The organism is Bradyrhizobium sp. LA2.1 (assembly GCF_040547725.1).
Classification (GTDB): domain Bacteria; phylum Pseudomonadota; class Alphaproteobacteria; order Rhizobiales; family Xanthobacteraceae; genus Bradyrhizobium; species Bradyrhizobium barranii.
Genome location: NZ_JBEPQI010000013.1, coordinates 1 through 56,205, shown reverse-complemented (window position 1 = coordinate 56,205; position 56,205 = coordinate 1). Strand labels below are relative to the sequence as shown.

At 65.6% G+C, this 56,205-nt stretch carries 52 protein-coding genes and 1 other RNA gene (1 of these 53 only partly in view); 19 read left to right on the top strand and 34 right to left on the bottom strand.

From position 1 onward, the window contains the following. From ABIB95_RS24815 to rsmH, 12 genes are all read right to left on the bottom strand, one after another. Positions 1-38, bottom strand: the 5' end (the start) of a protein-coding gene (locus tag ABIB95_RS24815) for a D-alanine--D-alanine ligase family protein (protein ID WP_166101910.1). It extends 949 nt beyond the left edge of the window; the window shows 38 of its 987 coding nt (coding positions 1-38); it begins with the start codon at positions 36-38; its stop codon lies beyond the left edge, outside the window. Positions 39-164: 126 nt separating this feature from the next. After that, on the bottom strand, positions 165-1,082 hold the full coding sequence (gene murB, locus ABIB95_RS24810; protein WP_354242869.1) for a UDP-N-acetylmuramate dehydrogenase: 918 nt from the start codon (positions 1,080-1,082) through the stop codon (positions 165-167). Between the two features lie 273 nt (positions 1,083-1,355). Continuing rightward, positions 1,356-2,759 (bottom strand): UDP-N-acetylmuramate--L-alanine ligase, encoded by a 1,404-nt coding sequence (murC, locus tag ABIB95_RS24805; protein WP_354242866.1) that lies wholly within the window; start codon positions 2,757-2,759, stop codon positions 1,356-1,358. Between the two features lie 120 nt (positions 2,760-2,879). Further along, the gene (gene murG, locus ABIB95_RS24800) at positions 2,880-3,980 is read right to left on the bottom strand and encodes an undecaprenyldiphospho-muramoylpentapeptide beta-N-acetylglucosaminyltransferase (RefSeq protein ID WP_354242863.1); all 1,101 of its coding nucleotides are present in this window, start codon (positions 3,978-3,980) and stop codon (positions 2,880-2,882) included. A gap of 178 nt (positions 3,981-4,158) precedes the next feature. Continuing rightward, positions 4,159-5,310 carry a putative lipid II flippase FtsW gene (gene ftsW / locus ABIB95_RS24795; protein ID WP_063981538.1) on the bottom strand — a complete coding sequence of 384 codons (1,152 nt, stop codon included), beginning with the start codon at positions 5,308-5,310 and terminating at the stop codon, positions 4,159-4,161. Between the two features lie 236 nt (positions 5,311-5,546). Further along, on the bottom strand, positions 5,547-6,947 hold the full coding sequence (gene murD, locus ABIB95_RS24790; RefSeq protein WP_354242860.1) for a UDP-N-acetylmuramoyl-L-alanine--D-glutamate ligase: 1,401 nt from the start codon (positions 6,945-6,947) through the stop codon (positions 5,547-5,549). A gap of 7 nt (positions 6,948-6,954) precedes the next feature. Next, a complete protein-coding gene (gene mraY, locus ABIB95_RS24785) occupies positions 6,955-8,058 on the bottom strand; it encodes a phospho-N-acetylmuramoyl-pentapeptide-transferase (protein ID WP_014492955.1) in 1,104 nt (367 codons plus the stop codon). A gap of 161 nt (positions 8,059-8,219) precedes the next feature. Then, entirely contained in the window at positions 8,220-9,599 is a 1,380-nt protein-coding gene (locus ABIB95_RS24780) for a UDP-N-acetylmuramoyl-tripeptide--D-alanyl-D-alanine ligase (protein WP_354242857.1), read from the bottom strand. Then, on the bottom strand, positions 9,596-11,068 hold the full coding sequence (locus tag ABIB95_RS24775; protein WP_354242854.1) for a UDP-N-acetylmuramoyl-L-alanyl-D-glutamate--2,6-diaminopimelate ligase: 1,473 nt from the start codon (positions 11,066-11,068) through the stop codon (positions 9,596-9,598). The genes ABIB95_RS24780 and ABIB95_RS24775 overlap by 4 nt, the downstream gene beginning before the upstream one ends. An 84-nt stretch (positions 11,069-11,152) precedes the next feature. After that, entirely contained in the window at positions 11,153-12,907 is a 1,755-nt protein-coding gene (locus ABIB95_RS24770; RefSeq protein WP_354119518.1) for a peptidoglycan D,D-transpeptidase FtsI family protein, read from the bottom strand. Continuing rightward, entirely contained in the window at positions 12,904-13,296 is a 393-nt protein-coding gene (gene ftsL, locus ABIB95_RS24765) for a cell division protein FtsL (protein ID WP_014492951.1), read from the bottom strand. The genes ABIB95_RS24770 and ftsL overlap by 4 nt, the downstream gene beginning before the upstream one ends. 3 nt (positions 13,297-13,299) lie before the next feature. Then, on the bottom strand, positions 13,300-14,289 hold the full coding sequence (gene rsmH, locus ABIB95_RS24760; protein WP_354242850.1) for a 16S rRNA (cytosine(1402)-N(4))-methyltransferase RsmH: 990 nt from the start codon (positions 14,287-14,289) through the stop codon (positions 13,300-13,302). A 430-nt stretch (positions 14,290-14,719) separates the two neighbouring features. On the opposite strand from rsmH, the gene ABIB95_RS24755 reads away from it, so the two are divergent. Next, positions 14,720-15,583: an N-acetylmuramoyl-L-alanine amidase gene (locus tag ABIB95_RS24755; protein ID WP_175618141.1), complete on the top strand. Its 864-nt coding sequence runs from the start codon at positions 14,720-14,722 to the stop codon at positions 15,581-15,583. 119 nt (positions 15,584-15,702) lie between these two features. Here ABIB95_RS24755 and ABIB95_RS24750 read toward each other — a convergent pair whose 3' ends face one another. The 3 genes from ABIB95_RS24750 to ABIB95_RS24740 all read right to left on the bottom strand — a co-directional run bounded on the left by ABIB95_RS24750 (position 15,703) and on the right by ABIB95_RS24740 (position 17,736). After that, a complete protein-coding gene (locus ABIB95_RS24750) occupies positions 15,703-16,938 on the bottom strand; it encodes an RNA polymerase sigma factor (protein WP_502917866.1) in 1,236 nt (411 codons plus the stop codon). Further along, positions 16,935-17,285, bottom strand: coding sequence for a YciI family protein (locus ABIB95_RS24745; RefSeq protein ID WP_063981533.1), 351 nt, complete (start codon positions 17,283-17,285; stop codon positions 16,935-16,937). Before ABIB95_RS24745 ends, ABIB95_RS24750 begins: the two co-directional genes overlap by 4 nt. A gap of 100 nt (positions 17,286-17,385) precedes the next feature. Next, entirely contained in the window at positions 17,386-17,736 is a 351-nt protein-coding gene (locus ABIB95_RS24740) for a YciI family protein (protein WP_354242847.1), read from the bottom strand. A 149-nt stretch (positions 17,737-17,885) separates the two neighbouring features. Between ABIB95_RS24740 and rnpB the strand changes: the two genes are divergently transcribed. After that, an RNA gene (rnpB, locus tag ABIB95_RS24735) (RNase P RNA component class A) lies at positions 17,886-18,363 on the top strand. A gap of 229 nt (positions 18,364-18,592) precedes the next feature. On the opposite strand, the gene ABIB95_RS24730 is transcribed toward rnpB, so the two are convergent. Both ABIB95_RS24730 and ABIB95_RS24725 read right to left on the bottom strand, forming a co-directional pair. Beyond that, the gene (locus ABIB95_RS24730; protein WP_354242844.1) at positions 18,593-19,306 is read right to left on the bottom strand and encodes an alpha/beta fold hydrolase; all 714 of its coding nucleotides are present in this window, start codon (positions 19,304-19,306) and stop codon (positions 18,593-18,595) included. Between the two features lie 72 nt (positions 19,307-19,378). Then, the gene (locus ABIB95_RS24725; RefSeq protein WP_354242841.1) at positions 19,379-19,837 is read right to left on the bottom strand and encodes a DUF983 domain-containing protein; all 459 of its coding nucleotides are present in this window, start codon (positions 19,835-19,837) and stop codon (positions 19,379-19,381) included. Between the two features lie 49 nt (positions 19,838-19,886). Between ABIB95_RS24725 and ABIB95_RS24720 the strand changes: the two genes are divergently transcribed. Continuing rightward, positions 19,887-21,257, top strand: coding sequence for an aminotransferase-like domain-containing protein (locus ABIB95_RS24720; RefSeq protein WP_354242838.1), 1,371 nt, complete (start codon positions 19,887-19,889; stop codon positions 21,255-21,257). 7 nt (positions 21,258-21,264) lie between these two features. Here ABIB95_RS24720 and ABIB95_RS24715 read toward each other — a convergent pair whose 3' ends face one another. Beyond that, positions 21,265-21,525: a hypothetical protein gene (locus ABIB95_RS24715; RefSeq protein WP_166101958.1), complete on the bottom strand. Its 261-nt coding sequence runs from the start codon at positions 21,523-21,525 to the stop codon at positions 21,265-21,267. Positions 21,526-21,755: 230 nt separating this feature from the next. Between ABIB95_RS24715 and ABIB95_RS24710 the strand changes: the two genes are divergently transcribed. Beyond that, on the top strand, positions 21,756-22,499 hold the full coding sequence (locus tag ABIB95_RS24710) for a sulfite exporter TauE/SafE family protein (protein ID WP_071910378.1): 744 nt from the start codon (positions 21,756-21,758) through the stop codon (positions 22,497-22,499). On the opposite strand, the gene ABIB95_RS24705 is transcribed toward ABIB95_RS24710, so the two are convergent. The 5 genes from ABIB95_RS24705 to ABIB95_RS24685 all read right to left on the bottom strand — a co-directional run bounded on the left by ABIB95_RS24705 (position 22,496) and on the right by ABIB95_RS24685 (position 30,553). Next, a complete protein-coding gene (locus tag ABIB95_RS24705; RefSeq protein WP_354242835.1) occupies positions 22,496-23,776 on the bottom strand; it encodes an O-antigen ligase family protein in 1,281 nt (426 codons plus the stop codon). The two genes, ABIB95_RS24710 and ABIB95_RS24705, sit on opposite strands and share 4 nt — an antisense overlap. Before the next feature lie 90 nt (positions 23,777-23,866). After that, positions 23,867-25,273: an MATE family efflux transporter gene (locus tag ABIB95_RS24700; RefSeq protein ID WP_354242832.1), complete on the bottom strand. Its 1,407-nt coding sequence runs from the start codon at positions 25,271-25,273 to the stop codon at positions 23,867-23,869. Positions 25,274-25,330: 57 nt separating this feature from the next. Then, positions 25,331-27,130: an ABC transporter ATP-binding protein gene (locus ABIB95_RS24695; protein WP_354242829.1), complete on the bottom strand. Its 1,800-nt coding sequence runs from the start codon at positions 27,128-27,130 to the stop codon at positions 25,331-25,333. A gap of 499 nt (positions 27,131-27,629) precedes the next feature. After that, positions 27,630-29,213, bottom strand: coding sequence for a DHA2 family efflux MFS transporter permease subunit (locus ABIB95_RS24690; protein WP_085399266.1), 1,584 nt, complete (start codon positions 29,211-29,213; stop codon positions 27,630-27,632). A gap of 29 nt (positions 29,214-29,242) precedes the next feature. Beyond that, entirely contained in the window at positions 29,243-30,553 is a 1,311-nt protein-coding gene (locus tag ABIB95_RS24685) for an HlyD family secretion protein (RefSeq protein WP_354242826.1), read from the bottom strand. Positions 30,554-30,752: 199 nt separating this feature from the next. Between ABIB95_RS24685 and ABIB95_RS24680 the strand changes: the two genes are divergently transcribed. Beyond that, positions 30,753-31,388 (top strand): TetR/AcrR family transcriptional regulator, encoded by a 636-nt coding sequence (locus ABIB95_RS24680; protein ID WP_166343769.1) that lies wholly within the window; start codon positions 30,753-30,755, stop codon positions 31,386-31,388. A 54-nt stretch (positions 31,389-31,442) separates the two neighbouring features. Beyond that, complete coding sequence (locus tag ABIB95_RS24675) at positions 31,443-31,784, top strand: DUF6665 family protein (RefSeq protein WP_354242823.1); 342 nt, start codon at positions 31,443-31,445, stop codon at positions 31,782-31,784. Between the two features lie 18 nt (positions 31,785-31,802). Here the strand turns inward: ABIB95_RS24675 and ABIB95_RS24670 are convergent, their stop codons facing one another. From ABIB95_RS24670 to ABIB95_RS24655, 4 genes are all read right to left on the bottom strand, one after another. Continuing rightward, positions 31,803-32,390 carry a histidine phosphatase family protein gene (locus ABIB95_RS24670; RefSeq protein ID WP_354242820.1) on the bottom strand — a complete coding sequence of 196 codons (588 nt, stop codon included), beginning with the start codon at positions 32,388-32,390 and terminating at the stop codon, positions 31,803-31,805. A gap of 1 nt (position 32,391) precedes the next feature. Continuing rightward, complete coding sequence (locus tag ABIB95_RS24665) at positions 32,392-33,597, bottom strand: extensin-like domain-containing protein (protein WP_354242817.1); 1,206 nt, start codon at positions 33,595-33,597, stop codon at positions 32,392-32,394. A gap of 341 nt (positions 33,598-33,938) precedes the next feature. Further along, positions 33,939-34,271: a hypothetical protein gene (locus ABIB95_RS24660; protein WP_354242814.1), complete on the bottom strand. Its 333-nt coding sequence runs from the start codon at positions 34,269-34,271 to the stop codon at positions 33,939-33,941. 131 nt (positions 34,272-34,402) lie between these two features. Continuing rightward, positions 34,403-34,825 carry a DUF2147 domain-containing protein gene (locus ABIB95_RS24655; RefSeq protein WP_354242811.1) on the bottom strand — a complete coding sequence of 141 codons (423 nt, stop codon included), beginning with the start codon at positions 34,823-34,825 and terminating at the stop codon, positions 34,403-34,405. A 589-nt stretch (positions 34,826-35,414) separates the two neighbouring features. Between ABIB95_RS24655 and ABIB95_RS24650 the strand changes: the two genes are divergently transcribed. Next, a complete protein-coding gene (locus tag ABIB95_RS24650) occupies positions 35,415-36,200 on the top strand; it encodes a DUF2147 domain-containing protein (protein WP_354242808.1) in 786 nt (261 codons plus the stop codon). 436 nt (positions 36,201-36,636) lie between these two features. After that, positions 36,637-38,094 (top strand): FecR family protein, encoded by a 1,458-nt coding sequence (locus tag ABIB95_RS24645; protein ID WP_354243155.1) that lies wholly within the window; start codon positions 36,637-36,639, stop codon positions 38,092-38,094. A gap of 233 nt (positions 38,095-38,327) precedes the next feature. Here ABIB95_RS24645 and ABIB95_RS24640 read toward each other — a convergent pair whose 3' ends face one another. Together ABIB95_RS24640 and asd are read right to left on the bottom strand one after the other, a co-directional pair. After that, a complete protein-coding gene (locus tag ABIB95_RS24640) occupies positions 38,328-38,891 on the bottom strand; it encodes an NUDIX hydrolase (protein ID WP_354242805.1) in 564 nt (187 codons plus the stop codon). 67 nt (positions 38,892-38,958) lie between these two features. Continuing rightward, entirely contained in the window at positions 38,959-39,822 is an 864-nt protein-coding gene (gene asd / locus ABIB95_RS24635) for an archaetidylserine decarboxylase (RefSeq protein ID WP_354242802.1), read from the bottom strand. 35 nt (positions 39,823-39,857) lie between these two features. Here asd and ABIB95_RS24630 point away from each other — a divergent pair, with 35 nt between their 5' ends. Then, complete coding sequence (locus ABIB95_RS24630) at positions 39,858-41,522, top strand: aminotransferase class III-fold pyridoxal phosphate-dependent enzyme (protein WP_354242799.1); 1,665 nt, start codon at positions 39,858-39,860, stop codon at positions 41,520-41,522. A gap of 314 nt (positions 41,523-41,836) precedes the next feature. Here ABIB95_RS24630 and ABIB95_RS24625 read toward each other — a convergent pair whose 3' ends face one another. From ABIB95_RS24625 to ABIB95_RS24615, 3 genes are all read right to left on the bottom strand, one after another. Next, positions 41,837-42,496 (bottom strand): hypothetical protein, encoded by a 660-nt coding sequence (locus ABIB95_RS24625; RefSeq protein WP_208088216.1) that lies wholly within the window; start codon positions 42,494-42,496, stop codon positions 41,837-41,839. 238 nt (positions 42,497-42,734) lie between these two features. Further along, complete coding sequence (locus ABIB95_RS24620) at positions 42,735-43,424, bottom strand: class I SAM-dependent methyltransferase (protein WP_354242795.1); 690 nt, start codon at positions 43,422-43,424, stop codon at positions 42,735-42,737. A gap of 35 nt (positions 43,425-43,459) precedes the next feature. Beyond that, positions 43,460-44,512, bottom strand: coding sequence for a glycosyltransferase family 4 protein (locus tag ABIB95_RS24615; RefSeq protein ID WP_212485372.1), 1,053 nt, complete (start codon positions 44,510-44,512; stop codon positions 43,460-43,462). Positions 44,513-44,787: 275 nt separating this feature from the next. Between ABIB95_RS24615 and ABIB95_RS24610 the strand changes: the two genes are divergently transcribed. The 3 genes from ABIB95_RS24610 to ABIB95_RS24600 all read left to right on the top strand — a co-directional run bounded on the left by ABIB95_RS24610 (position 44,788) and on the right by ABIB95_RS24600 (position 46,567). Continuing rightward, positions 44,788-45,495 (top strand): L,D-transpeptidase, encoded by a 708-nt coding sequence (locus ABIB95_RS24610; protein WP_354242791.1) that lies wholly within the window; start codon positions 44,788-44,790, stop codon positions 45,493-45,495. Between the two features lie 110 nt (positions 45,496-45,605). Next, on the top strand, positions 45,606-46,028 hold the full coding sequence (locus ABIB95_RS24605; RefSeq protein WP_354242788.1) for a c-type cytochrome: 423 nt from the start codon (positions 45,606-45,608) through the stop codon (positions 46,026-46,028). 206 nt (positions 46,029-46,234) lie between these two features. Further along, complete coding sequence (locus ABIB95_RS24600) at positions 46,235-46,567, top strand: GIY-YIG nuclease family protein (protein WP_354242785.1); 333 nt, start codon at positions 46,235-46,237, stop codon at positions 46,565-46,567. Between the two features lie 133 nt (positions 46,568-46,700). Here ABIB95_RS24600 and ABIB95_RS24595 read toward each other — a convergent pair whose 3' ends face one another. Then, positions 46,701-46,964, bottom strand: coding sequence for a hypothetical protein (locus tag ABIB95_RS24595; protein ID WP_354242782.1), 264 nt, complete (start codon positions 46,962-46,964; stop codon positions 46,701-46,703). Then, entirely contained in the window at positions 46,957-47,751 is a 795-nt protein-coding gene (locus tag ABIB95_RS24590) for a DUF899 domain-containing protein (protein WP_354242779.1), read from the bottom strand. Before ABIB95_RS24590 ends, ABIB95_RS24595 begins: the two co-directional genes overlap by 8 nt. A gap of 150 nt (positions 47,752-47,901) precedes the next feature. On the opposite strand from ABIB95_RS24590, the gene ABIB95_RS24585 reads away from it, so the two are divergent. The 7 genes from ABIB95_RS24585 to ABIB95_RS24555 all read left to right on the top strand — a co-directional run bounded on the left by ABIB95_RS24585 (position 47,902) and on the right by ABIB95_RS24555 (position 55,999). Beyond that, positions 47,902-49,122 carry a winged helix-turn-helix domain-containing protein gene (locus tag ABIB95_RS24585; RefSeq protein WP_354242777.1) on the top strand — a complete coding sequence of 407 codons (1,221 nt, stop codon included), beginning with the start codon at positions 47,902-47,904 and terminating at the stop codon, positions 49,120-49,122. A gap of 28 nt (positions 49,123-49,150) precedes the next feature. Continuing rightward, the gene (locus ABIB95_RS24580; protein ID WP_085405315.1) at positions 49,151-49,789 is read left to right on the top strand and encodes a Vgb family protein; all 639 of its coding nucleotides are present in this window, start codon (positions 49,151-49,153) and stop codon (positions 49,787-49,789) included. A 136-nt stretch (positions 49,790-49,925) separates the two neighbouring features. Further along, positions 49,926-51,494, top strand: coding sequence for a DUF4403 family protein (locus tag ABIB95_RS24575; RefSeq protein WP_354242774.1), 1,569 nt, complete (start codon positions 49,926-49,928; stop codon positions 51,492-51,494). Positions 51,495-51,623: 129 nt separating this feature from the next. Then, complete coding sequence (locus ABIB95_RS24570; protein WP_354242771.1) at positions 51,624-52,748, top strand: ABC transporter ATP-binding protein; 1,125 nt, start codon at positions 51,624-51,626, stop codon at positions 52,746-52,748. Between the two features lie 56 nt (positions 52,749-52,804). Beyond that, entirely contained in the window at positions 52,805-53,863 is a 1,059-nt protein-coding gene (locus ABIB95_RS24565; RefSeq protein ID WP_354242768.1) for an ABC transporter substrate-binding protein, read from the top strand. 46 nt (positions 53,864-53,909) lie between these two features. Beyond that, positions 53,910-55,172, top strand: coding sequence for an ABC transporter permease (locus ABIB95_RS24560; RefSeq protein ID WP_354242765.1), 1,263 nt, complete (start codon positions 53,910-53,912; stop codon positions 55,170-55,172). Further along, positions 55,169-55,999, top strand: coding sequence for an ABC transporter permease (locus tag ABIB95_RS24555; RefSeq protein WP_063981501.1), 831 nt, complete (start codon positions 55,169-55,171; stop codon positions 55,997-55,999). The genes ABIB95_RS24560 and ABIB95_RS24555 overlap by 4 nt, the downstream gene beginning before the upstream one ends. The last annotated feature ends 206 nt before the right edge of the window (positions 56,000-56,205 follow it).

Genomic DNA, 56,205 nt, shown 5'->3' with positions numbered 1-56,205 from the left:
TCCCGGTTGGAGCCGCCGAAGAGGATGGTGATGCGCATGTTCATAGTTCTCTCTAGTTCGTCATTCCGGGGCGCGACGAAGTCGCGAGCCCGGAATCCATAACCACAGCCTGGGGTCATGGATTCCGGGCCTGCGCCTAACGGCGCATCCCGGAATGACGGTGATCATGAAACCCCAATCCGCTTGATTTCCCAATGTAGCTCAATTCCGGAGTTTGCCTTCACCCGTTCGCGCACGGTCTCGCCCAGCGTCTCGATGTCGTGCGCGGTGGCATCGCCCGTGTTGATCAGGAAATTGCAGTGCATCTCCGAGACCTGCGCGCCGCCGACGCGCAGGCCGCGGCAGCCGGCGGCGTCGACCAGCTTCCAGGCCGAATGTCCCGGCGGGTTCTTGAAGGTCGAGCCGCCGGTCTTTTCGCGGATCGGCTGCGCGGTCTCGCGGTGGGTCTGCACCTCCGCCATGCGCCCGCGGATCGTATCAGTATCTCTGATCTCGCCGCGAAAGCGCGCGGAGGTGAAGATGATGGAGGGATCGACGCCGCTATTGCGGTAGACGAACTTCATGTCGGCGTTCGAGAACACGTGCTTCGTGCCATCGCGCCCGATACCTCGCGCCTCGATCAACACGTCCTTGGTCTCGCCGCCATTGGCGCCCGCATTCATGCGCAGCGCACCGCCGATGGTACCGGGAATGCCGAAATAGAATTCGAGCCCGCCGATATTGGCGGAGGCCGCCACTTCCGCCACGCGCTTGTCGAGCGCGGCAGTTCCAGCGGTGACGACATCGCCGCTCGCGCTCGCCTCGCCAAAGGCGCGCGGCGCCAGCCGAATCACCACGCCCGCAATGCCACCGTCACGCACGATCAGGTTGGAGCCGACGCCGACGACATAGACGGGAATGTCGGACGCGAGATGCGCGAGGAAGTAAGCGAGATCGTCCTCATCCGCCGGCGTGAACAGCACCTGCGCGGGACCACCGACGCGAAACCAGGTGAGCTCGGCGAGCGACTGGTTGGCCAGCATCCGGCCGCGCAGCTCCGGCATCGCAGCTTTGAGATCGGGCGTGATGTCGGGGAAGCTCATGGTGCGCTGACCGACATGCGAGCTGGATTGAGATTGCGCCGTGTGACGTTGTCCGCCAGCGCCCGGGGCTTCCCCCTCTCCCCACCCCTCCCCCGCAAGGGGGGAGGGAGCCTGACCAGCGTGCTCACCTCATCCAGCGTCACAGCTGCGCTCTGATCCTTTGCGAGAGTCAGGGAGGCACCGGCGGATGGGTTCCCTCCCCCCTTGCGGGGGAGGGTTAGGGAGAGGGGTGGCCACACGGGCGGTGGTCGACGATGACTTGACATCCGCTCGCTACCCCAGCGCCTTCAATTCGCCGGGCAAGGCATACGCCCATTGCGTGATGTTGCCCGCACCGAGACACACGACGAGATCGCCGGACTTCGCCAGGCCCTTGACGATACCTGCGAGCTCCGGCGCTGCCGGCAGGCCGACCACCTCGCGATGGCCGTGCGCGCGCAGACCGGCGACGAAATGATCGCGGTCGATGCCGTCGATCGGCGTCTCGCCGGCGGCGTAGACGTCGGCGACGACGACCGCATCGGCGTCGTTGAAGCAGGTACAAAATTCCTCGAACAGCGATTGCAGGCGGGTGTAGCGATGCGGCTGCACCACGGCGACGATCTTGCCATTGGTGGATTCCCGCGCCGCCTTCAGCACTGCCGCGATCTCGACGGGGTGATGACCGTAATCGTCGATCACCGTGACGCCGTTCCACTCGCCGGTCTTGGTGAAGCGGCGCTTGACGCCGCCGAAGCCTGCGATCGCCTTGCGGATCGCCTCGTCCGACACGCCGAGTTCGCGCGCGACCGCAATCGCGGCCGTCGCGTTGGAGGCGTTGTGGCGTCCCGGCATCGGCAACATGAGATCGGCGATCTCGTGCACGGCGCCGGTCTTGCGATCGCGGAACGCGACCTTGAACTTGGAGCCACCGCCCATCGGGGTGAGATCGACGAGCCGCACATCGGCCTGCGGATTCTCGCCATAGGTGATGATGCGACGATCCTCGATCTTGCCGACGAGGCTCTGCACGACGGGATGGTCGATGCACATCACGGCGAAGCCATAGAACGGCAGGTTCTCGACGAAATGCCGGAACGCGTCCTGCACCGCCTCGAAGGTCTTGAAGTGATCGAGATGCTCAGGGTCGACATTGGTGACGATCGCGACATCGGTCGGCAGCTTCAGGAACGTGCCATCGCTCTCGTCCGCTTCGACCACCATCCAATCGCCGGCACCGAGGCGCGCATTCGAGCCATAGGCATTGATGATGCCGCCATTGATCACGGTGGGATCGAGGCCGCCGGCATCGAGCAGCGTTGCGACCATCGTGGTCGTGGTGGTCTTGCCGTGGGTGCCGGCGATGGCGACGCAGCTCTTCAGCCGCATCAGCTCGGCCAGCATCTCGGCGCGGCGCACCACGGGAATGCGGCGTTCGCGCGCCGCCATCAGTTCGGGATTGTCGCGCTTGATCGCGGTGGAGACGACGACGACCGCAGCGCCGTCGACATTCTCGGCCTTGTGGCCGACCGAGACCTTCGCACCCGCCTTGCGCAGACGGTCGAGATTGTAATTGTCGGAGGCGTCCGAGCCCTGCACGGCGTAGCCGAGATTGACCAGCACCTCGGCGATGCCGCTCATGCCGATCCCGCCGATCCCGACGAAGTGGATGGGTCCGATCTCGCGCGGCAGTCTCATGCTCTGTTCCCTGACCTTGCCGCCGGAAAGGCGGCATCTGGCGAAGGTCACGGCCAAATCAGCCGCGCCGTTGTTACTGGATGCCCCGCTTTGGAAGGCCAAGACAAGGGCTTTTTCGCGTCAGATTCCCGCGACTTTGACCACCAGATCGGCCAAACGTTCGGCCGCATCGAGCCGCCCCGCCCCCTTCGCGGCTGCGGCCATGGAAGCAAGATGCGCGGGCTCGGCGGCGAAGGCGGAGATCTCGGCGGCGAGTCGGTCGGAGGTGAACTCGGTCTGCGGGATACGGATCGCGCCGCCGACGTTGGCCAGCACGCCGGCATTGGCGAACTGGTCCTGGTCGATCGAGCCGGGCAGCGGCACCAGGATCGAGGGCCGTCCGATCGCGGCGAGTTCGGCGACCGTGCCGGCGCCTGAACGCGACACCACCAGATGGTTGGAGGCGAGCCGCGCCGGCAGATCGGTGAAGAACGGCGCGAGCTCGGCATTGATCTTGAGCTTGTCGTAGACCGCGCGCACGCGCGCCATGTCTTCGTCGCGGACCTGCTGGGTCAGGACGAGCCGGCTCCACAGTGCGGGCTCGAGCCGCTCGATCGCACCCGGGACGATGTCGGCCATGATGCGCGCGCCCTGGCTGCCGCCGACGACGAGCAGGCGCAGCGGTCCGTTCGCTTCAGGCGCGACATATGGCACGGCGGCTGCGGCGAGGATCGCCGGACGCATCGGCGTGCCCACGGTCGTGGTCTTGCCTGCCAGCGCCGGATCGCGGTCGAGCACGCCGGGCAACGACGTCGCGATGGCGCGGACGCGGCTCGCCAGGAACCGGTTGGCGCGGCCGAGCACCGCATTGGCGTCGTGGATGATGCTGGGCACGCCCGCAAATTTCGCGGCGACCAGGGGCGGCAGTGTCGGATAGCCGCCGAAGCCGACGACGGCGACGGGCTTCAATCGCTTGATCAGGCTATAGGCAGACAGCGTGCCGGCGGCGAGCGTGAGGCCGGCATAGGCGAGCTGCAATGGATTGCGGCCACGCGCGGTCTCGCTCGAGACGACGTCGATCATGTCCTTGCTGAACAGCCCGCTATAGCGCAGCGCCCGCTCGTCCGTGACGAGGCGGACGCGAAAGCCGCGCCGGATCAGCTCGACACCGAGCGCCTCGGCCGGAAACAAATGGCCGCCAGTGCCGCCCGCGGCGAGAAGAATCAGGGGGGAAGTGTCCATGGTAGCGGTATTTACAGGGAAAAAGCGCCTATTGCGAGCCGTGCTCGTGCCCCGGGCGCAGCGCAGCGCGCCGCACTTCGCGGCGTGGTACGCTGCTGAACCGGGGCCCATTGGTGCGGCATTCCGGGTCCCGGCTCTGCGCTCCGCTTCGCGGAGCTTGTCCGGGACACGAGAGTGGTCACGCGTAACTGCGCATCGCCTCGGCGTGGCCGCTCGCCTCGACTTCGGTGCGCGGGCGCAGCCGCGTCAGCGCCAGCATCATGCCGACACCATAGGCCAGCGACACGATCGAGGAGCCACCATAGGAGATAAAGGGCAGCGTCATGCCCTTGGCGGGGATGAGCTGGAGGTTGACCGACATGTTGATCGCGGCCTGCACGCCGAACAGGATCGCAAGGCCGGACGCGGCGAAGCGCGAGAACATGTCCTCATTGGCGTAGGCGCGCGACAGCGTGCGGATCACGACGAAAGCGAACAGCGCCAGCATCGCGAGGCACAGGATGATGCCGAATTCCTCGGCGGCAACCGCGAACACGAAGTCGGTATGACTGTCCGGCAGGCTGCGCTTGGCGATGCCCTCGCCCGGCCCGAGCCCGAACCATCCGCCGTTGTAGAAGGCTTCCATGGCGGTATCGACCTGGAAGGTGTCGCCGGAAGCCGGATTCATGAAACGCTTGATGCGGCCGGCGACGTGCGGGACGAACAGATAAGCGCTGAACAGACCGGCCGCGGCGGCGCCCGCCAGGCCGAACACCCAGATCATGCGCATGCCCGCGATGAAGAACAGCGAGCCCCACACCATCAGGATCAGCATGGTCTGACCGAAGTCGGGCTCCATCACCAGCAGCGAGACCAGCATCAAGAGCAGCACCAGCGCCATCGAGGTCGCCGGCATCTCCGGCCGCCTGGTCGATTCCGCGAACAGCCAGGCGGCGATGACGACGAACGACGGCTTTGCAACTTCGGAGGCCTGGATGTTGACGCCGAGCAGCGTGATCCAGCGCCGCGAGCCCTTCACTTCGGGGCCAATCGCGAGCGTCAGCACGATCAGGATGATGCTGGCCGCGAAGATGATCAGGGCCGAGCGGCGGATCGCGCGCGGCGTCAGGAAGGACACCCCGAGCAGCACCAGGCAGGAGGGCGCCAGGAACATCACGTGCCGGCTGAAGAAGTGGAACGGATCGAGCCCGATGCGGGTCGCGACCGGGGGGCTCGCCGCCAGCGACAGGATCACGCCGGTGAGCATCAGCGCCAGGATGGCGCCCATCAGCGGCTTGTCGACGGTCCACCACCACTCGGAAAAGGGGGTGCGTTCTTCACGGGAGAGCATGGGCGGCCGCTTTCGGACAGAGGTCGGTCCATTGGTCGCCGAGGTTGGTTACCGGGGGGTTAAGGAGATCGATAACTTTGGAGATAGCGCACAACGCGACCACAAATGGTGGTCATGCCCCGGCTTGACCGGGGCATCCAGTACGCCGCGGCCCCTCGGCTCAAGCACGGCCTCTGGATACTGGGTCGCCCGGTCAAGCCGGGCGACGACAGCGGAGATTGGAGAAGCAGCGCCCCTCACACCACCGGTTTCACACCCGGCAGCGCCTGCACCAGTTCGCGGAACTTGGTGCCGCGGATCTCGAAGTTGCGGTACTGGTCGAAGGACGCACAGGCGGGTGACAGCAGCACCACCGCATCCGCAAGGCCCGAGGCTTCCGCGTCGCGCGCGGCGTGCTCGACGGCGACCTCCAGCGTCTGGCTGATCTCGTGCGCGACCTGCGTGCCCAGCGTTCCCGAAAACTCCTGCGCGGCCTCGCCGATCAGATAGGCCTTGCGGATGCGCGGGAAGAAGCCGGTCAGGCCAGTGATGCCGCCGGCCTTGGGCTTGCCGCCGGCGATCCAGAAGATCTCCGAAAAGGACGACAGCGCATGCGCAGTCGCATCCGCATTGGTGCCCTTGGAGTCGTTGACGAACAACACGTTGCCGCGGCGGCCAACCTGCTCCATGCGATGCGCGAGGCCGGGAAAGCTGCGCAGCCCGTTCTGCAGCACATCGAGGCTAATGCCCATCGCGAGCGCGGCGGCGGCGGCGCAGGCCGCGTTCTGCGCGTTGTGCTCGCCGCGGAGCGAGCCGATGCCGCCGAGCTTTGCGACCTCGCTCCGCGCGCCGCCAGCGGTGCGCACGATATTGCCGTGCTCGACATGGATGCCGGAGGCCAGCGGGTTCTTGACGGAGATCCGCACCACGTTCTTGCCGGCGCGGTCGAGCCGGTCGGCGATGTCGCGGCAGAAGCCATCGTCGACGCCGACGATCGCGGTGCCGCCGGCCTGCACGCCGGCGACGAGACGCTCCTTCACCGCAGCGTAATGCGCGAGGGTGCCGTGACGGTCGATGTGGTCCTCGCTGACATTGAGCAGGATACCGACGGAGGGATCCAGCGAGGGCGTGAGGTCGATCTGGTAGGATGACATCTCGATGACGTGGACGCGGCCCGTGCGCGGCGGCTCCAGCGACAGGATCGCGGTGCCGATATTGCCGCCCATCTGGGTGTCGTACCCGGCGACCTTTGTCAGATGCGCAATCAGCGCCGTCGTGGTCGACTTGCCGTTGGTGCCGGTGATCGCGACGAACGGCGCGTTGGGCGCGTGACGGCGACGCTCGCGGCAGAACAGCTCGATATCGCCGATCACCTCGCAGCCCGCCTCGCGCGCCTTCAGCACGCTCCAGTGCGGCACGGGATGGGTGAGCGGCACGCCGGGCGCGAGCACGAGCGCCGCGAAATTCGCCCAGGAGACATTGCGCAAATCGGCGGTGATGAAACCCGCTTGCGCGGCCTTGGCGACGTTCTCGGCATTGTCGTCAGCGGCAATCACCTCGGCGCCGCCCGCTTTCAGCGCGTGACAGGACGCAAGCCCCGAGCCGCCGAGGCCGAACACCGCGACCGTCTTGCCGGCGAAGGATGTGACCGGGATCATCGATCGATCACCGCAGCTTCAGCGTCGACAGACCGGCGAGCGCCAGCATCACCGAGATGATCCAGAACCGGATCACGATTTGCGGTTCGGTCCAGCCGAGCTGCTCGAAATGGTGATGGATCGGCGCCATCCGGAAGATGCGTTTGCCGGTGAGCTTGAACGACACCACCTGCACGATGACGGAAACCGCTTCCAGCACGAACAGGCCGCCGATCACCGCGAGCACGATCTCGTGCTTCACCGCGACCGCGATTGCGCCGAGCATGCCGCCGAGCGCGAGCGAGCCGGTGTCGCCCATGAAGATCGAGGCCGGCGGCGCGTTGAACCAGAGGAACCCGAGACCGGCGCCCAGCAGCGCGCCGCAGAGCACCGCGAGCTCGCCGGTTCCCGCGACATATTTGATCTGGAGATAGTCGGCGAACACCGCGTTGCCGGCGAGATAGGCGATCATCGCAAAGCTCGCGGTCGCGATCATCACGGGAACGATGGCAAGGCCGTCGAGACCGTCGGTGAGGTTCACCGCATTACCGGCACCGACGATGACGAAGGCGCCGAACACGACGAAGAACCAGCCGAAATGCAGCACCGTGTCCTTCAGGAAGGGAATCGTCAGCGCGGTCGACGCGGGATCGCGGTTCAACCGCACCAGCGCATAGCAGGCGACCAGCGCAATGGCGGCCTCGATCAGCAGGCGCAGCTTGCTGCCGAAGCCCGTCGTGGTCTGCTTGGTCACCTTGAGGTAATCGTCATAGAAGCCGACGAAGCCGAAGCCGAGCGTCACCGCCAGCACGATCCAGACATAGGGGTTGAGCGGATTGGCCCACAGCACGGTGCCGACCGTGAGGCCGGACAGGATCATCAGCCCGCCCATGGTGGGCGTGCCTTTCTTGGCGAGATGCGATTGCGGGCCGTCGGTCCGGATCGGCTGGCCCTTGCCCTGACGGATACGCAGATGGTCGATGATCCAGGGCCCGAACAGGAACACGAACAGCGCGCCGGTGACGACAGCGCCGCCGGTGCGGAAGGTGATGTAGCGGAAGACGTTCAGGAAGGTGCGAACGGCACCGAAGCCGGGAAATGTGTTGGAGAGCTCGATCAGCCAGTAAAACATTCAGACGGTCCTATGGCGCCTTTGCACGCGGCCTTGGTGTTGGCCTTGACTTGCCTCACGCGCATTCGCGGGTCTTCTTCATGGGGTCGGGCGACCTCTGGGAAAACGGACGGCTTCGCGCCGCAAAGGGTGGGATTCGGGAACAGCGCCTTCCAAGCAGTTTACGCCTTTGCCTGCAAGGCGGCCACTAGGCCCGGCACAAACTTGTTGACCCAGAACATCTTCTTGCTGCCCTTGACAACCACGACATCGCCTGCCCTCAGCAGATTTGCGACCTCGCCCGGCTTCAGCGTGGCGGGGTCGTCGTGCCAGCCCAGGCCCTTGCCCGCCGGCAACGCGTCGTAGAGATGGCGCATCAAGGGACCGACGCAGTAGACGCCGTCGATGCCGTCGAGATGCTTGGCGAGGGCCGTGTGGTAGCTTGGTGCGTCATCGCCCAGTTCCAGCATGTCGCCGAGCACCGCAATGCGGCGGCCGCCGGTCACGTTGCGCGCCTGGAGGCTTTGCAGTGCAGCAGCCACGCTGGCCGGATTGCCGTTGAAACTGTCGTCGATCACGGTGACGCCGCCAATCGCCTGCTCGACGCCGCGGCCGGTCATGATGCCGACCCGGTCGAGCTTGATCGCGAGCGTCGCCGCATCGAGGTTCGCGGCGCGGATCGAAGCGAGCGCCGCAAGCGCATTCTGCACGCGGTGCGGTGCGCCCGGCGTCAGGCTGAAGGCGATCTCCTTCTTGCCGAGCGCGGCAACGACCTGCCAGCTCTCGCCATGCGGCGCGTGCGCGACCTCGTGCACCTCGGCTTTCTCGCCAAACCGTACCGCCTTGCCTTTCCAGTCCGGCGCCTTGATCCCGGCAGGCAGCACCAGCACGCCATCCTCGGGCAGGCCGAGCGCGATCGAGACCTTCTCGCGCCTGATGGCTTCGAGCGAGCCGAGCTTTTCCAGATGCACCGGCTGAACGTTGACGACGAGCGCGACGGTCGGCCGCGTCAGCTCGCTGAGCCGCGCGATCTCGCCGGTCTGGTTCATGCCCATCTCGACGACCCAGAGGCTGGCATCGGGCCTTGCGTTGCACAGCGTCAGCGGCACGCCCCAGAAATTGTTGAAGCTCGACGGGCTGGCATAGGCGCCGGGGTAGGCCGCGAGGAATTCCTTGGTGCTGGTCTTGCCCGCGCTGCCGGTGAGTCCGATCACCGGTCCGTTGAAACGCGCGCGTGCGGCGCGTGCGAGGCCCCAGAGACCGTCGATCAGCGTGTCCTTGACGACGATTTGGGGAATGCGGATGCCGGCGATCTCGTGCGGCACGATCATCGCGACCGCGCCCGATGCTTCCGCCTTGTCGGCGAACTCCCAGCCGTCACGCGCACTCGCAAAGGCCGAGATGAAGCCGCCGCTCGGCGTACCGCTGAGCGCGACGAACAGACAGCCCGGCTTCACCAGGCGGCTGTCCTGGGTGACGAAGTCGATCGGCGTGTCCGGAAATGATCCCGCGGCGCCCAGCGCACGCGCCACTTCGGCAATCGTCCATATTGGCGCGCTCATGCATCCCTCGACGCTAATGCGGCGGCGACCGCCTCGTGATCACTGAAGGGCAGCACTTCGCCGCCGACGATCTGCCCGGTCTCGTGGCCCTTGCCGGCGACGAGCAGCGCATCGCCGTCTTCCAACTCCTCGATCGCGGTGCGGATCGCCGCGGCGCGGTCGCCGATTTCGCGGGCACCTTTTGCAGTCGCGAGGATTTCTGCGCGAATGGCTTCCGGCTTCTCGCTGCGCGGATTGTCGTCGGTGATGATGACGCGGTCGGCGTTTTCGGCCGCGATCTCGCCCATGATCGGGCGCTTGCCGGCATCGCGGTCGCCGCCGGCGCCGAACACGACGACCAGCCGGCGTTTTGCGTAAGGCCGCAAAGCCTGCAACGCCTTCTCCAACGCGTCGGGCTTGTGGGCGTAGTCGACGAAGATCGGCGCACCGTTGCGCTCGCCGACGCGCTCGAGCCGACCCTTGGCGCCTTCGAGATGTTCGAGGCTCGCAAACACGTTGGCCGGATCGCTGCCGGTGCCGATGGCAAGGCCGGCCGACACCAGTGCGTTCTCGATCTGGAATTCGCCGGCCAGCGGCAGCCGGACCGCATAACGCTTGCCGCGATGTTCGACGGCAAGGACTTGCGAAAAACCTTCGACCTCGGCCCCGGCGAGACGAATGCCCTCGCCTGCCCCGTCGCCGTTGCGGCCGACCGCCATCACGCGCAAGCCGTGCGACCTGGCAGCATTGATTGCTTCCGCCGAGCAATCATGGTCGGCGGAGATCACCGCCGCGCCATCCGCCGGGACCAGCTCGCGGAACAGCCGGAGTTTTGCTGCGAGATAATGCGCGACGGTTGGATGGTAATCCATGTGGTCGCGCGAGAGATTAGTGAAGCCGCCGGCGGAGACACGCACGCCGTCGAGGCGGTACTGGTCGAGTCCGTGCGAGGACGCCTCGAAGGCGAGATGCGTCACGCCTTCGCGCGCGATCTCATCGAGCTGCCGGTGCAGCGCGATCGGATCCGGCGTCGTCAGCGAACCGTAGACGGTGCGCTTGGGCGAGACGAGACCGATGGTGCCGATGCTGGCGGAGGCATGCCCCAGCCGCTCCCAGATCTGGCGCGTGAACGCGGCGACCGAGGTCTTGCCGCTGGTGCCGGTCACCGCCGCGATGGTCGCGGGCTGCGCGGGGAAGAATTTGGCCGCGGCCAGCGCCAGCGCGCGGCGCGGATTGGCCACCGTGACGAACGGCACCTTGCTGCCATCAGGTGCATGGTCGCCGACGATCGCCACCGCTCCTGCTGCAATCGCGGCATCGACGAAGCGCGCGCCGTCGGTCTTGCTGCCCGCGAGGGCGAAGAAGAGATCGCCGGGCTTGACCACACGGCTGTCGAGCGCAACGCCGGTCACATCGAGCGCCGCGACAGCGGGCTCGATTGCGGCATCATTGCCTGGAATGTCCTGACCTAGGAGGTCGCGCAGCTTCATGGTCTTCCAGTCGACATGCCGTGCCGGAAAGCCGAATCTTCGGAAAAGCCCCGACTCAGCAGCGGCGACGGCCTCCCCCGTTGATTACTGGGTTGTCCTGGATGCTGCAAGAATAAGGCGGTCGGACGGCGGCAGGTCAAACCGTGGCTCGATGCCCAGAAGCGGCGCGATCCGCTCGATCACCTTGCCGCCGGTCGGCACCGCATTCCAGCCCGAGGTGATGAAACCTTTTGTTTCGGGCAGCGCCTGCGGCTCGTCCAGCATGATCAGGATCTGATATTTTGGATTGTCGGAGGGCATGATCGCCGTGAAGGAGTTGAGAACCCGCTTCTTGGCGTAGCGGCCATTGATGACTTTCTCGGACGTGCCGGTCTTGCCGCCGACATAGTAGCCCTTGACGTCTGCCTGTCTCGCCGACCCGACCTCCGCATTGAGCCGCATCAGATACCGCATCTTGTCGCTGGTCTCTTGCTTGATCACGCGCTTGGCCATCGCCGCCGCTTCAGCTTCGCTTCGCTTCATGAAGGTCGGCGGAATCAAATAGCCACCGTTCATCAGCGCGTTGATGCCCATCACCGCCTGGAGCGGCGCCACCGACAGACCCTGGCCGAACGCGATGGTGACCGTGTTCAGCTCGCTCCAGCGGCGCGGCACCAGCGGAGCCGCGCTCTCGGGCAGCTCGGTGCGCAGCCGCGTCAACTGGCCCATCTTGGCAAGGAACGCCTTGTGCGCCTCGACGCCCTGGCCGAGCGCGATCCGCGCAGCGCCGATGTTGGAGGAGTAATAGAACACTTCCTTGGTGTTGATGAAACGTCCGAGCGAATGACTGTCGTGGATGGTGAACTTGCCGTAGTGCAGGTTTCCGCGTGCATCCCACGACGAGTTTAAATTGATCTTTCCGGAATCGAGCGCCATCGCCAGCGTGAACGCCTTGAAGGTCGAGCCCATCTCGTAGACGCCCGTGGTCAGGCGGTTGATCCGGTCGGGGTCGTGCGCTTCCTTCGGATTGTTGGGATCGAAATCCGGAAGCGAGACCATCGCCACGATCTCACCGGTCTTGACATTCGAAACGATGCCGGAAGCGGCCTTGGTGTGGTACTTTTCCTTGGCCTTCAGCAGTTCGTCGCGCAGCGCGTGCTCGACGCGCAGATCGACCGACAGCTCGATCGGCTTCTGCAGGCGGTCGGTGGCAAAGCCTGCGCGGTGGAGATCGGCGAGCCCTTGATTGTCGAGCCACTTCTCCATGCCGGCGATGCCCTGGTTGTCGATGTTGACGAGACCGATGAGGTGGGCGACCTCGTTGCCGGTCGGATAGACGCGCTTGTTCTCGCGCAGGAAGCCGATGCCGGGAATGCCGAGCTTGTGGATGTCCTGTTGCTGCTTCGGCGTGATCTCGCGCTTGAGCCAGACAAAACCCTTTCGCGCCGACAAGCGCTCGCGCACCTCGGCCTCGTCGAGGTCGGGCACGGTAGCGGTGAGAAGCTCGATCGCCTCGTCCTTGTCGATGATGCGGCGCGGCTCGCCGAACAGGCTCGCGGCCTTGACGTCGGTTGCCAGGATCGCGCCGTTGCGGTCGACGATGTCGGGCCGCGCGGTCGCGACCACCTCTTGCGCGGCAGCACGGCGCGCGCTGTGGGCGTCGGCACCGATCGCGAACATCACGAGCCGGCCGCCGATCAGGACGTAGACCGAGGTAAAGGCGATCATCGCGAGGCCAACCCGCGCACGCGCCTTCGCGGCGCGGTCAACATTGCGCCCGTAGAGCAGGCTGCGGATCAGCCGCTGCCGCCAGGGCTCGGGCGGCTTTTGAGTTGGCTTGGCCGGGGTCACAGCGCTCATTGCTTGTCCTCGGGCTGAGGCACGGAGCCCGTCACCGTATCCGGATCGCTCGCGGCTTCGATGGTGTTGAGCATGGCCCCGATCGGATCCGGCTCGCCCGGCCTGAACATCCGCGGCGGACGCTCCGGCAGGTTCTTCAGCGAGTCATATTGCGTACCGTTGACCGGCTTGAGCGGCAGATGCCGGTCGGACAGGCCCTGCAGGCGCAAGGGCGCATCGAGCTTGGCCCATTCGGAGCGCAGCGCCGCGATCGCATCGCGCTGCTCGCGGATCTCCGCATGCAGCCGCAGCACCTTTTCGGTGCGCGCCGTGGAGTCCATCTTGATCCGGTAGACATAGGCCGCCGCGAAGATCAGCGCACCGATGACGAGGAGGTGGATGAAGCGCATGCGCTAGCCGCCCCTCATCACGTCGGCGAGCTTTGGCCAGGACGAGGTCTCGCCGTCGTCGTGCGCGGGCGCGGACGTGCGCTCGGCGGCACGCAGTTTTGCGGAACGCGCGCGCGGATTATGCGCGACTTCCTCCTCACCCGCGATCACCGGCCGCCGGGTCAGCAGCTGGAAGCTCGGCGCGGTTTGCGCCACTTCCGGCAGATGCCGCGAACCGCCGCCGGTCTTGCTACGCTCGGAGAGGAAATTCTTGACGATGCGGTCTTCCAGCGAATGGAACGAGACCACCACGAGGCGGCCGTCCGGCCTGAGCACGCGCTCGGCCGCGGCGAGCGCGGTCTGGAGTTCCTCGAGCTCTTCGTTGACGAAGATGCGCAGGGCCTGGAACGTTCGCGTCGCCGGATGAATATCGCCGGGTTTTGAGCGCACGACCCGGCCGACGAGATCGGCAAGCGCGCGCGTTGTCGTGAACGGCGTCTCCTGCCGGTCGGCGACGATGGCGCGGGCGATGCGGCGCGACTGCCGCTCCTCACCAAAGAGATAGATGATGTCGGCGAGATCGCTTTCCGAGGCGCGCGCGACGATGTCGGCCGCCGTCGGCCCGGCCTGCCCCATCCGCATGTCGAGCGGACCGTCGAGACGGAAGGAGAAGCCGCGGCCGGCCTGGTCGAGCTGCATCGAGGAGACCCCGACATCCATCACGACGCCGTCGACGGCATCGACGCCTTGCGCCGCACAGACCTCGGCGAGATTGGAGAAGCGGTCCTCGACCAGCGTCAGCCGGCCCGCGGAGCGTTCGACCAGCTCGGCCCCGCCGGCGATCGCCGTACGGTCGCGATCGATCGCAATCAGCCGGGTTCCCGGCACGTCGAGAATGGCGCGGCTGTAGCCGCCGGCGCCGAAGGTGGCGTCGACATAGATCCCGCCCGCGCGCGGCGCGAGATGATCGACCGCCTCGCGGCCAAGAACGGGGATGTGCGGAACCGAGCTCATGCGCCACACCCGCAGAGCGTCCATGCGAGATCTGGGACGAGCGAGTCCATAACGCCTCGAATAATTCCGCGTCGCGGCGGTTCCACGACCCAACCCTCGTCCAGCATGGTTACCGAGCCCGGTCATCCCGGGCCGCAAACCCAGTGTTCCCAGTGGAATTTGTCGGGCAGCCATGGGATTTCGAGCCAAAATACGCTTTGGCCGCCTCCGGACGCGGGTCGGCTCTTCAATCCTCAGTAACGGCCCTTAGCGTTAAGAAAGCGTTGATCGGCTTGTTACAAGTCGAAAAGGTGACGCGTCGGTGATGCTCCATCCACACACATGCGCCAAAATGCATCCATTAACCGCGCCGCGCGATTGCGCGCGGCGGAGGGTAAAGGAATAGTAAAGAGAAGGGCTTGGCCCACTCTCTGTCCGACTTGAGCTGTCTATGTCGTCCGGTCCTTCCACGCCGTCTGGATCTGATTCGAAACGTCAACGCGTTCTCCCGGTTCCCAAGGCCGCGGCGAACACGCGGACGTTCGAGCCGGATTCCTCGATCGTCTCCGACATCATCCCTTCGCCGAACCATGGCGACCGCAACAAGGGACGGCAGCCGGATATGATCCTGCTGCACTACACCGGCATGCCCGACGTCGAGGGCGCGCTGGCGCGGCTGTGCACGGCGGGCACCGAAGTGTCGGCGCATTACGTCGTGCTGGAGGACGGCCGCATCGTGCAATGCGTGCCCGAGGCCAAGCGCGCCTGGCACGCGGGCGTCTCGTCCTGGGCCGGCGAGGACGACATCAACTCCTGCTCGATCGGCATCGAGATCATCAATCGCGGCCATGACTGGGGCTATCCGGAATATCCGTCGCGCCAGATCGCCGCCGTGATCACGTTGTGCCGCGGCATCATGCTTCGCCGCAACGTCGCCGCGCACCGGGTGCTCGGCCATTCCGACGTCGCGCCGGCGCGCAAGAAGGATCCCGGCGAGAAATTTCCGTGGCATTCGCTGGCCAATTCCGGCGTCGGACACTGGGTGACGCCCGCGCCGGTCGTGCGCGGCGAGAGCCTGATGCTCGGCACCATCAGCGACGAGGTGCTGAGCCTGCAGCAGGCGCTCGCCCGATACGGCTACGGCGTGCCGCTGACCGGCAAATACGACGCCGCGACGATGGAAGTCGTCACCGCCTTCCAGCGCCATTTCCGCCCCGCGCGGCTCGATGGTGTCGCGGATCACTCGACGCTGTCGACATTGCAGGCGTTGCTCGCGAGCCTGCCGGCGGATGCGACGGCAGTCGCGGCGAAGTAACGGCGCAAACCACACACTCCGGTCATTGCGAGCGCAGCGAAGCAATCCAGACTGCCTCCGCGGAAAGAGTCTGGATTGCTTCGTCGCTTCGCTCCTCGCAATGACGGAATGCGTGGCGACTACTCCATCTCCCGCATCCGTCGCGCATAGAGCCGCCGCAACGGCTCCAGCTGCGTCGCCGCCGTCGCGGCGACATACGCCTCGCGCGCTTCGTCCTTGCGCCCAAGCCGTCGCAACAGATCCGCGCGCACCGCAGGCAACAGCTCGTAGCCGCCAAGCCCGCCGCGCGCGGTGATCGCGTCGACGAGATCGAGCGCGCGCGCCGGGCCGTCGACCATCGAGACTGCGGCGGCGTGGTTAAGCTCGATCACTGGCGACGGATTGATGCGCAAGAGCACTTCGTAGAGGCCAGCGATCTGCGGCCAGTCGGTCTGCTCGTAGCTCGGCGCACGGGCATGCAGCGCGGCGATCGCGGCCTGCACAGCATAGGGCTGCGGGCGGCCAGGCACGCGGAGCGCGTCGTCCACGAGACGCAGACCTTCCTCGATCTGCACACAATTCCAGAGCGAACGATCCTGCTCTTCCAGCAGAACGACGTCGCCGGCTGTGGTCTCGCGCCCGGCACGGCGCGCATCGTGCAGTAACATCAAGGCGAGCAGGCCTTTGATCCCGGCGCGATCCGGCATCAGCCGGTCGAGCAACCGGCCGAGCCTGATCGCTTCGACCGCGAGATCGGGCCGCATCAAATCCGTGCCCGAGGTCGCAACATAGCCTTCGGTGAAGACGAGATAGATCACGGCGAGCACGCCGTTGAGCCGCGGCGCAAGCGCGGCGTGCTCGGGCACTTCATAAGGAATGCCGGCGAGCCTGATCTTCTGCTTGGCGCGGACGAGGCGCTGCGCCATCGCATCCTCGCCGACGAGAAAGGCGCGCGCGACCTGCGCCATGGACAGCCCGCAGACGGTGCGCAGCGTCAGCGCGACCTGGACCTCGATGGCGAAGGCTGGATGGCAGCACGTGAAGATCAGCCGCAGCATATCGTCATCGAGCGTTGCTGGCGGCTCGTCGGGCGCCTGCGCGTTGAACTCGAGCTCATGCACGAGCGCCCGCTGCTTGCCGCGGAACACGGCCTGCCGCCGGATGCGATCGATCGCCTTGTTGCGACCGACATTGACCAGCCAGGCGCGCGGATTATCGGGCACCTCGCCCGCCGACCAGCGCTCCAGCGCGACCGCGAAGGCATCCTGGAGCGCGTCCTCGGCGAGATCGAAATCGCCGACGAGGCGGATCAGCGTGGCAAGCACCCGCCCCGCCTCGTCGCGAAAAATCCGAGCGATGTCGGCAGGACAGATCACTTGTAGATCATGACCGGCCTGACTTCGATGGATCCCTCTTTGGCCTCGGGAATCCGAGCAGCCAGTCCGACGGCGGTGTCCAGATCCTTGGCCTCGACCAGATAGTAGCCGGCGAGCTGCTCGCGAGTCTCCGCGAAGGGACCGTCGGTCGTCAGGGTCTTGCCCTCGCGCACGCGCACGGTGGTCGCCGTCGTGGTCGGCTGAAGCCCGTCGCCGGCCTTGAAATGGCCGCTCTGGACGATGGACTGCGTGTAAGTGCCGTACTCCGCCGACAGCGCCTGACGGTCCGCGGGGGACATGTTGATCATTTTCGCTTCGTTCCGGTAGATCAGCAGTAGGTACTGCATGGCTTACTCCTGTTGTTCGGCCTGATTGCCGACATCCAGTCGAACGGGGCCAACATCAAACGACATCCTCGGGATAATTATTCGATATCAGGGGACGAGATCATTTGTAGATCATCACGGGCCTGACTTCGATCGAGCCGTCCCTGGCTCCGGGAATCCGCGCGGCCATCGCGATCGCTGCGTCGAGGTCTCTCGCCTCGACGAGATAATAGCCGCCGAGTTGCTCGCGGGTCTCGGCGAACGGACCATCGGTCGCGAGTACCTTGCCGTCGCGAACGCGAACGGTGGTCGCAGTCGAGGTCGGCTGGAGCCCGTCGCCGGCCTTGCTGTTGCCGCTCTGGACGATGGACTGGGTGTAGGCGGAATACTCCGCCAACAGCTTCTGGTAATCTGCGGGGTTCATTTTGCTCTGTTGAGCTTCGTTCCGGTAGATCAGCAGCAAATACTGCATCGCTTAACTCCTGTTGCTCGGCTGGATTGCCGGCATCCAGTCGAACCGGGCCCACGCCCAACGACATGTTCAGGATAAATTATTCGCAGCCGGCGTGCGCGGCGATCTCTGCTTGACGGAACCGTCACAAATGCCCCATGCGTAGCCGGTCAGTCGGCCGGACGGCCGCTCCGGCAGGTGCCGAAAGGCCGCCGGGGAGGAAAGTCCGGGCTCCCTTGACATACGGTGCCGGATAACGTCCGGCGGGGGCAACCCCAGGGAAAGTGCCACAGAGAACGAACCGCCCGCCTTCGCCCTTTGGGCTTCGGCGCGGCAAGCCCTCGGGCCTGCCGTGCCATAGCAGCGCAAGCTGCGTAGGCAGGTAAGGGTGAAAAGGTGCGGTAAGAGCGCACCGCGGCTCCGGCAACGGAGCCGGCATGGTAAACCCCACCGGGAGCAAAACCGAATAGGGACGGCGTAGCGGGCTGTTCGCGCAAGCGATAACGCCGCGGGGCGATGTCAGGCCCGCCGTCCGGGTAGGTTGCTCGAGGCCATGTGCAAACATGGTCCCAGAGGAATGGCCGTCACGCATCGTTCGCGCAAGCGGACGGTGCCTTACAGAACCCGGCTTACAGGCCGGCTGATATTCTAAAGCGTTTTCGAGCGAAGTGGTTTTCCGGTTCGCATGAAGAAAACGCGTCTTACTAAGAAAGTGACGAGGGGTTCGATGCTGACCGCATCGAGCCCCTCACCATTTTGACCCGGCTGTCATTCCGGGGCGTGCGCAGCACGAGCCCGGAATCCATTCATCCACCGACTCTGCCGCCTGATGGATTCCGGGCTCTCGCTTCGCGAGCCCCGGAATGACGGCTGCGAACTAAGCGACAATCTCGTTCAACACGCCCATCAAAGCCTCGGGCGCGGTCACGTTCGGCGCATGACTGGCATCGAGCTCGAAATAGCGCCAGCCATCCTCGCTCTTCGTGCGCCTCGCGAACTGCCCGAACACATCGCCCGGCGGAATGCGCTTGCAATAGATGTAGCTGCGCGGCATCGCCGGCTCGCCGTGTTCGAGCTTGAGCCTGGTATCGAAACACTTGATCGGCATGTTGATGCGGCGCGCATTGAGCCAGTCGAGATCGGCCTGCGGCGTATCCGGCGGCGGCGGGTTCGGCGGAATGCGATAACCATCACCCGCAGCTGCTGCCTTGCGCATCGGCTCGCGACCGCCCTCGTTGAGATCGAACAGCGACTGGCCGTCACGCGGCACGAAGGCGTCGAGATAGATCAGTTGCGTGACGCGCTCGCGCGCGCGGTCGGCAACACCGGTCGCGACCATGCCGCCATAGCTGTGGCCGAGCAGCACGATGTCGTCGAGGTCCTCGAACTTGATGACGTTGAGGATGTCCTGGATGTGCGTATCCAGATCGATCGCGGGACTCGCGAGATGCGCGCGTTCGCCGAGCCCGGTGTAGGTCGGCGCCACCAGGCGGTGGCCGGCCTGCGCCATCAGCGGATGCATCTTCTTCCAGGCCCATCCGCCGGACCATGCGCCATGACAGAGCAGAAAAGTCTTCGCGCGTGCGGCCATCGGCGTTTCCATCGTTCTTGTTTCTACGATGGAGTGTAGCGGCCGCGCGCGCGATGTAAACGCTGCGGCCTCTCAGGCCGCGCGGGTGTTCGCCTTCACGAGGACGGGCGCGACGGCCTCGCGCCGCAGCTTGCCCGCCTCAAAACCATGCATGCCGATCTGCCATTGCAGGCCGACGATGGCGCCCTTGGTCGGCTGCAGCAGCGCGAGCGAAGCGAACAGCGTCACCGGCAACCACACGGCCAGTTGCAGCCAGACCGCCGGCGCGTAGGCCGTCTCAACCGCGAGGATCGCCGGCACCACGAGATGGCCGACTACGACCATCACCAGATAGGCCGGGAAGTCATCGGCGCGCTGGTGAAACAGCTCCTCGCCGCAATGGTCGCAGCTGTCGGCCACTTTCAGGAAGCGCCCGAACATATGTCCTTCGCCGCAGCTCGGGCACTTGCCCAAGAAGCCGCGCCACATCGCCTTCGAGAGAGAGACTGAACCGGTTGCCATGACAGCACCTCTTCCTTTTCGCTGATCCATACAATAATATCTTGCATCCATACATTCAAAGGATATGGGCCTAAATTGCATGGATTGGACCCCTACAATCTCGGAGCTGAGCGGGCCGCGCTATCAGCGCATCGTCGAGGCCATGGAGGCCGACATCGCCGCAGGCCGGCTGGTGCGCGGCCAGCAGCTGCCGACGCAGCGCGCGCTGGCCAAGGCCCTCGGCATCGACCTCACCACGGTGACGCGTGCCTACACCGAGGCGCGGCGCCGCGGCATCATGGAAGCCCGGGTCGGACAAGGCTCATTCGTATCCGAGACCAGCGCGCGCCGCGCGGTCGACATGCCGCACCCGGTCGCGATCGACCTCTCGATGAACGTGCCGCCGCATCCGCTCGAAGCGCAACTCGATGAGCGGATCATTGCCGGGATGGAAGCCATCCGCGCGCAATCGGGCCTGACGGCGCATCTCAACTATCAGCCGCCCGGCGGCAGCGCGCATGAGCGCGAGGTCGCGGCCCGCTGGATGCGTGCACGCGTTTCGCACGCACACGCCGACAGGCTCGTGATCTTTCCCGGTACGCAGACGATCCTGTTCAACCTGCTCGCTCAGCTCGCGCGGCCCGGCGACGTCGTGCTGACGGAAGCGCTCACCTTCCCCGGCATCAAGGCCGCCGCGGCGCGGCTCGGCGTCAAGCTCGTCGGTGTCGCCATGGATGATGGCGGCATCTTGCCCGATGCGCTGGCGAAGGCCTGTCGCGCGCACAGGCCGAAGGCCGTCTATCTCATTCCGACGCTGCATAATCCGACCACCGCGACGCTTTCCGCCGAACGGCGCAGTGCCATCGCAAAGATCATCAGCGATGCCGATACGATTCTGATCGAGGACGATGCCTACGGGCTGCTCGACCGTTCGGCATCGCCGATCGCAAACCTCATTCCGGAGCGGACCTATCTCGCGACCACGCTGTCGAAATGCATCGCGCCGGCGCTGCGCGTCGCCTATCTCGTGACGCCCGACAACGCCGCGCAGCGGGACATGCGTGCCGGCTTGCAGGCCACCGTGCAGATGCCCGCGCCGCTGATGGTCGCGCTGGTGACGCATTGGATCGAGAACGGCATCGCCGATCGCATCATTACCGCCATCCGCAACGAGGCGATCGGCCGCCAGCAGCTTGCGCAGCGCGCGCTGAAAGGCATTCAGTTCCTGGCCAAGCCTGCCGCCCATCATCTCTGGCTGCGGCTGCCGGAGGGCCGCCCCGACGTCGCCGCGCATCTGTTGCGGAATGGACTTGCAGTCGTAGCCGGCGACGCTTTCACCGTGGACGGAACACCGCCGCATGCCGCGCGCGTCTCGCTCGGCGCCGCGCGCAATCGATCGGAGCTGACGGAAGCGCTGCGCATCCTGGTCGGCGCGCTGCACAGGCCGGCCGACACAAGGCAGATCGTCTAGACTCTTCTTATTGGTGGTGACGGCGGTGGCGCGGGCGAACGACCGGCGTCACACCTGACGGATAGGCCGCATAGGCCTCGCTCGGTGCCACCGTCTCGCCACGAGCCTGGCGCGCCGCAGGCGTGAGCTGGCCGCCGTTCAGCACATCGCGGTCGGGATGGGCGGCCTGATAGGCCGCGGGTTCGGAGAACTGCGCCTGCGCCATCGTCGGCATCAGGGCCGCCGCAGACAGCAGCGCGGCTGCAACGGCAATCTTCGTGCGGGTCATGGTCGTTCTCCGTTATCTCGTTCGGGGAAAGGCCAATGAGAGCGCATCATGGCATCGGGCAGGCCCCGGATTGAAGTATGGTCATCATGTAGGCCTGCCATTGGCGAATGCCCGCGGTTGGAGATCACGCTTGCGTGCGGTTTTGGAATTGACCCGCCCGGCCGCAGCCGTGCTATGCGGGCGTTGGCGATCAACAGTTCGGGATCGCCCATTGCGACAAGGACAATCTGTTGGAAACGCTCACTTATGCGCTGCTGCTGTTCGGCGCGCTGGCCGGCGGCTTCGTCTCGGGACTGGCCGGCTTCGGGACCGCGCTGATGGCGCTCGGCATCTGGCTCTACGTCCTGCCGCCCTCGCTCGCGGTGCCCCTGGTGCTGATCTGCTCGGTGATCGCCCAGACCTCGACGCTGCCGTCGATGTGGAAGAGTTTTGACCTGTCGCTGGTCTGGCCGTTCCTGATCGGGGGCCTGATCGGCGTGCCGCTCGGCACCATGCTGATCGCCTCCGCCGATCCAAAAGTGTTCAAGCTGAGCGTCGGCGTGCTGATCCTGATCTTTTCGACCGCTCTCTATCTCAACAAGAGGCCCCTCGCCGTGACGTTCGGTGGCCGCATTGCCGACGGCGCGATCGGCTTTGCCGGCGGCATTCTCGGCGGCCTCGCCGGATTGTCCGGGCCGCTGCCGATCCTCTGGGCCAATATCCGCGGCTGGAACAAGCACGAGCGGCGCGGCATCTTCCAGCTCTTCAATTTCACCGTGCTCGCGACCGCGCTGGTGTTGCAGACGGCATCAGGTCTCGTCGAATTCAAGGTGGTCTGGCTCGCACTGGTCGCCTTCCCGGGCACGCTGATCGGCGCCTGGGCCGGCGCCCGCGTCTATCATGCGCTGAACGACAAGCATTTTGGCGACGTCGTGCTCGGCCTGTTGTTCCTGTCGGGCCTGACCCTCGTCTGGAACAGTATTGCCGCGCTTTAGGTGCGCGTCCTCTTCGCCGCGAGCGCCATGCCACCGGCGACGCCGACACCGAGCACGTAGATCCAGCCCGAGGTGAAATCGAACAGATGCGTGTTGAGAAGTGAGGACAGCATGTTCTGCACCACAACCAACATGCCGATCCAGCAGGCCAGTCCCTCGCCGCGAAACATCAGAAGGTGCGCGATCCACAGCGCGTAGAGGACCAGCACGCCGACGATGCCCCACTGCACGGCATTGCTGAGGGTCTGATTGTGCGGGTTGCTGACGATCTCGCCGCGCAGCGGGTCGTCGTGCGGATTGGCGGCCACGCCGGCGAACAGACCGCGGATCGAGCCTGTGCCGTGGCCGATCAGCGGCGCGTCGGCGATAAACCTCAGGGACTTCCGCCAGTATTCGAGACGCGAGCCCATGCCGCTGATCGAATTGTTGTCGGCCTCCAGGCTCCTTTCGTAATCGCTCTGGAACTTGCCGACGGTCGCGCGCAGATGCGGCGAGACGGCCCAGAGCGCTACGGCGATCAACGCCGTCGCAGCGCCGGCGACGAGCGCCGCCCGCCAGCGAAGATGCAGCAGTGCAAACACCACGAGCAGGACCGGCAGCGTCACCAGCGCCGTGCGCGAGACCACGACGAACATCATGTTGGCGAGGAGGCCGAGCGCCAATACGGCGAACAACGCCGCGATCCGAACGCGGCCCTGCTGGACCAGCGTCACGATCGGGTACACCAGCGCGATCGCACAGAGCGCGAATTCCTGGCTCTGGTCGATATAATTGCGCACGGCAATCCCGCTCTCGACCTGGTAGGGCCCGCGCGACAGATAGAGCTTTAGCGAGAGCCTGGGATCGATCGCAACAGTGAAGGAATACAGCATGAGCAGTGCGCAGGAGACCAGGAACGCCGCAAAAACCCATTTGCCGTAGGGCCAGCGCTCGAACTGGTAGATCAGCAGCGGGATCACCAACAGTTTTGCCGGCGGCCCGAGCGCGTGCAGCCGCTCGGCCCAGGGCGCAACCGACCAGAGTGTGCCGACGAGTGCCAGCACGAACAGCGCGATCGGCAGCAGGCAGATCGGGCGCAGCAGCGAGCGCGGGAGCTCGCGAAGGTCGATGAAAGCAAAGGCGATCAGCCACGGCACGAGCGCAAAAGTCACGCCGGTGGTGCTCCAGGGCAGCAGCAACGCGACCAGCGCAACGAAGCGGGCCGGTGTGCGGTAGCGCGCCGCCCAGATCGCGGAGAGCCAGGGCGCTCGTTCCTGCCCGTTCAACACCTCGGTCATTCCTATCCCCAGTAGATTCGCGGCCCACCCACGGCGCGGCAAACTAGCCGGAGCCGTGGGTGGGCGACAAGCGCGCGTCGGTTCGATCTGCTACGCGGGCTCGCGCATGGGAGGCACAACCGGCTCGGGATTTGCCGGCTTCGCGACCTTCTCCTGTGCCGGCAGCGCAAGGCGTTTTCTGAACTCCCGGAGCAACAGCCACACGCTCAGGGCGGCCTGTAGCGTGGTCGTCGCGATCGACAAATACCAGACATGCTCCATCCGGAAGCCCGGCCACGTCGAGAGCCAGATCGACGGCAGGGAGTAGGTGAGGACCCGCGTCGCCGAGGTCCACAACACCGGCTTGGTGTTGCCAAGCCCCTGAAACATGCTGGAGCAAGTAAAGATCAGCCCCTGCGCCACCATGTTGAGCGAGACGAGGCGCAGAAACAGTGACGCAACCGCCATCGTCTCCTGATCCCTCGAGAAGCCGGCAAGCAACAGACCGGGCGCGAACTGCGCGAGGATCATGAAGACAATCATCACGGCGGTCGCGATAAGCGACGCCTTGACAAAGGTCTCCCGCACACGTGCTCCATTGCCGGCGCCGAAATTCTGGCCGGCGATGGGCCCTGCGGCGAGGGCGATGGCGAGCGCCGGCATCTGGATCAGCCCGAGGAGACGCGTCCCGATGCCAAACCCCGCCTGCGCCGCCGGGCCAAAAATGCTCAGCACGTAATAGCCCACGGCCATGATGATGAAGATCATCGCAAATTCCCCGCCCGCGGGCAGGCCGACATTGAGGATTCTCTTCCACTGCCGCAGTTGCGGCCGCCATTGCTCGGGGTGAAACGCGACGTATCGCTCCAGCTTGAGGAAATAACCGAGCAGCATCAGCACGCCGACGAAGACGGCGATCGAGCTGGCAAGGCCGGCACCGGCGACACCGAGCGCATGTCCGGTGCCCCAGCCCGTGATCAGGACAGGCGCCAGCGCGATGTTGATGACCACGGCAAGCGCCTGCACCAGCATGCTCGGCCGCACGATGCCGGTCGCCCGCAATGCGGACGCCATCACTTGCGTGGCGAATTGCAGCGCCAGCGCCGGCATGAACCAGAGCAGATAAACGGTACCGGCTTCGACCGTAGCTTCGTCGGCTGCAACCGCGCGCATGTAGGGGCGCGACAGCGCGAAGCCCGCGACCAATGTCAGGATCCCGAACAGCACCGACAGGACGACCGACTGGTTGAAGACCAGATTGGCGTCGTCGCGGTCTTTCCGCCCCACGGCGTGCGCCATCAGCGCAACCGTGCCGACGCCGAGCACCTGCATCAGCGCGTTGACCAGAAAGCCCGCATTACCGGCCGCCGCGACGCCGGCGATCGCTGCCTCGCCCAGACCCGAGACGAAATACAGATCGACGAGCTGACAGATCATGATCGTGATCATGCCAACCACGATCGGAGGCGCCATGCTCAGGATGTGGCTCACGATGGAGCCGCGCGTCAGGTCCTTCATCTCATTCCATCCTTAACGGCGTGACCGCGGGACTTTTGTCCCGCTGCCGCGCGCCTCTCATTCCGCCGCCGCGATGCGCCCGAGCTCCACCACCTGGCGCTCGAACAGACCGCGATAGATGCCCCCTGGCTTGCCCGCGAGCATGGCATGGGTGCCTTGCTCGACGATCTCGCCGCGGTCGAACACCAGGATCCGATCGAGGCTGCGCACCGTCGACAGCCGGTGCGCGATCACGATCGAGGTCCGTCCCTTCATCAGCCGCTCCATCGCCTGCTGGATCAGCGCCTCCGATTCCGAATCGAGGCTCGAGGTCGCCTCGTCCAGGATCAGCACCGGCGCGTCCGCCAGGAAGGCGCGCGCCAGCGCCACGCGCTGCCGCTCGCCGCCCGACAGCTTCACGCCGCGCTCGCCAACCAGCGTGCCGTAGCCCTTCGGCAGGCGCAGGATGAAGTCGTGCGCATTCGCCAGCCGCGCCGCGTGCTCGATCGCCTCCAGGCTGGCACCGGGCCGGCCATAGGCGATGTTCTCCGCAAGCGTGCGGTGGAACAGGATCGGCTCCTGCTGCACGATCGCGATCTGGCTGCGCAGCGATTGCTGCGTAGCGAGCGCGATGTCCTGCCCGTCGATCAGCACGCGACCACCGGAGACGTCGTAGAGCCGCTGCACCAGCTTGACGAAGGTCGTCTTGCCGGAGCCGGAGCGGCCGACCAGGCCGACGCGCTCGCCCGCGCGGATCGTGACCGACAATCCGTCATACAGTGGCGCGCGATGGCCGCCATAGTGGAACGTGACGTCGTCGAACACGATCTCGCCGTTCTCGATCGCGATCGGCCGCGCACTGGCCGCATCGGCAATCCCGATCGGCTCGCCATGGATCGCCACCAATTCGTCCATGTCGTTGACCGAGCGCTGGAGGTTGTTGATGTGCATGCCGACGTCGCGCAGATAGGCGTGGATGACGTAGTAGCTCGTCAGCACATAGGTGACGTCGCCAGGCGAGGCGTGCCCGGACATCCACAGCAGCACCGCGCCGCCGATCACGGACGCACGCAGGCATAGCAGCAGCGAGAGCTGCGCCATGGCCGTGTAGTTGTAGCGAAACCAGGTCCGCCGCACGCGCACGCGCCAGCGGTTGATGACGCGGGCGAGCCGCGTATCCTCGCGCGCTTCGGCGCCGAAGGATTTCACCACGGCGTTGCAGGTCAGCGCGTCCGCCAGCGTACCGCCGACCTTGGTGTCCCAGGCGTTGGAGACGCGCGCGGCCGGCGCGATGTAGCGCGTCGAGAACAGCACGGTGATGGCGACGTAGAAAAGCGCCCCCACCGCGATCACCGCGCCGAGCGACGCCCAATGCAGGCCGATCAGGACCATGGAGCCGATCAACACCAGCAGAGACGGCGCCAACGCCATCAGGATGGTGTCGTTGAGCAGGTCGAGCGCCCACATGCCGCGGGTGACCTTGCGCACCGTGGAGCCGGCAAAGGAGTTGGCGTGCCAGTCGGTCGAGAAGCGCTGGACGCGCGTGAAAGCCTCCTGGGCGACATCCGACATGATCTTGAGCGTGAACGGAACGATCCCCTGGAGACCGATCAACCTCAGCACTACGGACGCTGCCCCGAGCGCCACGATGGCGCCGAACGCAACCAGCGCGGCGCGGCGCGCGTCGGGATCGGACGAGCCGCGCGTCAGCGCATCGACCAGATGTCCGGAGAATACCGGCATGAACAGGTCGGCGATGGTTGCGCCCAGCAGGCCGCCGGCCACGATCAGGCCGCGTCCGGGCTGCTTCAGCCAGTGCCGGAATACGAAGGGCAGCACCACGCGTATGGCCGCGGGCCTTTTTGACATAGAGGTCATGACATTATCCGGCCGCTTTCGGCGCGGGCCGGCTCCATCGACGGACGCAAGTCCGCCACGGAGGGCTGACCGGCGTCACTCACAACTGATTTTGACTTGGGAAGTGGAGAGATCGGGACTCGTGACCCGATCGAATCTGGCGGAAGGGGCCTCTAACAGGCCGCGTACATACCGAACCAGGCGATCATCGAGCGCGGGCGTACGATCTGCGAATGCGACGAAATCATGCAAATCCCTCCCCGGTTGGCTTCAATGAGGTGCGCTTTATAGATGTATCGTTTCCGGTTTGCAACGGGGCTCCCGCAAGATCACGCGCGAGTGTTGCAATTTGGTGCGTGGCGCCTTGGTCCGGCATCGCCGCCGCCTCAATCTCCGCTGTCATGCCCCGGCTTGACCGGGGCATCCAGTACTCCGCGGCGATAGTTAGCTCACACAACTTCCGCCGCGGAGTACTGGATCGCCCGCCTCCGCGGGCGATGACACCTCGTAAGCCGCTTGCCTAATGCGCGTCGCCGCCACCGGTCATCGAGGCCGGTTTGCTCAGCAGCGTGACCAGCAGGCTGAGGCCGAGATAGAACAGCGTCAGCGCGAAGAAGGCGTCGCCAAAGCTCATCACCACGGCCTGGCGGTGCACGATCTGGCTGAGCTGCTTCATCGCCATCAGCGTGGAATCGCCGAGTCCCTGGAATTTCTGCATGAACATGGTCAGGGTTTCGGTCGCAGTCGCATTGCCCCAGGTCACCCGCTCCTGAAGGCGGGTGATGTGCAAATCGGTGCGGTTGTTGAGCACGGTGTTGATGACGGCAAGGCCGACCGCGCCGCCGAGATTGCGCATCAGGTTGAACAGGCCGGAGGCGTTCTTCACCCTGTCGGGCGCCAGCGTTCCGAGCGCGATGTTGTTGGTCGGCACCATCGCGAACATCATGCCGATGCCGCGCAGGATCTGCGGCACCAGCAGCTCGTAGAAATCGTAGTCGCGCGTGATCCAGGTCATCTGGTAGGAGCCGATCGCGAACACGATGAGGCCGAACGCGATCATGTAGCGCATGTCGACCTTCACCATGAGACGGCCGACCAGCGGCGCGACCAGGAACATGGTGATGCCCGAGACGAACATGGTCTCGCCGATCATCAGCGCGCTGTAGCCGCGCACTTCGGCGAGGTAGCGCGGATAGATGTAGGTCAGGCCGTAGAGCCCGATACCGATGCAGAACTGCAGGACGCAGCCGACCGCGAAATTGCGGTTGGAGAAGGTGCGCAAATTGACGATCGGCTCGGCCGCGGTGAACACGCGCCAGAAGAAGGCGATCGCCGAGACCGCGCAGATCCAGGCGCAGATCGCGACGGACGTGTCCTGCATCCACTCATGTTGCGGACCTTCCTCCAGCACATATTCCAGCGTGCCGAGGAAGCCGGCCATGAAGAGGAGGCCCCACCAGTCGAAGCGGTCGAGCAGCTCGAAATGCGGCTCGTCGAAATCGACCAGCGCCAGCACGCCCAGGGTGATGCCGATGCCGGGCACGACGTTGATGAAGAACAGCCAGTTCCACGACATCAGATCGGTGATGTAGCCGCCGACCGTCGGGCCGATCGTGGGAGCCAGGGTCGCAACAAGCCCGATGATGGGACCGACGATGTGGAATTTGGAGCGCGGGAATACAGTATAGGCCGAGGCGAACACGGTCGGGATCATGCCGGCGCCCAAAAAGCCCTGAAGGGCACGCCAGAGGATCATCTCCTCGATCGTGGTGGCGAAGCCGCAGAGCAGGCTCGAGGCCGTGAAGCCCGCGGCCGAGATCGCGAACAGCAGCCGCGTGCCGAAAGCGCGCGACAAAAAGCCCGACAGCGGGATCGCGATCACCTCGGCGATCAGATAGGCGGTCTGGACCCAGGCGACCTCGCTGGAGCTTGCCGACAGGCCTGCCTGGATTTCACTGAGGGACGCCGAGACGATCTGGATGTCCAGGATCGACATGAACATCCCGAACACCATGATGATGAAGGCGAACAGCCGCTTCGGCGCGATGCGCTCCGAGTCGGGGTTCGCCATCATGGCGGGTGAGGCGGTGGTGGCGTTGGCCATGGTCTGACCTCGCAGCGCTCGATTTGTGGCTACTGCGGGTGGATCGCGGTGGGATCGTCGAGATCGATCTCGCTGTCGGCGTCGGCCGCGCCCTTGTTGGTATCGACGGTCGCATACACCGACATGCCGGCGCGGAGCAGGTTCTGCTTCGCCACCGACTTCGGCACGCGGATGCGGACCGGCACGCGCTGCACGATCTTGGTGAAGTTGCCGGTGGCGTTGTCAGGTGGCAGCAGCGTGAACACCGAGCCGGAGCCCGCCGCGATGCTGTCGACGATTCCGGAGAACTTGCGCATGCCGTAGGCATCGACCTTGATCGTCACCGGCTGGCCGGGACGGATGCGCTTGAGCTGGGTTTCCTTGAAATTGGCGTCGATATAGACGTCGTCGAGCGGCACGATGTTGCCGAGACGCTGGCCGACCGCGACGAAGTCGCCGGCGCTGACCAGGCGGTTCGAGAACGTGCCGTCGACCGGCGCGCGCACCGCGGTGAAGGCGAGATCGCGCTCGGCCTTGGCGAGCGAGGTCTTGAGCTCGGCGAGCTGCGCCTGCGCTTCGGCCTGCTGCGCCTTGGTGACGTGGACATTGCTGACCGCGACGTCGTAGGCGGCCTGGGCGGCCTTGACCGCGGCGGCGCCCTGGTCGCGTCCGGCTTCCGAGCTTTCGAACGTGGCGCGCGAAGCAAAGCCCTTGCTGCTCAGCGCCTGCTGGCGCTCATAATCGAGATCGGCGCGCTTGAGGCCCGCCTCGGCCGAGACGAGCTGCGCCTTGGCCTGTGCAACCTGGCTGTCGAGCGCTGCAATCTGGCGGCCGATGCGATCGATGGTGGCCTGCTGGGTCGCGATCCTGGTCGCGGCGGCATCGACCGCGATCTTGTAGTCGCCGTCATCGATGCGGAAGACGACGTCGCCGGCGCGCACGGTCGTGTTGTCGCCGGCGAGGATCGAAGAGATGTGGCCGGCAACGCGCGCGCCCAGCATGGTGTTGTTGGCGCGGACATAGGCATCGTCGGTGGAGACGTAGAAGCGGCCGACCAGCGTGTAGTAGCCGGCATAGCTCGCGGCCGCGAGCGCCAGCAGGAGGCCAACACCCATCAGGACGAATTTGCGCTTGCCGGGCTTCGGCGCGTCGGCGGCAGCGGGTGCAGCCGGCTTGTCGGTCACGGGCGTCTCCGGCGCCTCATTGGTGCGGCGCTTGGTTTCCTCGGCCACATGAGAGCGCAACTGCTCGGCAAGGGCGACGGATTTCTCGGTCGCAGCTTCACTGCCGGCCTGCCCCGGCGTCGTCTCCACCGCTTCCTGGCGAAGGACACGCGCAGCCTGGTCTCTCGATACGGCCATAAAGGCCTCCCCAACAAAAAAGCAGCGACCAGGGACGGCCGTCCTGCGGCCGGTTCCCTCTCGCCCATCCCAAATATCATTGACCGAACGGTTCGGTCAACATAGATAATATTCCCGGGCAGGACCCTACTGGCCCGAATCCTTTATTTGGGTTTCATGGGTCGGGCCCGATCCAGAAACCTTCCGAGACGCTGAACCAATGGTTGTAGCCGGCCGCGAACATCTCCACGTCGTCCAGGAGGAGGACAGCTCCAAGCGCCGCCAGATCCTGGACGGAGCCCGCAAGGTGTTCATGGATCTCGGTTTCGACGGCGCCAGCATGGGCGAGATCGCGCGCGCCGCGCAGGTCTCCAAGGGCACGCTCTACGTCTACTTCGCCGACAAATGCGCGCTGTTCGAAGCCATCCTCGAGCAGGAGGCGCTCCAGCACGGCCAGGTCGTTTTCAATTTCGATCCCGCGCGCGATGCCGAGACCACGCTGAAGGATTTTGGCCAGGCCTATATCCATCTGCTGTGCCGGCCCGGCGGCGGCTCGGCGATCCGCACCGTGATGGCGATCGCCGAGCGCATGCCCGACGTCGGCCGCCGCTATTATCTGCGCGTGCTGGACAAGACCATCAACCGGCTCTCCGAATATCTCAAAATCCATGTCGCCTCCGGCGATCTCAAGATCGACGATTGCGACCTTGCCGCGTCGCAGTTCATGGAGCTGTGCAAGGCCTCACTCTTCCTGCCGTTCGTTTTCCAAGCCGCGCCCGCGCCGTCGGAAGAGCGCATGATCGAGGTCGTCGACAGCGCGACGCGGATGTTTCTGGCGGCGTACCGGGCGAAGTAGCAGCTGCGGGCCACGCGTTGCGCAGCCCGCTGCCGCGGCATTATATTAAGCGCCATGTCCCGTGATCTTCGCCCGCCTGTCGATATCCTCCATTACGAGATCGTCCAGGAACAGGCCTCAGCGCTTGGCCGGATGGGCAGTGCACTCGAACAGAGCCTTGCGCGCTTGCGCGAATTCGACGCCGCGCACGCGCACGCGGAGACGCCGGCCTCAATGCAAGCGGCGCGGCGCAAGCTGGTGATGGAAGCCGGCCAGGCGCTCTGGATGCTCGTGGTGCAACGTGAGGCGACCGGCCTGCGCGACAGCCGCCATATCATGCGGACCTACAACGTTCCGGGCGAGGTGCAGCGGTGCATGGGGCTGGTCCCCGCACCGTCGAAGCCGGCCTCGAAGTGACTGTCCGGCACCCAGGGACTAGGCCCCGATCTCTTCCATCTTGCGCCACCCATGCAGGACGCGGCGCCCCTCCCGGGTGAATGCGAAGCAATTGCCGCCGCCGGCCGCCTGATCGTGAACGCGATCGATGGCATGACCGGCTTGGTGACAGAACAGCAGCGTGCCGACGGCACCGTGGCCAACGAAGAGAACGTCGCCCGGGCGATTGCGGGATAGCACCGCCTCGGTCTCGCGCACGATGCGCGCCTGCGCATCGACGGCGCGCTCCCAGCCGCGGACGCTGAGATGTGGCTGCGCGAAAAACTGGTCGGCGACCTCCTCGAACTCGGCCGGTTTCAGGAAGCCGGTCGCTGAACGGTCGTTCTCATGCATGGCCTCGCGGATCTCGATCATGAGGCCGAGGCGGCCTGCGATGATCTCCGCGGTCTCGATCGCCTTGCGTTCGGCGCTCGAGACGATCTGCGTGATGTTCGCGAGCCAGCCCGCATTCGCCAGCGCTTCGGTGCGCGTTCGACCGACCGGGCTGAGGCCCCATTGCGGCACGGGTACCGCGGGATCGATTTGCACCTGCGGATGGGTGAGATAGCGGACGATATCGGCGGTCATCTTACTCGTCGGCGTACTCGTCCTCTTCCTGCTTGCGCGTCGCGCTCTTGCGCGTTCCAAGCGAGCCCGTGACATAGGGATCACGCCGACCGGCGTAAGGGTTGCGCTGCTGGGCACGGCCGGCAACCTCGTCGCCCGAGACGGCGGCGGGCTGGCAGATCAGGCGGCGGCTGGCGCGACGCATCAGATCCACATGGATGTGATCGTAGTGATAGACGTTCGAGCCCGGCGCGAGCACCGTGGTGAAATGCGCGCACGCGCCCGACTGCACGTCGCGCAGGAACCCCTGCTCTTCCGGCATGCCGCGCCAGCCATCCTTCACGGTGACGCGGCGACCGTCGGCGAGCACGAAGGCGGCGATGTCGAGCGCGTTGCCGAAGGCGTGCTCGGAAATGTGGGCGTGCGAGTTGCCGTTCATGCCGCGGCAGGAATAGGCGGAGATCTGCTTGATCTCGACCACGCGGGCGCCGAACCAGCGCATCGCCGATGGCTGCACGGTGTCGGCGAGCCAGCGGTCGAGCTCGGACACGATCGGACAGGCAAGCGTCGCGGTCGGCTTGATCGCGACGGGGCCGACGGCGATGACGGGATTGCCCTGCGCCGGACCAAGACGCGGCAAAGGTTGCTGCGCGGGCGCCTGCGAGTACGGCGCCGGCCGCGCCGGATAGCTCGGCGCATTCATGTAGCGTGCGGCGCCCGCGGCATCGGTGCCTTCGGGCGGCAGGTCGATCTCGTCCTCTTGCTGTGCCACGCCGGGCGCGTTCAGCGACATCGGGCCGGGCGCGTTGCCATAGCCGGAGGGCTGGCGCACCGCGCTCTCGGGATAATTCGACCGCTGCGGATAGGAGGATGACGGATAGTTCTGGCTCTGCGGAGCGTTCGATCGCGGCTGCGTCACCGGCCACCGCGGCTGGCCGCCGACATTCCCCGGCGGGCGCAGTTCCTCGTCGGCAAAACCATAGTTGCCCGAGGCTTCGCCGATGGCGGCGACCTTCAACGGGAACTCGGCGCCGCACATGCCGGGGCCCGAGATCGGCTCGATGCGGACGAGATCCGGCCCCTCTTTCACCGCGCCCGATTTCAGGCATGCGGCTTCGGCCTCGGCCCGCCACGGTTCGCGTTCGGCCTGGAAAAAGCCGCGTCCGCAACCCGCAAGCGAAACAAGGACGATGGAGCCGACGAGATACAAACGAACTCCGCGCGTCATGCACGCACGTTCGGTGAATTTACTTAAAGACTCTTCAACGTGTTGATTTCAGTGTTCTTTAACCATACCGGCGCGCACGCGCACGCGCCGCCCGGCAGCAGCGGAAACAAGGCTGACTTTTTCGGAAAGAGACTCTCTGTTAACCATGATGCGCTCGCACGGGGGACAACAGCGGGAGCGACCTTATGACGTTCGCCGGGAGACTGAGCGTTATCACCGCGTGCCTCGCCATGGCCTTTGTCGGCGCCATCGTGCTCGGCATGATCTAGAGACATCACCGACCGCATCACGGGCTTGCCCGGCGGCGCCGGATCATCCGGCCGCCGGGCCTATTGCGGGGCTCAGAAATTCGAGCAGGACGATCCGGTGACGCCGCCGATCTTGAAGTCGTGGCAGACGAGGCCGGGATTATCAGGATCGGGATAGCCGTCATCCTTCTCGCGAACCGTATGACTGAAGCGCCAACCCCGCATGCGCATGCAACGCTTGTATTGCGCTGAGGTCACCGTGCCGTTCTGCGGCGCGCCGAGCTGCGCGTCGCAGAACGCGCTGTCGACATGCAGCGCATCGTCGCCGCGCTGCTGCTTCAGCCTGTTGTTCCAGATGTCGGTGTCGGCGTGGGCCGGGATCGCGCTGCCGATCAGCAGCGCGGCGATGAGGCCGAGACGTTTCATGTTGGCTCTCCTTGCATGCGTCGTCAGCCATCGGTCGCGTGCAAGCGAAAAGCAGGTTCGGTGCGGGACGATTACAAATTGGACAGGGGATGCTGCCACCCTCCCCCTCCAGGGCGAGGGTAAGAGAAACGCTACGACCTTGCCCCCCACTGCCGTGATGTCGTGATCACCTTCTGCCGCCGCTCCTCGACGCGCGTCCAGTCGTTGCCGGAGCACCAGAAGTGGCCGAGCGCGCAGGCTTCGACGCGAAGCCTGCCGGAGGCCGTCAGCGTCATCGTCCCATAATAGGTGCTGCCGCTGGAACGGCTGTAGATGCTGCCGGTCCAGGCGTTGTGCATTTTCGGCTTCATGTTGACGAGCACGCTTTCGCCCCGGCTCGAGGCTTCGGTCAGCGCATAGCCGCACAGCGCGGCGCCGCAGCGTTCGATGCGAACCGTGCCCTTGGCGCCTACGCTCTCCCATTCGCCGAGCGGCGAATAAGCCGGCTCGTCATCGCTGCGCTGGGCGATCGATGAAGTCTCGTCGGGCCTCGGAGCGACGGTCGTCGCCTCCATGCGCGGCAGCTCAACTCTCGGCGGATTGGGGCTCGGCGTCTCGTGTCTTGGCGGCGGCAAGACAACAGGCTGCGATGTGGCCGCGGCCATGACGGGGGCGGGCGGCGCGGGCGGTGCCACGACGACGGCCGCTGGCGCCGGCCTGACCGGAGCTACCGGACAAGCCGGTTGCTGCGGCGCGACCGCGGGCGGCGGAGCAGGTGTGGTGTCGACATCGTTCCTCGGCCGGAGGCTGCGATTGGATGAAACCGACACGCAGGAAGCAGACCGGCAATGCCGCGGCGCCTCGACATGAAAGCGGTGGCCGCCGATCGAGAAGGTGTAGGAACCGGCTTGGGCTGACGACGCCATCGCCACCAAAGCGATCAATGTGCCAAGCGATGTCGCAAGCCGCTTCATCGGCGCCTCCCTCTGTGTCGCGACGAGGTTACGCGGGCTGACTTGCCGCTGAATGTGCGCTGCCTCACCCAGCCGACGCGGTCCGTTGTGACGTCCATCACAGAAGTCGGGACAGGCCCGGCGTAGGGTCGAACCACGCTTCATCCACCAGCGACACCAGTTCAGACCGGCACAATTTTCAGAGGTTGCCATGAACAAGCTCACCATCGCCGCCACCACGCTCTTCCTCGTTTCGACTGCCGCCGCGCATGCCGGCAACTCGATTGCGTTCGAGATCGAAGGCCAGCACATCCGCATCGAGACGCCGCGCAACTGCGCCTCGCTCAATTGCGTGACGATCGTGGCGCCGGGCCTGTCGGATAAGCCGATCAAGCTGAACAACATCAACCTCAAGGGCCTCGGCGGCTCCAAGGACGACGACGACGACACCACGCCAGCTCCGTCCACGACGACCGCGCAGCCGGCTCCGGTGCAGCAGCAGCCCGTGCAACAGGCGCCGCTGCAGGCGACCGCGCCGGCAGCGCCTGCTGTCGCCGCCCCCGCGGCTCCCGCCACGACGGTTGCCGCCGCTCCGACCGCCGGCTACGACAACACCGCACAGACCGCGCCCGTCGCGGCTCCCGTTGCCGCGCCTGCACCGGTCGCGATTGCGCCCGCTCCGGCGCCGGTTGCCGCCGCGCCCGTGCAAGCCGCCAACACGCCGATCGGCGTCTGGGCGACCGAAGAGAACAAGGGCAATGTCCGCGTCGAACAGTGCGGCGCCAATCTCTGCGGTTACGCCATGAAGTCCAACGAGCGCATCCTGATCAACATGAAGCCCGACGGCGCGAAGTGGAGCGGCCGCATCCACGATCCCGACTCCGGCCGCAACTACGACTCCACGATCGCGATGAAGGGCCCGAATGCGATGCGCGTGCAGGGCTGTGCCTTCGGCGGCATGTTCTGCGGCGGCCAGACCTGGAAGCGCGTCAGCTGACACCGGAGGTGTCATCCTCGACAGGTGCACAATGATCGTCATGCCCGGGCTTGTCCCGCCTGCGCGGCCGAAGCCGCTTCGGCGAGGCGAAGGCCCGGGCATCCACGTTCTCAGTACCGCGCGTCAAGGCGTGGATGGCCGGAACAAGTCCGGCCATGACGATCTGAGAGACACCGCGCCACAAGCGAACAAACTCTATCCCCTCACCCTGAGGAGCCTGCGCAGCAGGCGTCTCGAAGGGCGAGACCCGGATCGACAGCTAGGCCTCTATGGTTCGAGACGCGCGCAAGGGCGCGCTCCTCACCATGAGGGGAGAGAGCGCCGTTTGAACGTTCGCCCCGTCCATGCGACACATGTTCATCCGCCATTCAGCTAACCCCGGCTGATATCGGCCGATCTCGCCTCGCGCTCTCACCGGGACTTCCTCGTGACATCAATGGTGGCTTGGCGCCGCTTCGTCTTCGCGCTTCCGTTGCTGGCGTTGCCGCTGGCCGGCGCGAGCGTGGCGCTCGCATCCGATGCAATCGAGCTTGCGCAGGCCCAGCCTCAGGCGCAGCCAAATCCCGCCCCCTCCCCGACGCCGTCGGCTTCACCTGCGCCCGCCACTGACGCGCAACCCGCCGCCGTCGAGCCGATCGGCAACGTCGCGACCGTGACGGGGATCGCAACCGTGGTCCGCGACAGGAACTCGTATCCGCTGCGCGTGCGCGACGACATCTATCTCAACGACGTCGTGCAGACCTCGTCGAACTCCTCGCTCGGCATCACCTTCAACGACGCCACCACGTTCAACCTCTCCGCCAGCGCGAAGATCACCATCGACAATTACGTCTATGAGGACGGCGGCAAGCAAAATTCGGCGATCTTCGACATCGGCAAGGGCACCGTTGCCTTCGTTGCGGCAGCCGTGGCGAAGACCGGCGACATGAAGATCGCAACGCCGACCGCAACGCTCGGCATCCGGGGCACCACCGGCGTCGTCGACGTTCCCGAAGGCGCGACGGCCAGTACTGCGAATAACGTCAACATCAAGCTCTATCCCGACGCCGACGGCCGGGTCGGCCACATCGAGGTCAACGACCGCACCAGCGGCACGCGACTCGGCGCGTTGACGCAGGCCGCAAGCGGTTTTGCGATCCGCCCGGGCGCCGGCAGCGCAGGCGGCATGCGCTTTGCCGCCGTGCCGATCACGATCGCCCCGCAGCAGATCGCGCGCGACCGCGGCTTCGTCAGCCAGGTGCATCTGGCGCAGACCACGGGCCGGCAGATCGTCACCGAGCAGCGCGACTTCCGCCGCGCCAATCCGACCGCGATCAGCCGCATTCCGCGGCCGACCCAGCCACCGCAGCAGCAGCAATTGCGGCCGACGACAGCGCCCGGCCAGCAGCCGCAGCGGCCGAACGGCCAGCCCGGCCAGAACAACCGTCCGGGTCAGCAGCAGCCGGGCACGCCGGGCCGCCAGGGCGCCCAGCCGCCGCAGCGGCAAGGTGGTGCGGTGCAGCCGGGTGGACCGCGCGCGGGTCAAGGTCAGCAGCAGCGAGGCCAGCAACGACAGGGCCAGCAGCAACCAGGTCAGCAGCAAGGTGCGGGACAGCCAGCAGGTGCGCCGCGTACCGGACAAGGCACGCAGCCCGGCGGCGCGCTGCAGACGCAGCCGCAGCGAAACGGACAGACCCCGGCGCAGCCCGGCGGAGTCGTACCGTCGCAGCCGGGCGCGGCGCCGCAGCCGCAAACGCCGCGCACCGGATTGCAGCCGGGCCAGCCGCCTGCGGCTCAGCAGCCAGGCGGCATCCAGCGCCAGGGCGGATTCCAGCAGCGCCTCCCCGCCGCGCAACGTCCCGCAGCACCGCGCAGACCGGCGCCCGCTCCGAAGGAGAAGAAAGAGCGGCGGTAAAGTCCAGCGTGCGTCGACGCGCTCGGTGCGCGCTCCTCACCATGAGGGTCGACGTCGAGCGCGTTCAGCCTCCTCCGTCATTGCGAGCGCAGCGAAGCAATCCAGCGTCCCTCCGCGGAAAGATTCTGGATTGCTTCGCTGCGCTCGCAATGACGATCTTGAGAGAGCTCGCGCGATCCAACCACGCTAACTCGCGGAGACATCCACACCCGCAAGCAGGGCGCGATGACAACTCACGCCTCGCCGCGCAGCCAGGCCTTCACCTTCTGCAACAGGCCATGACGCAGTTCGTCGACTGAGGCGGCTTCAGCGGGCGTCAGGGGTTGCAAAGCTACATCGATGTCGTCGGTCGCGGGCACCAGCTCGGGCGCCGGCGAAGAGGCGAGCCCGGCGGCGGCAAGCGCGATCGGGCCGACCTGCACCAGGAATGCCCGCTCATATTCGCGCGATAGGCGCGCGAGCGCATCCTCCAGCGTCAGCCAGTCCACCGCCTTGATGTCGTTCATCAGCTTGCGAACCGGACCGCCCTCGGCCTCCATGCGCCAGAAATGCACGACCTTGGAGCGCCCTCCCGACTGGTAGACGAGCGTGCCGAGGAATTCGTGGATGGCCACATCGTGGCCGGTCTCTTCCAGCACCTCGCGGTGCGCGGCTTCCTTCGGCGTTTCGCCGTCGTCGAGCTTGCCCTTGGGCAAAACCCATTCGTTGCGCTTGCGCTGGCGCACCACCGCAACCAGCGGCGGCGCGCCACGCCGCAGCACAATACCACCCGCCGCCATCACCGGCGCCCGCGCCATCACAAGATTCCGTGTCGATCCAATCGGCCCGCCGACGATATAGGCTGCCGACGCGGCGGATTGAAGGCTAGTTCCTCTTCAACAGCGCTTGACCTGCGCGAATGCGGGTGCCCTCGCCAATGCCGTCGCAGAAGTTGAAATCACCGGGCGCCAGGATGATGATGGTGGAGCCGTGCTCGAACCAGCCGAGCTCCTGGCCCTTGGTCACGTTGACGTCGCAGGGGAAATTGACCGGCCCGCGGGTCTGCGCGTTCAGCACCATGTCGAGGAAGTGCAGGCGGATGCTCGCGACCAGGATCGCGGCGACCGGCACCAGCGTCACGGCTTCGCCGGTCGACAAATGCGTGCGGATCACTGCGCGCTCGTTCTTGCAGAACAGGCGCTCGACCCGCTTCAGCGCGATCGGGTTGACGTTCCAGACGTCGCCATGGATCAGCGTGACGCGTTCGATATGTGCATCATAGGGCGCATGGAAGCGGTGATACATGCTCGAGGTCAACCGCAGCGTGACGAAGCTTCCGTTGCGGTGTTGATCCACGAGCGCGGAATCACCGAGCAGGTCGAGCAGCGAATAGGGCGCGCCCTTGACCTGGAACAGCTCGGTGTCGGCGATCCGGCCATGGGCGCCGACGATGCCGTCCGAGGGGCTGGCAACAATGGAGGGGTCGGGATCAAAGGGGCGCAGCCCTGGCTTGAGCTCCCGGGTGAAACAGTCGTGCAGGCTCTTGAAGTGGGTCTTGCGTGCCTCCGACAGATCGAGGTCGGAAAACAGCTTCCACAGCGCGATCGAGAAGTCCCTGACGAGCGGGTTCTCGATCTTGGAGAACCGGCCCATGAAGCGGGTCAGGGCCGCGCGGGGGATGCGGTTGGTCAACAGGAAGTTGAGGTCTTCCTGCTGGGTGAAAGAGGCGATGAGGGCTTTGACTGTCATGAATCTGTCAGCTCGCAGTATTAGCGCTTGTTGTCATGGAAACGACACTCCCGATTCTCTCATTTTCCGTGGCCGCCGCAGCGTCCGCTGCCGCCGCCTTCCCGAAGATCAAAGCGCGGATCGAACTGTCCCGCGCCAAGCACCGGTCGCTCGCCGGGCACTCCAAGATGTCGCGCCGGGTGGCAAAGCTGCTCCCGTTCTACGAGTTCGAGGGCGACAAGTATTTCGGCTGCGACGGCGCGCCTGATAACGTGGTGCAGCAGCGCAAGGACGCCTTCTTCCGCCTCGCCAGCCTTTACGCCGAGCGCTACCCCAAGGGCCGCGCGATGACGAAGGAAGCGGCGGAAAAGATCTCCGACCTGCACTTCACCGAAACCTACCGCGTGCCGTTCCAGTTCTCGCGCCTCGTCCGCGAGCATCTGGGCACCTCGACCTTCATGGAATCGTCCAGCGGCGTCACCGTCACGGATGTTGACGGCAACACCTCTTACGACCTCACCGGGTCCTACGGCGTCAACATCTTCGGCAACGACTTCTACAAGGAGTGCATCGAGGGCTCGGAGAAGCGCGCGCATGCACTCGGCCCCGTGCTCGGCCCCTACCATCCCGTCATCCTCGAGAATGTGCAGCGGCTCTGCCAGATCTCGGGCCTCGACGAAGTCTCGTTCCACATGTCCGGCACCGAGGCCGTCATGCAGGCGGTGCGGCTTGCGCGCTACCACACCAAGCGGACGCATCTCGTTCGTTTCGCCGGCGCCTATCACGGCTGGTGGGGCGACGTGCAGCCCGGCGTCGGCAATCCGATTCCCGCGCACGAGACCTACACCCTCGCCGAGATGTCCGAGAAGACGCTGCATGTGCTGCGCACGCGCAAGGACATCGCCTGCGTGCTGGTCAATCCGTTGCAGGGCCTGCATCCGAACGGCAACGCGCCCGGCGATTCCTCGCTGGTCGATTCCTCCCGCGGCGGCAACTTTGACCGCGCAGCGTATACCGAGTGGCTGAAGAAGCTGCGCGAAGTCTGCACCGAGCGCGGCATCGCGCTGATCTTCGACGAGGTCTTCGTCGGCTTCCGTCTCGCCGCCGGCGGCGCCCAGGAGTACTTTGGCGTCAAGGCCGACATGGTGACCTACGGCAAGAGCCTTGCCGGCGGCCTGCCGGTCGGCGTCGTCTGCGGCAAGAAGGAATTGATGCGCCGCTTCCGCGACGATCGTCCCGCCGACATCTGCTTTGCCCGCGGCACCTTCAACTCGCATCCCTACGTCATGACGGCGATGGACGAGTTCCTGAGCCGGCTTGCCAGCCCGAACTTCCGTGCCATCTACGACGGCCTGGACACGACCTGGAACGGCCGCGTCCAGAAGCTCAACCAGATGATGACGGACGCCAAGCTGCCGGTGCAGTTTGCGAACTTCTCGTCGATCTGGACGGTGAAATACACCACCCCGTCCCGCTACAACTGGATGCTGCAATATTACCTGCGCGCCGAAGGCCTGTCGCTGAGCTGGGTCGGCACCGGACGGCTGATCTTCAGCCTGAACTACACCGACGCCGATTTCACCGAGGTCGCCGAGCGCTTCGTCCGGGCGGCCGAGAAGATGAAAGCCGATGGCTTCTGGTGGCACGACGGCGTGCTCACCAACAAGAATATCAAGCGGCAGATTTTGAAAGAGATGCTGGCCAAGCGTTTTGGGCGCTGAGGCTCTTCCTTCCACCACCACTGTCATTCCGGGGCGAGGTCTCTCCTCCCCCTCTCCCCGCTTGCGGGGAGAGGGTTGGGGTGAGGGGGAGTCTCCGCGGGCGCGGTGAGCATTGGCGGACAATCGGCTAGCAGCACCCCCGCGGAGACTCCCCCTCACCCGGATCGCATCTTCGATGCGCTCCGGCCTCTCCCCGCGCGCGGGGAGAGGCGAAGGAAGTACCGCGCTCGAGGCCCCCAAGACGTGGATGCCCGGCACGAGGCCGGGCATGACGTAGCAAACTGACATCGGAGTGCTTTGTGTGCGCGGCGCGCTCAGGCGTGCTGCTCTTCGAGCGTGGGCTCGGAGATGAGGCCCAGCGTGTGCTCGGGGTTGAGGTGCAGGCCGGGGTCCATCAGCTCGCCGCGCATCAGGGCGAGCGGCGCGCTACGATAGAGCATCAGGTCGTGGAAGGGATCGGTCAGGATCTTGGTCATCCAGACCAGGCCGGTCTCGACGTCGCGGATGAAGAACAGGTGCACGGTGCGGAACAACAGACCGCCGCCGCCGATCACGAGCCAGATCTTGGCGACCTGCCGCATGAAATCGGTCGCGCTCGCCCAGGGCGTGAACAGGCCGAACAGCGTCGGATCGACGAACAACACAAGCGGCGAGGCCGCCCAGATCGCCATCAGCACCACCTTGCGCTGAAGGTTGTACCCGACCTTGATGTCTTCCTTGTACTCGTGCGTCGCCTGGTTGATGTGGTCGTAATCGTGCGGCTCGAAGAAGAAGTGACCGGCCTGGCGCGAGGTCATCGAGACCAGCCAGCCGACCAGCGCCGAGATCATGGGATCGACGAACAGCCAGACATAGGCGAAGAGAAAGCTCAGCGCGCTGACGAAGTGCAGGCTCTGATTGATGCGGCTGTGGTGATAGTAGCGATGGTCGTCCCAGCGCTGGATCCGCAGCTGCTCGAGATAATTCTTGATCATGCTCTCCCCCAAAATGCTTTCGGGTTCAGGATTTACAGGGATTCGATGTAGGCCGTGTGACATCATCATTTTGTCATGTGACGATGTGCAGCGGCGCGATGACGCACGTGTTACTCTCTCCCCTCATCCTGAGGAGCGCGGAACGCGCGTCTCGAAGGATGAAGGCCGAGCTGCATCAGCACGGGCCTTCATGGTTCGAGACGGCGCTTACGCGCCTCCTCACCATGAGGAGTGACGGTCAGGCTGCCTTGGCGACGTCGACCTTGCGGAAGCGCACCAGCGAGAAATGGCCGAGCGGCGGAATCAGGCGGCGCTCGGCGAGCTCGATGCCCTTGGCACCGGCCAGCCACTTCGCATAACGCGACCAGGCGAACTCGGCGGTGCGGAAGCCGAGCGGACGCACCACCGGCTGGAGCTTCTGCTCGATGAAGCGGCGCATGCCGGTATCGGCGCTGACGCGGGTGAGGATGATCAGCTCGCCGTCCGGGCGCAGCACGCGGGCGAATTCGTCGAGCGCCACTTCCGGGTTCGGCACGGCGGTGACGACATATTGCGCCATCACGACGTCGAAGGAATTGTCGGGGAATTCGAGCTTCTCGGCGTCCATCACCGCGAGGCCCTCGACATTCTTCAGATTGCCCTCGGTGACGCGCTGGCGCGCCTTGTCGAGCATCGCTTCCGAAATGTCGGTGCCGAAGATGCGCAGATGCGGCGCGTAGAGCGGCAGCGAGATGCCGGTGCCGACGCCGACCTCGAGCACACGGCCCCCGATCTTGTTGGTGGCCGCGATCGCGGCCTGCCGGCCCTTGGCGAACACGCCGCCGAACACGAGATCGTAGACGGGCGCCCAGCGGTCATAGGCCTGCTCAACCGTGCCACGGGTGAGGTCGAGCTGCTGGGTGCCGTCAAGGTTCATGATCTTAGCCATCGATGAGGTTCTCGCTGTGGGTCAAACGTTGCAGATCAGCCGCGCACCGGCCGCCGCGCCATGACCGGCGAGGCGCGCAGGATGCGGCTGGGCTGAAGTGAGGTGAGGTTTCCGACGAACTGGCGCGCGCTGTTTTCCCAGGAACGCTCCAGCGCGAAGTTACGGCAGGTCTCGCGCGACATGGTGAGCGCGCGGAGGCACGCGGTACGCAGATCATGGTCGATCGCGCCGATCGGATGATCGGCGATGACGTCCTTGGGGCCCGTCACCGGAAACGCCGCCACCGGCGTGCCGCAGGCGAGCGCCTCGAGTTGCACCACACCGAACGTGTCGGTCAGGCTCGGGAAGACGAAGACATCGGCGGCGGCGAGATGCGCGGTCAGATCCGCGCCCTTCTTCTCGCCGAGGAAGACGGCATCCGGATATTTCTTTTCGAGCGCCGCCTTCTGCGGGCCGTCGCCGACGACGACCTTGGTGCCGGGCAAATCGAGCGAGAGGAACGCTTCGAGATTCTTCTCCACGGCGACGCGGCCCATGGTCATGAAGATCGGACCCGGCAGGTCGAGCTTGGCCGGAGCGTCGGGATGGAACAGCTCGGTGTTGACGCCGCGCGTCCAGAAGCCGAGCCGCTTGAAGCCGCGCTCGGAGAGCTCCTGCCGCAGCGAAGGCGTCGCCACCATGGTCATCGCGGCGGCATCGTGGAAGTGGCGCAGCACGGCATAGCCGACGGCATCAGGGATACCGGTCCGCACCGAGACGTATTCGGGAAAGCGCGTCGTGTAGGAGGTGGTGAAGGCAAGGCGGTTGCGGCGGCAATAGGCGCGCGCGGCCCAGCCGATCGGCCCCTCGGTCGCGATGTGCAAGGCTTCCGGCGCCGCCTTCTCGATCCGCCGCGCGATCTCCTTGCCGCTCGGCAGCGCGATGCGCAGGCCCGGATAGGTCGGCAGCGGCCAGGACCGAAAACCGTCCGGGGTGAGGAAGTCGATCTCGACGTCGAGCGCCTTGGCCGCGTTCGCCAGCGAGGTCAGCGTCCGGACCACACCGTTAACCTGCGGATGCCAGGCGTCAGTCGCGATTAATACCCGCATGGGGAAATCCCGAGAGTTTGATGATTCTCGGCTTAGGACCATCAACCACGGATATTTCAGGCGTGTGACGTCACAGAAGTGTCGGCCCGCTGTTTTGTTGGTTAACGGGTCCGCGCCGCCACGAAACCGTCATGAAACAAATCCTTTCCGCCATGAAACCGTTTTCGGTTTTCCGCGCAAAGCTCCCGAAACGTTTTGCCGTTAGTGAATTGGGCAACGGAGCACCGAAACGGTGCCGCGGTGGTCAAGAAACACCGATCAAACAGGGGCGATCAATGATCAATCTGGACACGTTCAAGACGTATTCGCGCGCGGTTGCGCTCAGCGCCGTCGCGATCTCCGCTATCGCATTTGCCGGTCCGGCCAAGGCCGCGCCCGTGCAGTTCTTCCCGTTCTTCCAGCCGCTGCCGCCGATGGCCGCGCCGCAGCCGTACCAGCCCTATCAGGCGACGCCTTACCAGGCCGCGCCGTCCGAGGATCAGGACGCTGTCGAGATGCCGGCCCGCTTCCGCCGCCAAACCGTTACCTACGCAACACGTGAGGCGCCGGGCACCATCATCATCGATACGCCCAACACCTATCTCTATTACGTGCTCGGCAACGGTCAGGCCGTTCGCTACGGCATCGGCGTCGGCCGCGACGGCTTCACCTGGTCCGGCGTGCAGTCGGTGACCAAAAAGGCCGAGTGGCCGGATTGGACCCCGCCGCCGGAAATGATCGCCCGCCAGCCCTATCTGCCGCGCCACATGGCCGGCGGCCCCGGCAACCCGCTCGGCGCGCGCGCCATGTATCTCGGCGGCACCATCTACCGCATCCACGGCACTAACGCCCCCGACACGATCGGCAAGCACGTCTCGTCCGGCTGCATCCGCCTGACCAACGACGACGTCACCGACCTCTACTCCCGCGTCAACGTCGGGACCAAGGTGATCGTGCTGCCGATGACGGAACGCCGCGCGGATCTCGGCGCCGCAACGCGCTAACGCGACAGGACATTGTGACGCAAACGGCCCCGGAACCCACCGGGGCCGTTTTCGTTTGCATCATGCTCTCCGGGCGGCCTCGCCTGGAGAAGCACTGTTCGGAGGCGCGGATGCGATCACGCCGGCAAATGTCGCCAGGTCCATGGCTGCGCTCGATCGCTGGTGCCGGCGCATTGATGCTGCTCCTGTCTGCGCCCTCTTTGCTCGCCCAGCAGCCGGCGAACGACGAGGCGGCTCAGCAGGCTTTCAACAATTCCTGTCGCACCTGCCACTCGGTGAAGGATGGCGACAATCGCCTCGGTCCCAATCTCAACAAGATCGTGGGACGCAAGGCCGGCTCGCTGCCGAACTACAACTACTCCCCGTCGATGAAAGACGCCGGCTTCGTCTGGGATCCGGACAAGCTAACCCGCTTCATGGTCAAGCCGGATGAGGTCGTGTCCGGCAACAAGATGCAGCCGTATGGCGGTGTCTCCGCGGAGGACGCGGCCAAGGTAGTTGCGTATCTGCAGGCGGCGTCGGGTTCACAGTAGCGGGCCACGGTGCACCGCTGCATTTTGGTTTGCGATGCGATTGTGGCGCATCCTTCGAGACGCCCGCCTCCGGCGGGCTCCTCAGGATGAGGACGGAGTGCGTGGCCGCAAATCTGTCCACAGTGCTTGCACCACGTCACGGATGCCAGTTAGCCTCATCCTGAGGAGACCGCGAAGCGGTCGTCTCGAAGGATGGGGCGGGCACGATGACAGAAGGCGCGTACCTCTACATTCTCAGATGCGTCGACGGCAGCTATTACATCGGCACGACGCGCACCGAGCTTGAGGTCAGAATCGCGCAGCACAACGCTGGCACGTTCGGCGGCTATACGAAGTCACGCAGGCCCGTGACCCTGGTCTTCTCGCAATGGTTCGACCGGATTACCGACGCGATCGAATGCGAGCGCAAGCTCAAGAAATGGAGCCGCGCCAAGAAGGAAGCCTTCATACGCGGAGATTTTGCCGAGCTCCATGAATTGGCAAAGCGCGGATCGCATCATCCTTCGAGACGCCCGCCTGCGGCGGGCTCCTCAGGATGAGGGCGGAGTGCGCGGCTCGAGGTTTTCCTCGAAGGACCTGCACTAACCTACGAGGCGCTAGTTAGCCTCATCCTGAGGAGCGCGCTCTTGCGCGCGTCTCGAAGGACGAGGCGTTCACGCCGGCGGAAGCCCTTTACCGCCCCCGCTCCGAGATCAACCTCAGCCAGGCCGCTGAATGAAACGCGCTCATCAGCAAATACATCGGCACCATCCCACTCAGCACAGAGCCGTACCCGGCGGCACACAACATGTCCGCCGGGCCGCCGAGCACGGCCGTCAACACGGCCATGATCGCGAAGGTCGGCGTTGCCGCCAGAGCCAGCCATCTGGCGAGGTGGCGTGCGGCCACCACGCCATCGCGGCTCGCGCCGATGGCCACGTTGGCGGGACTAGTCACGGCCTTCCGCGGCCTCCTCGCGAAAAGCCTTCTCGCCGGCCGTCGAGATCTCCACCCATTTCTTGTCGGGCGCAGCGCCTTCCGCGTAGCTGTCGTGCCAGTTCCACCATTTGTAGGTTGGCGTCTGCGGATAGCCCTTTGGCGAGTCCTCCCAGACCTCCTGCCGGCCGAGCGGGGTGATATCGAGATAGTTCCAGGTGCCGCCCATCTGCTCGTCGCCGCGGCTCTTGACGAAATAGGTGCGGAAGATGCGGTCGCCATCGCGGTAAAACACGTTGGTGCCGTGCCATTCGTCGACGCCGAAATCGGCGTCGAAACTGTCGGTGACGGTGACCCAGGGCATGGTCCAGCCCATCCGCTGCTTCAGCCTGATGATCTCGGCCTGCGGCGCGCGCGAGGCAAACACCAGCGTGGTGTCGCGGGCGTTCAGATGCGAGACATGGGCGACCTGGTCGGCCACCATGGAGCAGCCCCGGCAGGCTTGATCGGGCCAGCCGAGCACGCCCGGCTCGAAGAAGGCCCGGTAGGCGATCAGCTGCCGCCGGCCCTGGAACAGATCCACCAGACTGATCTTGCCGCCGGGCCCCTCGAACGCATAGGTTTTGGTGACTTCCATCCACGGCATGCGCCGGCGCTCGGCGGCGAGGGCGTCGCGGGCACGGGTATGCGCCTTTTCCTTCACGAGCAGTTGCTGACGGGCGGCCTCCCAGTCCTGCGGCGACACCACCGGCGGTGTTTGCATGGCGGCCTGTCCGTTAGTTCCTGCGTTGTCTGCTGATGTCATCATGGCTCTCCATTCCTCTTGTCCGGGCGGTCATTCCGCGTCGCGCTACGACAGACGCGGAACCGCTCGCCCCTCACCGCACATTGTCGGTCGTCAACGATTTCTGGCACCAAGCGGTTGCGCGGTGGGAGTAACAAGTGTGGCGGGATTTGAATGGAGTCGCTGATCACGGCCGCCGCGCGCGCGTTAGAGGCCGGCGATCCGCTCGGCGCGCTCAACCGCGTTGCGCTGCGCAACGATGCACCGTCGCTGGCGCTACGCGGCATCGCGATGGCGCAGCTCGGCGATCTCGCGAAAGCGAAGACGCTGCTGCGGAGTGCCGCGCGCGCGTTCGGTCCAAGAGAGGCGGTGGCGCGCGCGAGATGCGTGGTGGCCGAAGCCGAGATCGCGCTCGTCTCGCGCGACCTGAGCTGGCCGGTGAAAACGCTCGCGGCGGCCCGCGCAACGCTCGAACAGCACGGCGATCTCGCCAATGCAGCCCATGCGGGCCACATCGAGGCGCGCCGCCTCCTCCTCGTCGGGCAGCTCGACGAAGCCGAGCGCACGCTGGCCGAGCTCAGCCCCTCCCCGCTCCCGCCTGCATCGCAAGTGGTCCGCGAGCTCGTGGTCGCCGGCATCGCCATCAGACGGCTGAGAGCAAAAGATGCGCGCGCGGCGCTCAACCGCGCGGCCCACGCAGCTCGGCAGGCCAAGATCCCGGCGCTCGTGGCCGAGGTCGACAGCGCGAACCTCATCCTCGACACGCCGGCGGCGCGCCTGATCGCGCGCGGCAGCGAGCACCCGTTGTTGCTCGGGGAGGTCGAAAGACTGGCGACCTCGACGGCGCTCGTCGTGGACACCTTTCATCATGCCCTGCGCAGGCAAGGCCGCATCGTCTCGCTCGGAACGCGGCCGGTGCTGTTCGCGCTCGCCCGCCTCCTGGCGCAGGCATGGCCCGCGGACGTCTCGCGAGAGGCGCTGATATCAGGCGCGTTCCGGGCGAAGCACGCCGATGAATCGCATCGCGCGCGGTTGCGCGTGGAGATCGGGCGGCTCCGCACCCAGCTCAAGCCGCTGGCCGACATCAGCGCGACGAAGCAGGGTTTTGTGCTGGCGCCGCGCAAGACGCGCGACGTCCTCGTGCTGGCACGTCCCGTCGAGGAGAAGCACGCCGCGGTGCTCGCCGTCCTCTCCGACGGCGAGCCCTGGTCGAGCTCGGCGCTCGCGCTGGCGCTGGGGACGAGCGCGCGCACGGTGCAGCGGGCCCTCGAAGAGCTGGCGCGGGCGAACAAGGTGCAATCGTTCGGACACGGCCGGGCACGGCGCTGGATGACCCCGCCCGTCCCGGGTTTCCCGACAGGCTTGTTACTCCCCGGACCGCTCCTGAAGGCGTAAGTTGGATCACATCAGAGGGATCAAGCACATGAAGCGTTCCGCCGCCGAGATCGTCAGGGAGTACGGACCTTTTGCGGGTGTCGAGGCCGTGCATGGCGTCACCTATGACGGCACCCATGTCTGGTTCGCATCCGGCGACAAGCTGAATGCGGTCGATCCGGCCAACGGCAGGATCGCACGCTCCATCGATGTCGCCGCGCATGCGGGGACGGCGTTCGACGGCCGGCACCTGTTCCAGATCGCCGAGGATCGCATCCAGAAGATCGACGCCGCCACCGGCAAGGTGATCAGCACGATTCCGGCTCCGGGCGGCGGCGGCGATTCCGGATTGGCCTGGGCGGAGGGCTCGCTGTGGGTCGGTCAGTACCGCGAGCGCAAGATCCATCAGGTCGATCCGGAAACGGGGAAGATCCTCCGCACCATCGAAAGCAAGCGCTTCGTGACCGGCGTCACCTGGGTCGACGGCGAGCTCTGGCATGGCACCTGGGAGGGCGAGGAAAGCGATTTGCGCCGGATCGATCCTGAGACGGGCAAGGTGCTGGAGCAGCTCGACCTGCCCGCCGGGACGATGGTGTCAGGATTGGAGTCCGACGGCGGCGACCGCTTCTTCTGCGGCGGTGGCGATCGCGGCAATGTGAGGGCGGTTCGCCGCCCGAGGCGCAGCTAGGTGCGCGATGACGGATGCGCGGCACCGATGCTGCGCAACCGTTAATCTGTTCGCCCCAATTCCACCCCACCGGTGCGCTCTAGCGCCCCCCTCGCCTGCCCTGTAGACTTCCGACCCTGGGTGGCTTGGGGGATTGATGCGACTGACGCTGAACTTGAAGACTGTCCTGATCGCCGTGGCGGTGCTCGCGGCGTCGTTTTTCGTCAGCCTGAAGGCGATGGACTGGCTGTCGCCGCGCGCGGCGACGACTGCGCCGCCGATCGCGCAATTGCCGCCGCTGCCGCCGGTCGCGAAGAGCTCGATCGTGGTGGCGCCGGTGGCGATCGCGATATCGGCGATCCGCGAACAGGCCGAGAAAGCCGCGCCGCGCAATTTCGCCGGCAAGGCCGATAATCCAATCTCGCAGATCCTGGAGAATGCCGACATCGGCTGGTCCGCGGTGCGCGGGCCGATGGCGGCTGCCGGCGACAAGGACGTGCTGACGATCTCGACGCCGCTCAACGGCAAGCTCAACGTGACGGGCTCGCTGTCGTCGAAAGCCACCGGCGCGCTTGGCGACGCGCTGGGCAGCGTGCTCGGCGGTGACGCAGCGAAACGGATCGGCGCGGTCAACATCAAGAATTTGAACGCCAGCGCCGAGATCAAGGGCAACGTGGTCGTCACCTCGCGCCCGAAGCTCGCGGCCAATTGGCATCTCGAGCCAAATCTCGGCGCCCAGGTCAATCTCGGCGACACCAACCTCAATGTCTCCGGCGCCAAGGTCAACGTGCCGGCGCAGGTGAAGCCGCTGATCGACAAGAATGTCGGCGAGCAGATCAACATCGTCTCCGAGCGCATCCGCAACGATCCCTCGCTGCGCGAGAATGCGAAGCTGCAATGGGCCAAGGCCTGCCGCTCGATCCCGCTGCAGGGCTCGGGCTCCTCGGCCGCGCTGCCGCCGCTCTGGCTCGAGATGAAACCGACCCGTGCCATCGCGGCGCAGCCGCGCGTCGACGCGCAGAACGTGACGCTGCTGCTCGGCCTTGAGCTCGAGACGCGCGTGACCTCGACGTCGACCAAGCCGGACTGTCCCTTCCCCGACAAGATCTCGATCGTGCCGCCGACCGGCACCGGCGTGAACATCGGCGTGCCGATCGACGTGCCCTTCACCGAGATCAACAAGCTGATCGCGGCGCAGATGGTCGGCCACACCTATCCCGAGGACGGCTCCGGCCCGGTCGACGTCACCGTGAAAGGCGTCAACGTGGTGCCGTCGGGCGATCGTCTCCTGATCTCGCTGCTGGTGCGCGCCAAGGAAAAGAAGAGCTGGCTCGGTCTCGGCGCCGAAGCGACCGTGCACATCTGGGGCCGGCCGATGCTCGACCAGGCGCAGCAGACGCTGCGGCTCGCCGACATCCAGCTCGCGGTGGAATCCGAGGCCGCCTTCGGCCTGCTCGGCGCGGCCGCACGCGCGGTGGTGCCGCAGATGCAGCAGGCCTTGGTGCAGAAAGCGACGCTCGATCTGAAGCCGATCGCCGCCAATGCGCGCGAGAAGATCGCGGCCGCGATCGCCGACTACCAGAAGAGCGAGGATGGCCTCAAGGTCGACGCCAAGATCGACAGCCTGACCCTCGCCGACATCGCCTTCGATTCCAAGACGCTGCGCATCGTCGCGGAAGCCGGCGGCTCGCTGAACGTCTACGTGACGAAGCTGTCGGGGATGTAGCGCGTCTTCACTCGCCGGACCCGCGCGCGTCGCTTGCGCCGCTGGCATTCTCGTCGGAGGATGCTAAGCTGTTTCCCGCAACCTCGAACGAGGTGCTGACAGCACTGCAGGGGACAACGCGAGGACAACATGGAAGCCGGCATGGTCACGCCTGCGCCGGCGCTGGTGCGCTTTTCCGGCATTCAGAAGACCTACGATGGCGAGCACCTCGTGGTGAAGAACCTCGATCTCGAAATCAGGAAGGGCGAGTTCGTCACCCTGCTCGGCCCGTCGGGCTCGGGCAAGACGACCACGCTGATGATGCTGGCCGGCTTCGAGGTTCCGACCCATGGCGAAATCTACCTCGCGGAACGGCCGATCAAGAACGTGCCGCCGCATAAGCGCGACATCGGCATGGTGTTCCAGAACTATGCCTTGTTCCCGCACCTGACGATCGCGGAGAATATCGCCTTCCCGCTATCCGTTCGCAACACGCCCAAGGCCGAGGCGCAGGAGCGCGTCAACGCGGCGTTGCGCATGATCAAGATGGAAACCCTGGCGCACCGGCGGCCCGGGCAGCTGTCCGGCGGTCAGCAGCAGCGCGTGGCGCTGGCCCGCGCGCTGGTTTTCAATCCGCAGCTCGTGCTGATGGACGAGCCCCTCGGCGCCCTCGACAAGCGCCTGCGGGAGCAGATGCAACTGGAGATCAAGCAGCTGCACGAGACGATGGGCATCACCGTCGTCTACGTCACCCACGATCAGAGCGAAGCGCTCACCATGTCGGATCGCATCGCCGTGTTCAACGACGGCATCGTGCAGCAGATCGACAGACCCGACGCGCTGTACGAGCATCCGGTGAACAGCTTCGTCGCTCACTTCATCGGTGAGAACAACGTGCTGTCCGGCACCGTCGAGACGGTCGAGAAGGACTATTGCCGCGTCACGCTGGCTGGTGGCGGCGCCGTGACCGCACGGGCGGTCAACGTATCGGGCGCGGGCGCATCGACCTCCCTGTCGGTGCGGCCGGAGCGGATCGCCATCATCCCGGACGGCACCTCCAGCGAGGGACCGAACCGGCTGCCGGCCAAGGTGCAGAACACCATCTATCTCGGCGACCACGCGCTGGCCGTGCTCGATGTCGCCGGCAACGGGGAGTTCATGGTCAAGCTTCAGCCGGGGACGCATGACGGATTGAGACGTGGCAATCTAAGATCTGGTGAAAGCGTATTCATCACCTTCCGTCCCGAGGACTGCCTGGCCCTCGATCCCGTCTGATCCGGACCGGCATCGATCAACCTCAACGCAACGCAGATGAAGAAGGAACAAGGACCATGCTGAAGCGCAAGACTGGCAAGATTGCTCTGGGGTTCGCCGTGGCGTTCAGCGCCAGCGCCGCGCTGGCCACGGTCACGCAGGCGCGTGACCTCACCGTCGTGTCGTGGGGCGGCGCCTACCAGGATGCCCAGAAGAAGGTCTATTTCGAGCCGTTCAAGAAAGCAGCCGGCGTCGCGATGAACGACGAGTCCTGGGACGGCGGCGTCGGCGTGTTGCGCGCCAAGGTGCAGGGTGGTGCCGCCACCTGGGACCTCGTCCAGGTCGAGAGCGACGAACTCGCGGTCGGCTGCGAGGAAGGCCTGTTCGAGAAGATGGATTATTCCAAAATCGGCGGCGAGGGCGCCTATATACCGCCGTCGGTCAATCCCTGCGGCGTCGGCGCCATCCTGTACGATTTCGTTCTCGGCTACGACAAGGACAAGCTGAAGGACGCCCCCAACGGCTGGGCCGACTTCTTCGATACCAAGAAGATTCCGGGCAAGCGCGCCTTGCGTCAGGGCCCGAAGACCACGCTGGAGATCGCCCTCATGGCCGACGGCGTCGCGCCGAAGGACGTCTACAAGGTGCTGGCGACCGACGAGGGCATTGAGCGCGCGTTCAAGAAGCTGGACACCATCAAGGGCGACATCGTCTGGTGGAAGGCCGGCGCCCAGCCGCCGCAATTGCTCGCCTCCGGCGAGGTCGCGATGACCTCGGTCTACAATGGCCGCATCGACACCGCGAACAAGAACGACAAGAAGAATTTTGGCATCGTATGGGACGGCGCGCTCTTCACTCTCGACAGCTGGGTCATCCTGAAGGGCAGCCCGAACAAGGACGCGGCCTACAAGTTCCTGGACTTCGCGGGCAAGGCGGAGAACCAGTCAAAACTGTCGCAGAACATCGCCTATGGCACCTCGAACAAGGACGCAGCCGCCCTGCTCGCGCCCGCCGTTCTCAAGGACCTGCCGACAGCGCCTGACAACATCAAGAACGCGGTCGAGATCAACGTTGGCTTCTGGCTCGAGAACATCGACCGCCTGACCGAGCGCTTCAACAAATGGGCCGCGAAATAACGCGCCCCGCAAGATTCGATCCAAGGCTCGATCCAAGGCTCGACCAATGACGGATGCGCGCTTGACCGGCGCCAATGCGTTGACCGAGGTGCCGCTCAAGCGCCGATTGAGGCGTGCGGAGCGGACACGTCAGGTCAAGGCATTGGCGCTGGTGCTGCCGCTTCTCGTCTTCCTGCTGTTCACCTTCGCAGGCCCGATCGCCGGCATGCTGTGGCGCGCGGTCGATGACCGCGAGGTGCGTCAGGTCCTGCCGCAAACCATCGCTGCTCTCGCCGACTGGGACGGCAAGGACCTGCCGGATGAAAAGGCCTTTGCAGCGCTGGCAAGCGACATCCTGGCGGCGCGCGCCTCCGGCACCATCGCCATCGCGGCCAAGCGGCTCAACTACGCCCTGAACGGTTTTCGTACGATCCTGACCAGCACGGCACGTAATCTGAAGGCGCAGCCGGAGCCCGGCACAGCCAGGGAGACATTGGGCAAGATCAACCCGGCCTGGCGCGAACGGGCCACCTGGACGACGATCAAGGATGCCGGTGGCCCGGTGACCGGCTTCTATCTGCTGGCGGCGCTCGACCTGACGCGGAACGTCGAAGGTGCGATCGTCGCGGCCGCATCAGACCAGGCGATCTACCGCAACGTCTTCGCCCGCACCTTCCTCATCAGCTTCAGCGTCACGGCACTCTGTCTGATCCTCGGCTTCCCGGTCGCGTACCTGCTGGCGACACTGCCACCGGGCCGGTCGAATCTGCTGATGATCTTCGTTCTGCTGCCTTTCTGGACGTCGCTTCTGGTCCGCACCTGCGCCTGGATCGTCTTGCTGCAGAGCAAAGGGGTCGTGAACGACAGCCTGCTCTGGCTTGGCATCATCGACGAGCCGTTGCGCCTGATCTACAACCGCTTCGGGGTCTGCGTGGCCATGACCCACGTTCTCCTGCCGTTCATGATCCTGCCGCTGTACAGCAGCATGAAGGCAATCTCGCCTGCTTACATGCGTGCCGCTGCCTCGCTCGGCGCGCCACCGACCACTGCCTTCCTGCGGATCTACCTGCCTCAGACCCTGCCCGGCATCGGCGCGGGAAGCCTGCTCGTCTTCATCCTGGCGCTCGGCTACTACATCACGCCGGCCCTCGTCGGCGGCGCCGCCGATCAGATGATCAGCTACTTCATCGCGCTCTACACGACCGAGACGGCCAATTGGGGCCTTGCTTCGGCGTTGGGTGCGGTGCTGCTACTGGCCACTCTTTTGCTCGCTCTCGTCTACGGCAAGCTGGTGCAGGGACAGCAGGTCACGGGAGGGATGAAGAATTGAGCGATCATTCTTCCCTCCGCACGCCCAGCCAGCGCATCGCGTGGACCGCGACCATCGTCATCTCCACGCTGGTGTTCATCTTCCTGATTGCGCCGATCCTTGCGATCATGCCGCTGTCCTTCAGCTCGGGCTCGTATCTCACCTATCCGCTGCCGGGCCTCTCCTTGCGCTGGTACGACGACTTCATCAATTCGCCGCGCTGGATGAATTCGCTGAAGAACAGCATGATCATCGGCGTCGCCTCGACCCTGCTGTCGATGGTCCTTGGCACGCTGGCCGCGCTCGGGCTGGCGCAGTGGAAGAGCCGGTTCAAACCGCTCGTGCTGGCTTTCGTGCTGTCGCCGGTCGTCGTGCCCGGCGTCATCACCGCGGTCGGCCTGTATTTCTTCTTCGCGCCGATCGGACTGACCGGCAGTTATCTCGGCTTGATCCTGGCCCACACCGCGCTGGCGACGCCCTTTGTGGTGATCACGGTCGGCGCGACGCTGCAAAGCTTCGACACCAATCTGGCACGCGCCGCCGCCTCGCTCGGCGCCTCGCCGCTTTATGCGTTCCGCCGCGTGATCCTGCCGCTGATCCTGCCCGGCTTGGCGTCGGGTGCGCTGTTCGCCTTCGCGACGAGCTTCGACGAGGTGGTGATCGTGCTGTTCATGGCGGGTCCAGAGCAGCGCACCCTGCCGCGCGAAATGTTCAGCGGCATTCGCGAGAACATCAGCCCGACCATCACGGCAGCGGCGGTGATCTTGACGACGGTATCGGTCATCCTCCTCGCGACCCTGGAAGGCTTGCGCCGGCGTAACGAACGGCTCAAGGGCAGCAGCGCCTGATTGGCGGTGTTCCTCTTCCTTCTCCCCTTGTGGGAGAAGGTGGCGCAAAGCGCCGGATGAGGGGTATCCGTCCGCTCGCCCTACTGCGAGACAGCGACTCGCGGAGAGAGACCCCTTGTAAGTCGAAGCGCCGCAGGTCTGCTATTGTAGACGTTGCGGTGACGGACGGGAGCCCGCAAACCCCCAGGTCGTTGCAGGCCGTGGGT

Excerpts from the sequence above, each read along its gene's own strand:
- rsmH (WP_354242850.1), bottom strand. The coding sequence starts at position 14,289 with ATGAGCTCGGTTCCGCACATCCCCGTTCTTGGCCGCGAGGCGGTCGAT.
- ABIB95_RS24780 (WP_354242857.1), bottom strand. The coding sequence starts at position 9,599 with ATGAGCGCGCCAATATGGACGATTGCCGAAGTGGCGCGTGCGCTGGGC.
- ftsL (WP_014492951.1), bottom strand. The coding sequence starts at position 13,296 with ATGCGCTTCATCCACCTCCTCGTCATCGGTGCGCTGATCTTCGCGGCG.
- ABIB95_RS24650 (WP_354242808.1), top strand. The coding sequence starts at position 35,415 with ATGAACAAGCTCACCATCGCCGCCACCACGCTCTTCCTCGTTTCGACT.
- ABIB95_RS24580 (WP_085405315.1), top strand. The coding sequence starts at position 49,151 with ATGAAGCGTTCCGCCGCCGAGATCGTCAGGGAGTACGGACCTTTTGCG.
- ABIB95_RS24620 (WP_354242795.1), bottom strand. The coding sequence starts at position 43,424 with ATGGCTAAGATCATGAACCTTGACGGCACCCAGCAGCTCGACCTCACC.
- ABIB95_RS24745 (WP_063981533.1), bottom strand. The coding sequence starts at position 17,285 with ATGCAGTACCTACTGCTGATCTACCGGAACGAAGCGAAAATGATCAAC.
- ABIB95_RS24615 (WP_212485372.1), bottom strand. The coding sequence starts at position 44,512 with ATGCGGGTATTAATCGCGACTGACGCCTGGCATCCGCAGGTTAACGGT.
- ABIB95_RS24575 (WP_354242774.1), top strand. The coding sequence starts at position 49,926 with ATGCGACTGACGCTGAACTTGAAGACTGTCCTGATCGCCGTGGCGGTG.
- murG (WP_354242863.1), bottom strand. The coding sequence starts at position 3,980 with ATGGACACTTCCCCCCTGATTCTTCTCGCCGCGGGCGGCACTGGCGGC.
- ABIB95_RS24645 (WP_354243155.1), top strand. The coding sequence starts at position 36,637 with ATGGTGGCTTGGCGCCGCTTCGTCTTCGCGCTTCCGTTGCTGGCGTTG.
- ABIB95_RS24725 (WP_354242841.1), bottom strand. The coding sequence starts at position 19,837 with ATGGATCAGCGAAAAGGAAGAGGTGCTGTCATGGCAACCGGTTCAGTC.
- murB (WP_354242869.1), bottom strand. The coding sequence starts at position 1,082 with ATGAGCTTCCCCGACATCACGCCCGATCTCAAAGCTGCGATGCCGGAG.
- ABIB95_RS24720 (WP_354242838.1), top strand. The coding sequence starts at position 19,887 with ATGGATTGGACCCCTACAATCTCGGAGCTGAGCGGGCCGCGCTATCAG.
- mraY (WP_014492955.1), bottom strand. The coding sequence starts at position 8,058 with ATGTTTTACTGGCTGATCGAGCTCTCCAACACATTTCCCGGCTTCGGT.
- ABIB95_RS24775 (WP_354242854.1), bottom strand. The coding sequence starts at position 11,068 with ATGAAGCTGCGCGACCTCCTAGGTCAGGACATTCCAGGCAATGATGCC.
- ABIB95_RS24675 (WP_354242823.1), top strand. The coding sequence starts at position 31,443 with ATGTCCCGTGATCTTCGCCCGCCTGTCGATATCCTCCATTACGAGATC.
- ABIB95_RS24570 (WP_354242771.1), top strand. The coding sequence starts at position 51,624 with ATGGAAGCCGGCATGGTCACGCCTGCGCCGGCGCTGGTGCGCTTTTCC.
- ABIB95_RS24755 (WP_175618141.1), top strand. The coding sequence starts at position 14,720 with ATGTCGTCCGGTCCTTCCACGCCGTCTGGATCTGATTCGAAACGTCAA.
- ABIB95_RS24700 (WP_354242832.1), bottom strand. The coding sequence starts at position 25,273 with ATGAAGGACCTGACGCGCGGCTCCATCGTGAGCCACATCCTGAGCATG.
- murD (WP_354242860.1), bottom strand. The coding sequence starts at position 6,947 with ATGATCCCGGTCACATCCTTCGCCGGCAAGACGGTCGCGGTGTTCGGC.
- ABIB95_RS24730 (WP_354242844.1), bottom strand. The coding sequence starts at position 19,306 with ATGGCCGCACGCGCGAAGACTTTTCTGCTCTGTCATGGCGCATGGTCC.
- ABIB95_RS24630 (WP_354242799.1), top strand. The coding sequence starts at position 39,858 with ATGGAAACGACACTCCCGATTCTCTCATTTTCCGTGGCCGCCGCAGCG.
- ABIB95_RS24590 (WP_354242779.1), bottom strand. The coding sequence starts at position 47,751 with ATGATGACATCAGCAGACAACGCAGGAACTAACGGACAGGCCGCCATG.
- ABIB95_RS24660 (WP_354242814.1), bottom strand. The coding sequence starts at position 34,271 with ATGAAACGTCTCGGCCTCATCGCCGCGCTGCTGATCGGCAGCGCGATC.
- ABIB95_RS24655 (WP_354242811.1), bottom strand. The coding sequence starts at position 34,825 with ATGGAGGCGACGACCGTCGCTCCGAGGCCCGACGAGACTTCATCGATC.
- ABIB95_RS24715 (WP_166101958.1), bottom strand. The coding sequence starts at position 21,525 with ATGACCCGCACGAAGATTGCCGTTGCAGCCGCGCTGCTGTCTGCGGCG.
- ABIB95_RS24565 (WP_354242768.1), top strand. The coding sequence starts at position 52,805 with ATGCTGAAGCGCAAGACTGGCAAGATTGCTCTGGGGTTCGCCGTGGCG.
- ABIB95_RS24560 (WP_354242765.1), top strand. The coding sequence starts at position 53,910 with ATGACGGATGCGCGCTTGACCGGCGCCAATGCGTTGACCGAGGTGCCG.
- ABIB95_RS24680 (WP_166343769.1), top strand. The coding sequence starts at position 30,753 with ATGGTTGTAGCCGGCCGCGAACATCTCCACGTCGTCCAGGAGGAGGAC.
- ABIB95_RS24585 (WP_354242777.1), top strand. The coding sequence starts at position 47,902 with ATGGAGTCGCTGATCACGGCCGCCGCGCGCGCGTTAGAGGCCGGCGAT.
- ABIB95_RS24685 (WP_354242826.1), bottom strand. The coding sequence starts at position 30,553 with ATGGCCGTATCGAGAGACCAGGCTGCGCGTGTCCTTCGCCAGGAAGCG.
- ABIB95_RS24705 (WP_354242835.1), bottom strand. The coding sequence starts at position 23,776 with ATGACCGAGGTGTTGAACGGGCAGGAACGAGCGCCCTGGCTCTCCGCG.
- murC (WP_354242866.1), bottom strand. The coding sequence starts at position 2,759 with ATGAGACTGCCGCGCGAGATCGGACCCATCCACTTCGTCGGGATCGGC.
- ABIB95_RS24690 (WP_085399266.1), bottom strand. The coding sequence starts at position 29,213 with ATGGCCAACGCCACCACCGCCTCACCCGCCATGATGGCGAACCCCGAC.
- ftsW (WP_063981538.1), bottom strand. The coding sequence starts at position 5,310 with ATGCTCTCCCGTGAAGAACGCACCCCCTTTTCCGAGTGGTGGTGGACC.
- ABIB95_RS24740 (WP_354242847.1), bottom strand. The coding sequence starts at position 17,736 with ATGCAGTATTTGCTGCTGATCTACCGGAACGAAGCTCAACAGAGCAAA.
- ABIB95_RS24665 (WP_354242817.1), bottom strand. The coding sequence starts at position 33,597 with ATGACGCGCGGAGTTCGTTTGTATCTCGTCGGCTCCATCGTCCTTGTT.
- ABIB95_RS24610 (WP_354242791.1), top strand. The coding sequence starts at position 44,788 with ATGATCAATCTGGACACGTTCAAGACGTATTCGCGCGCGGTTGCGCTC.
- ABIB95_RS24770 (WP_354119518.1), bottom strand. The coding sequence starts at position 12,907 with ATGAGCGCTGTGACCCCGGCCAAGCCAACTCAAAAGCCGCCCGAGCCC.
- ABIB95_RS24600 (WP_354242785.1), top strand. The coding sequence starts at position 46,235 with ATGACAGAAGGCGCGTACCTCTACATTCTCAGATGCGTCGACGGCAGC.
- ABIB95_RS24625 (WP_208088216.1), bottom strand. The coding sequence starts at position 42,496 with ATGATCAAGAATTATCTCGAGCAGCTGCGGATCCAGCGCTGGGACGAC.
- asd (WP_354242802.1), bottom strand. The coding sequence starts at position 39,822 with ATGACAGTCAAAGCCCTCATCGCCTCTTTCACCCAGCAGGAAGACCTC.
- ABIB95_RS24605 (WP_354242788.1), top strand. The coding sequence starts at position 45,606 with ATGCGATCACGCCGGCAAATGTCGCCAGGTCCATGGCTGCGCTCGATC.
- ABIB95_RS24640 (WP_354242805.1), bottom strand. The coding sequence starts at position 38,891 with ATGGCGCGGGCGCCGGTGATGGCGGCGGGTGGTATTGTGCTGCGGCGT.
- ABIB95_RS24695 (WP_354242829.1), bottom strand. The coding sequence starts at position 27,130 with ATGACCTCTATGTCAAAAAGGCCCGCGGCCATACGCGTGGTGCTGCCC.
- ABIB95_RS24670 (WP_354242820.1), bottom strand. The coding sequence starts at position 32,390 with ATGACCGCCGATATCGTCCGCTATCTCACCCATCCGCAGGTGCAAATC.